The sequence below is a fragment of the Paenibacillus sp. 1001270B_150601_E10 genome (genome assembly GCF_015558675.1).
GTDB lineage: Bacteria > Bacillota > Bacilli > Paenibacillales > Paenibacillaceae > Paenibacillus_B.
The window spans coordinates 727,601-785,271 of the sequence record NZ_JADMOL010000002.1 but is presented as its reverse complement, the minus strand read 5'-3'; the positions used below and the strand labels follow the sequence as shown (position 1 = coordinate 785,271).

The following is a 57,671-nucleotide window of genomic DNA, read 5'->3' as shown; positions in this document are numbered from 1 at the left end:
AGAATCCTGGATATGCATAGTGGAGACGTACCCACTCTACGCCTGGAACCTCACTTACACGATTCATCAGCTCAGGCAGCATGAAGCCATCGTAAAGGTCCGTACCATAGTTCGTAGAGTCCTGTGCAATCAAGCTGATTTCCTTGACGCCTTGATCTGCAAGCTGCTTGACTTCGGCAAGAATCGATTCCATGGTGCGGCTGCGGAACTTGCCGCGCATAATCGGAATGCTGCAGAATGTGCAGTTATTGTCGCAGCCTTCTGCGATCTTTACATAGGCAGTATAGCGCTCAGTAGACACTTTACGGGGAAGTGCTTGTTCATAGTTGAAAATTGGATTGCCTACCAGGATCGGTTTGCTTCCTGCTAAAGCCGCATCGACAATATCGTTGATTTTGTCAAAATCCCCCGTTCCCACTATGCCGTCGATCTCTGGCATTTCATCGAGCAGCTGCTCTTTGTAGCGTTGTGTCAGACAGCCTGACACGATGAGTGCTTTGAGGTTGGCGGTTTCTTTAAGATCAGCTAGATCCAAAATCGTATTAACCGATTCTTCCTTCGCTGCATCAATAAATCCGCAAGTGTTAACAATAATAACCGTTGCCTCTTCATTCTGTTCTACCAGCTCGTATCCACGACCATGGATCAATCCAGACATAATCTCTGAATCAACCAGGTTTTTATCGCACCCGAGAGTTACGATTTTAATTTTCTCTGTCATTCATACATCCCCCATTGATGTTGTTGCGAGCTATGTCGCAAAAAATGAGGCTCACGTCTTCTCTAGTGGCCTCTCTCATTACACAAGTATAATACACAAGAAACCAGATAGTCAAAATAGCCCGACAATTGATTATCTCGCATCCAAGAGAATCAATATGACGGGCTTCTGAGCATTAGCGATAGTTCGTGAATTGAAGATCGAGCGGAAGGTCTGCTTCACGGAGCAATTTCATGACGACTTGCAGATCATCTTTGTTCTTGCCGGTTACACGAATTTGATCGCCTTGGATCTGACTCTTCACCTTAAGCTTAGAATCACGAATGAGCGTATTGATCTTCTTCGAGATGTCCTGCTCAATTCCTTGCTTCAGCTTCGCTCGCTGGCGTACGGTGCCTCCGGAAGCTGGCTCAAGCTTGCCGTAATCCATATTTTTTGCGCTTACTCCGCGCTTAATCAATTTGGACTCTAGGATGTCAATCACGCTTTTTAGTTTGTACTCATCATCTGAGGTGATCACAAGCTCGCCTGCACCCTTGTCAAGCTCAATGGCGCTCTTGCTGCCCTTGAAGTCAAATCGACCTTCAATTTCGCGTTCAGCCTGCGTTACGGCATTGCTGACCTCTTGAAGATCGGTCTTTGACACAATATCAAAAGAATATTCAGCCACTATACATGCCTCCTTGCTAGAGTATAATAAACATAATTCTTATTATGTATAATAACATGGGCATTCCTCATAAACGAAGAATGCCCTGTCTGACACTGCACATGCAAGATAAATCTCTCTTAGTAACGACTGCGTACAGGAGTACGAAACATATCCAGAACGCCAAGCACAACATGTGCAAGACCAAATCCTAGAATTCCGTATCCCCACGCACTTGGCGTTAAGTAGTAGCCCAACAAGCTTACGATTATGCCAAGACCTGTAACAACCCAACTTGTTGCCATGATAAGCGCCGCCTTTCCTTGAGAGTATCAATTGCTGCTTTCTTATCATGTCCGTCCTTGATCATAATATGCGATAAGATGTAGTGGCCTAAACCTTCATTCCTTATTCCCCATCAGTTGTTGTGGAATTTGAAGCACCGTCAGTCGTTTGTTGAAGATTTTGAGCTTCCTCATAAGACATCCACTCAAAACTCACGCGCTTGTTTAAGCCCTTGCCAAGTTCAATCTTCGTACCCGCAATTGTAACCTCACATCGTTCTGCATTGCCGAACAATGCTCGAATTCCCTTTTCCGAGATCGTAAAGGATTGATCTTGACCTTTTTCTAAGGAGCCGGACACCAAGCGCTCGTCTCCAGCATTAAGAGACAAAAAGCTGCCATCGATGAGTTTTACTTCGAATGGGAGCGGCTGATTATCAGGCGAGGACACAACAACGCGGTCTTCAGATACCTGAATGACGATTGGATCCTTCTTCTCTTCAGGCTCTTGCTGTTCCTGCTGATTGGTATTCTCCTCATTAGCGGAGCCATTGCTTGATCCATTGTCTCCGTTATTCGGACCTGGCTGCACAACGGAGTCAGTAATTCCTGAGTTGTCCGTCGTCTTCTTACCGTCGCCATCCTTTCCAGATTGGCTTACGATCACGAGATATATGATAACAATAATTAGAATGAAAAAGGACCACATGAGTATCGTTGTCGCCCATTTCCCAAAACGATCCGTATGTTGAACGGAGCGTTTCTTTCTAATCATCGGTTCAATCGGAGTTTCAGGCTCTGACACCTGCATTTCCTCAGTATAATAAGGGGCAAGCTCATCTGGGTTCAAGCCAACATGCTCCGCATATGTTTTCACAAAGGCGCGGACGTAGAACGCTCCAGGGAGAACCTTATAATCGCCCTCTTCAATAGCTTCCAAATAACGCTTGCGAATCTTGGTTGCTTCTTGAACATCGTCAAGTGTCAAACCACGCTCTAAGCGGGCTTTCTTTAGCATTTGACCTAGTTCTGACACTTCTTCACCTCCTGTCTGAAATATGAGTCATATGATCGGTGGTTCCAAAAGGACCACGATACCAACAAGTTTACAAATCATTGTAATTTATCGTAAAGGTCTCATACGTAATTTCTTCATCCGGCGTATTGCGAAGCTCTATAATGTAATCGAAGAAATCATAATCATAGCTTGTTTCCTGTATAAAAATATCCGGATGCTCAATCACTTTCGTTGACGGCATGCTTAGTATCTCCGTTAGAAGAGCCTCGTGTTTCTCATTCGAACGAATCGTGGACACGATACCATCGATGATAAAGATGTTGTTATCGTTCATCTCTTCCTCTGACATTTGGCTGCGAACCGTCTGACGAAGTAGCGTTGAAGATACGAACGTCCATCGTTTCATCGCACATACGCTGCCCGCAATAATCGACTCCGTCTTGCCTACCCGAGGCATGCCGCGCAGACCGATTACTTGATGACCATCACGCTTGAAGATTTCCCCAAGAAAGTCGACAAGCAGTCCAAGCTCGTCTCTTGTAAAACGAAAGGTCTTACGATCATCCGAATCCCTTTCTATGTATCGACCATGACGGACAGCCAGTATATCAACGAGCTTTGGCTGACGTAAAGCCGTAATGGTAATGTTGTCAACCTTTCTCAACATTCTGCCCATCATTTCTATTTTTTCATCATCGTTTGTTTGAAGAAGCATCCCTCGAGTCTTGCCCTCCACACCATTGATCGTTAAGATGTTAACTTCAAGCATCCCGAGCAATGACGCGATATCACCGAGCAAGCCAGGTCGGTTCTTGTGAATCTTATACTCCATGTACCATTGTTTAAATTCCATGACACTTCTCCCAATCTGCCTTATTCGTTTACCATTCTACAATACATGGCTTGCAAATTCCACCGCTCAAACGACAATGTTCCACACAATTATTCTTCATTAGACTAACGATCATTATTATAACAGATAGTGAGCATGTATTCATGTCTGAATTGTAAAAGAAGCGAAAAACCCGGTATATACCGTATTTTTCGCCAGAAACAGGATTATTGACTGTTCTTCTCAGCAAGACGAACCATCAAACTAGCGATGGTTTTGCGCTCTGATTCGTTACCAACTTCCCAAAGTTCTTTAATCGCGCGCTCTTGCGGGTTCTGTGGGTCCACCTTTTCATCCAGAAAGGAACCAATCTCGAAAGCCAAATTATTAATGGTGTCCTCTGTCATGCCTATTGTTTTGGCGTTTTTTACCCGATCACCAAGAAACTTTTTCCATGAATCATAATTTTTGAGTACAGATGCCATGAGTACGCCTCCTATCGCAATGTCATAATCGAAAGTAACACTTGTAATATGCTCCTGCCGTATAGGATTTATTCATATCGCAGCTGTGCTCAAGGTCTGCTAAAATTAAGCCTGCCAGCCTCCATTTGGGCTAATAACCTGCCCCGTTAAATATCCGGATTCGGGTAATGCTAAATAATACACCAAGGAAGCTACTTCTTCAGGAGACCCCAGTCTGCCTAAAGGAATTTCTTCCTGCAAAGCGTAGCGTTCATCTGCATCCAGATGATCGATCATTTCAGTCTCGACAGCACCTGGAGCAACCGCATTTACAGTTATCCCCGAGGGAGCCAGCTCTTTAGCCAGTGCTTTGGTAAAAGCATTGATGCCCCCTTTAGCAGTGGAGTAGATTACCTCGCAGGAAGCTCCTGTAATCCCCCATACGGATGACACATTAATAATTCTCCCATACCGTTGCCTTATCATTTGAGGAGCAAAGAGCTGTGTGCATAGAAAAGCGCCTTTTAGGTTGACCGCCATACACTCATCCCATTGTTCTTCTGTTACATCTGTAAATAAGCCGTAGTACGCAACCCCAGCATTATTAATCAAGATGTCGGGAATAAACCCTTCTGCCTCAAGCTTGTCCCGCATACGCTTCAACTGCTCATTTGAACGGAGATCTGCGCTTATGGTCATCACATCACTCCCATAACCCATACACCGCCGCGCAACTTCATTTGCTGCCTCATGCGATTGAGCGTAATGAATAACAATCCGAAACCCTTCCTTAGCAAAGCGTGTAGCTATGGCAGCTCCTATACCCCGACTGGCTCCAGTGATGAGGACTGTCGTTTCCCCAATTGGCTTCATTGTATTCTCTCCCTATCTTGTCCGGTTGAATTTACTTGTTCCTAAGACCTATTGTACCAACATTATCCGTAAAGGAAATATAGAAAGCGCACCCTCTGTAGAAGGTGCGCCTTGGCTGTTAAGTCTTCGCTTATAAGGATGGCTGCTCCACAATCGATACAGCAAGTCGGTCCCATTGGAAATGATCGCGAAGCCGTTCATTAATCTCTTTTACATGCAAAGATTCGTAAACAGACAGTACATCGAACAAATCCGTTTCACGGAACTTATGCTTAGTGAATTCATTAGCGATTGATTCTGGCGAGTTCAGCATACGCAAATAGGAACCGATTCGCTTATTGCGGATTCGATTGAATTCCTTGTTGTTAAAGCCTTCCTTCTTCTTCTCTTCAATCGCTTCACGAACTTGCTTTACGAGCTCATCAGGGTCCTTCGTCTCCCCTCCGATGATTGAGAAGGCATAGTTTGTATCGCAATTAAACTCATGACCAATATTGTCGGATGTAAGCCCCGATTCATACAGCCGCTGAGAAAGCGGTGAACTACTTCCAAGCATCAAATCCATCATAATTCGTGTCGACAGCTCATAACGTAGCAGGTCTTTCCCTGTAAGACCAGGCTTTGGCTCCTTGCAGCCGAATAAACATTTGGATTGGGATACAGGAAGCTTTGTTACGAGACGTTCTTTGCGGACGGTATCCGGTTCATCCTCAAATATCCGTTTGATTTCACCCTGCGGCTTGTAGTCTTTTTTCGCTTGATTGTCGCGAACAAGGCTCATAATCCGCTCTGGATCCACACCGCCCACCACAAACAGAATCATGTTAGATGGGTGGTAGAACGTATGGTAGCACGTATACAGCGTTTCTTTCGTGATCGTTTGAATCGATTCCACTGTTCCCGCGATATCAATATAGATCGGATACGCTTGGTACATCGCTTCAATTAGGCCGAAGTATACACGCCAATCAGCATTATCGCGGTACATATTGATTTCTTGCGCGATAATCCCTTTTTCTTTATTGACGTTCTCATCCGTAAAATAAGGATGCTGCACAAAGTTAATCAGCGTCGTCAAGTTGTCTTCAATCTGATCCGTTGCAGAAAATAAATAAACGGTGCGATCAAAGCTTGTAAATGCGTTTGCAGAAGCACCTTTTTCAGAGAACTTCGCGAAAATATCGCCTTCTGGTTCTTCAAACATTTTATGTTCCAAAAAGTGTGCAATACCATCTGGAACCGTTATTGCCTCTTGGCCTTCTACCTGAAAGTGATTGTCGACAGAGCCGTATTTTGTAGAGAACGTCGCATACGTTTTGTTAAAGCCTTCCTTGGGAAGCACATAGACCTCAAGTCCATTCTCCATGCGCTCGAAGTATACCGTCTCCTGTACATGGTCAAATACACGTTTCTCCATCGTTTACACCTCCTCTCGGTTGCGCAGTTCATAAATCGTATCTAATCGGAAGGTGCGAGCCGCATTTTGAATATCTTCAACTGTAAGATCCGCCACTTCTTCAATAAGCGCTGATGTGGTTCGTTCACGTCCCGACAGCACACGATTAAAGTCAAAGCCAATCATTTCAAAAGCGGAATCATTAATCTCCCGCAAATGATTGGAAATCATGGCTTTCGTTTGAGCAAGTTCTAACGTCTCAATGTTTCCTTGTTCCATCGCCTGAAGCTGCTCCTTAATAATTTCAGTTGCCTTCTGCATCAAATTGAACTCTACACCCGATTGGACGGTCATAATGCCCTTGTGACCGTCATAGCGAGATGATGCGTAGTAAGCCAAGCTGTTCTTTTCACGAACATTGATAAACAGCTTAGAATGCGGGTAGCCGCCTAATACGCCATTATAGAGAAGCGCCGCAGGATATTCATCGTCTTGATACGTAATCGTGGTTCGAAGCCCCAAGTTAAGCTTCCCTTGCGATACGTCCAATCGGTCAACAACCTGTTGCGGTTCGCCAGATCTCACTTGATTTTTAGCCTGCGTATATGCTGATTCCTTCGTACGCTTCACTTGGAAAGAACTTGTTACGCATTGTTCAATCTCATCCAAGCTTGTATCTCCTATTACATATACATCAATGCAGGCTTGATCAAGCCATGACTCGTACTGCTGATACAAGGAATTTGCATCAATATTCGCTAGCGCCTCTCGATCGCCCAGCGGATGCAAGCGATACGGTTCATCTTTGCACATCTCTTCAACACAGCGTTCCTGAGCGTAACGGATCTTATCGTTTACAATCGCCTCCAAGCGTTTGCGGACGGTTTCCTTCTCCTCTTGAACGTATTTGCTTCGGAAGACCCCATCCTCTAAAGCAGGAGAAGTAATCACATCTCCTAAGAACTGGAAGCCTCTTTTTAGCAAGGATTCACTTGTATGCACAAAGGCATCATTGATAATGTCCATGCGGAACTGAACGATTTGATAGTCTCCTCGTTTGTAAACATCAAAACCGAAGCCTGCGCCATACAACTCATCTAGACGCTCACGAAACTGAATCGTTTCCGGAAAATTTGTTGTTCCTCTACGAAGGACAAATGGGGTTAAGGCAAGAGGTGTTACTGTCTCTTCTTTTAATGGAAAGCCAATATATACAGCGATCGCAAATGTCTTGAAGCGCTGAGTCGGCATTACATGTAAGCGCAGCCCATTTACCGCCCCTCGCTCAAAAGTAGATATTTGTTTTGTCACGATCCATTTCTCCTTTTCCCCGTATGTTGGAATACGGTTCGTTATCCAATTATATACACCATTTCTCAAAGAAATAAATCTTATTTCAAGAAACCATAAACGATTTTTATTTGCTTAAGAGACAATGCCCTCATACAAAAGGAAGAAGCAACGGGTGATCCCTTGCTTCTTCACTGTGATTTACATACAGAATATATGCTGTCCGATTGTCTTCACTTGTGGTCTAGACCAGATCCAGGCCGATGTTGCTGTCTTCGGGTTGAAGTAGTAGATACACCCACCTGATGGATCCCAACCGTTAATGGCATCCTGAACCGCACGCTTAGCCGTCTCATTTGGAGTCAGATAGATCTGACCATCCGCTACTGCAGTAAACGCACGTGGCTGAAAAATAACACCGGACACTGTATTCGGGAAGCTTGGTGACTTTACGCGATTCAAGATGACTGCTGCAACCGCAACCTGCCCTTCGTAGGGCTCTCCGCGAGCCTCTCCGTATACAGCGTTAGCCATAAGTTTAATGTCATTCTCAGAATAACCTTTGTTGTTTGAACTGCTCACATTGGAGTTATTAGAGCTTGATCCCGAGCTCCCTCCACCTGAGCTGCCAGAGCTTGTACCCGTATCTGCACCAGGCTTCCAATTCTTTGTGGCGTTGTATAGCTTAAGCTTGGTTTTAGGTCCTGCTATGCCATCTACCTTCAAGCCAAACTCCGATTGAAACCATTTTAAGGAGTTGCTCGTCTTTGTACCAAAGATACCGTCAATATTCCCATAGAAAAAGCCTAAGTACTTCATGCGTCCCTGCAGCTCACGCACATCCTGACCCGTTGAGCCGACCTTAAGCGTTGCATTGCTGAACGTCTCAACTGCTGAAGGAATATACTTTAGCTGATACGCACCGAACAGCACAGCGATCAAGCATGCAGTTATCCAGATTACCCGTTTTCTCATAACCTAACGTCTACCTCTCTCTCGTAAATTTGACAGGGAAAGTAAACTTATTATGAGATTTTGGGAATTGTTCTATACATGCCTATGAGGACATCTTCATTTGCTGGTACTGTTCCAGTGTCAATAGCACCTCCCGAGGACGGCTTCCATCCGGAGGCCCGACGATGCCTTGCGTCTGCATGGATTCAATCAATCGGCTCGCCCGGTTATACCCGACTCTAAGCCTACGCTGCAAAAGCGAGGCAGAAGCCTGCTGTCCTTCCAATACGATCTGAACAGCTTGATCATACAGTTCATCCATCGGCTCATCTTGCTCCATACCGTTCTCGTCCAGCTCTGGCACAAGCTCCTCATTGTACTGTGCCGTTTCCTGCTCTTGACAATAGGTCACGACGGCCTCTACTTCTTGGTCAGACAAAAATGCTCCTTGCACACGTACAGGCTTAGAAGAGCCCATAGGCAAGTAAAGCATATCTCCTCGTCCAAGAAGCTTCTCGGCGCCAGCCATATCAAGAATCGTTCTGGAGTCGACCTGAGAGGATACACCAAACGCGATTCGTGATGGGATGTTGGCCTTAATAACACCTGTAATGACGTCTACAGACGGACGCTGTGTAGCAATAATAAGATGAATGCCTGCAGCACGAGCCATCTGCGCCAAGCGGCAAATGGCATCCTCTACGTCATGTGCAGCAACCATCATCAAGTCTGCCAACTCATCTACAATCACGACAATGTACGGCAGCACCAATTCTTTATTGTCTTCTACAAGTTTGTTGTAGCCTTCGATGTTCCGTGTTCCTGACTTCGAGAACAGCTCATACCGCTTCTCCATCTCCACCACGATCTTCTTAAGCGCCAATGAAGCTCTTCTTGGATCAGTCACTACCGGAGCAAGCAAGTGAGGTATCCCATTGTAAATATTAAGCTCAACCATCTTCGGGTCAACCATGAGGAACTTAACCTCATCTGGCTTCGCCTTGTAGAGGATACTAGCGATAATCCCGTTGATACATACGGATTTACCAGAACCGGTTGCGCCTGCAACAAGCAAGTGCGGCATCCGCGCCAAGTTGCCAATAATCGGCGTTCCTGAAATGTCTCGTCCGAGTGCGACCGTCATTTTCGAAGGCGCATCCATGAAGGTTGGTGTCTCCATGACTTCCCGAAGCGTAACAACCGACACCTCATTGTTCGGAACCTCAATCCCAATGGCAGATTTGCCCGGAATCGGCGCTTCCATACGGATGTCTTTAGCCGCAAGCGCAAGGGCAATATCATCGGACAGATTCACAATTCGGCTTACTTTCACGCCGATATCAGGCTGAATTTCAAACCTGGTAACAGCAGGACCCCGCACAACTTGCAGCACTTTCGCACGGACGCCAAAGCTCTCAAGCGTTGCTTCCAGCTTTCTAGCCATTTGCATAAAGTCCGCCTGATCTCCTCCCTTGCCGCTACCCTGAGGCCGAGACAACAAATGAAAGCCAGGAAGTTTATATGGCTTCACTGGTTTTGGAGGCGCTTGGACGATGGGACTGTCATCCTCAGATGGATTATCGTCGATGGCCTGTTCATCATGTAGGCCGTTCAAAGCCCCCTGTGAGGCATGGTCAGGATCAGCGGCTGGAAGAGCTGGTGTTAGAGGATCCTGTGGGGCCTGTACCTGCCAATCCTCATCTGTATCGTCAGCCGACCAACTTTCTTCCGCTTCTTGTGACCATGCCTTTTCATGATTGAAGTCATGGAATACAGGTCCCTCATGAGCATGATCTTCAAATCTGCTGTCTGCACGACCTTCTGAGGAGTCTGTCTGATCTTGATCCCAAGGATCTTGGTCTAGTACGACGCCACGGGCTCTAGATGATTTACCTGAACGCTTTGGAGCAGGCTCTGCCCATTCGTCCAGTTCATCTTCTTCATGCTCTTCTTCTTCAACTGTACGGCGAAGTCCAAACAATTGGAAGAACACTGGCGTCTTGCTTGTTCTTCGCTCAGGCCCGTTCTCTTCCTCATCCTCGGAGAAATCCGGTACAGCCTCTGCCCGTGTTCGCTTGCTTGAGGCTAATTGTTTTTGTTCAAGCTTTCTTTCATTCAACCTTGCTTTATGTTTTTTCTTAAGCAGCTTCACGAACTTGCCAACCTGCTTGCGGATCAAACGTACAAGCTCTACATAGGATAGCTGTGCAGCTAACATGAATCCGATAATCAGCAGCACGATTGTAAGCAGCTTCGTGCCTAAGGCTCCAAACAGACCATATAATAGGCAGTATGCAGCCGCCCCTATATAACCTCCGCTAATATTCTTGTTCCACATATCCGTTGCTGAGCCTGTTTCTTTAGCTTGCAGCAAATCTGTCTGCAGCGTGTTATGTATCGCGTGAAAAATCTGTCCTGCGGAAATGTCCTCAGCAACAGGAAGCAGTCGAAGTTCAACTGCATTCAATGTGCTCATCATGGTAAGCGAAAGCACAATGCAAGCCAAGCCGGAATTGCGTGAGCTCCAGCCCTTGGGCCATGATCGCTTGATCATCACGGCTAATCCGATATAAATGAAGAGAAGTGGAATCACAAAGTAAAATTTGCCGAGCATCAATCCAAACAGCTTGGACAAAGCACGGCCAAAAGTCGCTCCGCCCGATAAGGCAATAACAGCGCTTGTAATGAGCAATATTCCATACATCTCATACTTTAGGCTTTTGCTAAAGGATTGCTTCTTTTTCTTTCTTCGGGCCAAATGTGTCACCTCCAACGGTCATTATATCACAGAACAGCCGTTCTTACTATGAGCCCGCCTTGACATCTTAACTATACTAAATTCCCATATATAAGCAAAGAAAAAGCACCTTTCGGTGCTCTTGCTTAAGCAATGCTATAGATTGGATGGCTTCTCTTCGCTGTAAGCTGGAATAATCGCTCCTGGTTGATAGGCAGGATCCAGATAATCATCAATGGACATGCCAAGCACAAGCCGCTCTACTCTCATCTCATAGGGGGATAGCTGCTCAACCAAGAGCGTTCTCCCATTTCTTTTCATCTCAATATGATTAGGGGCAAACGAATCATTACCCTCCATCACAATCTCGATAGGAAGCACGGAATAAAGCATGTGTCATTTCCCTCCTGATGATTGTGCGTTATGATCTGAGCCATTTTGCTTATTGTCTATCTGCTGCTGGTTCTCTTGATTGTTTTGCATTTGCTGATTCTGATCTTGCTGTTGTCCGTTGTTTTGCTGAGAATCAACTGGACGCCCTTGCTGCTGGTTTCCTTGCTGTTGTTGGTTATTTTGCTGTTGTTGGTTATTTTGCTGTTGTTGGTTATTTTGCTGTTGTTGACTACCCTGCTGCTGATTATAGCCTTGATTGTTCTCACCATAATTGGTTTGGCTATGCTGCTGATTGCTTGGATCAGATCCATTCCCTTGTTGCTTCGGCTTATTTTGCTCTTCTATTGCTCGCTTGGCTTCGATAAGCTGATTAAGGTGATACAGCGCTGCTGATACTCCGCCTACCTCATCAATGAGCCCCATGCGAACCGCTTCAGGCCCGATAACCGTTGTCCCGATATCTCTGGTCAATTCGCCTGTCTTGAACATAAGCTGCTTAAACGTATCATCTGAAATACGTGAATGGCTGGTTACAAAACGAACCACGCGTTCCTGCATTTTATCTAAGTATTCAAACGTTTGCGGCACGCCAATGACTAATCCTGTCAGCCGAATCGGATGAATCGTCATTGTTGCGGTTTCGGCAATAACTGAAATATGTGATGCAACTGCAATTGGCACACCAATGCTGTGTCCACCGCCAAGCACTAAGGTTACCGTCGGCTTGGATAAGGAAGCAATCATTTCTGCGATCGCTAATCCAGCCTCTACGTCTCCTCCCACTGTGTTCAGTGTGATAAGCACACCCTCGATTTTACTATTTTGCTCTGCAGCAATTAGTTGAGGAATGATATGCTCGTACTTCGTCGTTTTATTTTGCGGCGGCAAAATAATATGTCCCTCAATCTGTCCAATGATATTCAAGCAATAAATATTTGATTCGCTTACGTTAGGCGTTGATGCTGTGCCGAACTGCTGAATACTCTGTACAGCTGGCGGCATTCGGTCTCTCATAGGATCTGAGGGAGCTGGTGGAACGGATGGCGAGTAAGGATTACTCGGCGGCTGCTCATTTTGATTCTGTTCAAAAGGACGTTCAAACTGGTTGAGATTTTGCTGCTGCTTGGAGCTAAGAATATAGGAATATTGATTCAAGAAAGGATTTCTTCGCCCGTTATTGTTGTTATACTGCGACATATTGCTCCTCCATTCTCTGCAAGTACATTCCTAGGTTGCTCCATCCAGTTATGCGTTATGCGAACAAATAAGAGTGAAAAGGAACGACTGCCTAGACAAAAGCTGCTCTAACAAAATAAAAAGAGTAGCCCATTCCTTCTTCTTAAAGACAGGAAATGAGCTACCCCAGCATAGTGATCTGAATGCGACCTAAAGTCACATTTCAATATTTGTTTGGATAAAAAGCCTATCGTTCTATACTTCCATGATGATCGGAAGAATCATCGGACGACGACGCGTTTGTTCATACAAGAAGCGTCCTAGTGCATCTTTCACATGCGTCTTCAACGAAGCCCATTCATTCACATTCTCACTCATCAAGCGTTGTAGCGTTGATGTAACAATGCGATTTGCTTCATCGAGCAATCCTTCAGATTCGCGAACATAGACAAATCCGCGCGAAATGATGTCTGGTCCAGACATAATCGTGCCATCCTGCTTGCTAAGTGTAACCACGACAACAAGAATGCCGTCTTGCGAGAGCAGTTTACGGTCACGCAGAACGATGTTGCCTACATCACCTACGCCTAGTCCATCAATAAGAACATAGCCGGAAGGAACTTTAGAGCCTTTGCGCGCAACTCCGTTTTGAATCTCAACGGTATCCCCGATATCGGTGATAAAGATATTCTCTGGCTCAATACCAACCGCTTCTGCGAGACGCGCATGCTGACGCAGCATGCGGTATTCACCGTGAATAGGGATGAAGTATTGCGGCTTCATCAGGTTCAACATAAGCTTAAGCTCTTCTTGGCTTCCGTGTCCGGAAACGTGAACTCTCGAATGTGCCCCGCCATAAATCACATTTGCTCCGAGACGGAACAGTTCGTCAACCGTACGGCCGACATCTTTTTCGTTTCCTGGGATTGGAGTTGCTGCAATGACAACCGTATCGCCTGGCAGAATGTCTACCTTGCGATGTGTTGAACGAGCCATTCTTGTCAACGCGGACATCGGCTCGCCTTGGCTGCCTGTACATAAAATGACGACACGATCTGCTGCAAGCTTATTGACTTCTTCAGGCTCAATAAGCATTCCATCAGGAATATGAAGATAGCCAAGTTCTGACGCAATAGTTACGACGTTAACCATGCTGCGTCCAATGACAGTAAGCTTGCGATTAGTAGCATGAGCGGCTTCAATAACCTGCTGCACGCGATGAATGTTAGAGGCGAATGTTGCGACGACAACTCGCTGCTCTGCATTATGGAATATTTCTTCAAGTGTATCCCCTACGCTGCTCTCTGAAGGCGTAAATCCTGGTTTCTCAGCGTTCGTACTATCAGAAAGAAGTGCAAGAACACCCTTCTTTCCAATCTCCGCCATACGATGCAAGTCCGCATATTGACCATTAACCGGCGTGTGATCAAATTTGAAGTCACCTGTATGTACGACTGCACCTTCCGGTGTATCCAGGCAGACTCCTACGGAATCAGGAATGGAGTGATTCGTCTTGAAAAATGTTGCGGTCATCGACCCTAGGCGAACCTCTGAATCCGCATTAATCAGAATCCGCTTCGTCTCACCAAGCAGATTGGCCTCACGAAGCTTGCTTTCGATTAATCCAATCGTGAGTCTTGTTGCGTACACAGGCACATTCAAATGACGTAATACATAAGGAAGTCCACCAATGTGATCCTCATGACCATGTGTAACAATGATTCCTCGTACTTTATCTCGATTCTCTGTTAAATAGGTGATATCAGGAATAACGATATCGATTCCGAGCATATCCTCTTCTGGGAACTTTAATCCAGCGTCAATGACGACGATGTCGTTACCGTATTGGACAACGTACATATTTTTCCCAATTTCTCCTACGCCACCCAATGCAAAAATCGATAACTTATCTGTGTTGTTCTTCTTTGACAATGTCAATCTTAACCTCCTATATTCAGTTGGCCGTCGCACCAATGAAATTACTTTTGTAAAATATACCGCACCCAGTCACTTGATAATCATTATACATGAACGTTATGAAAAAACACAAGTCGGCGTTTTGGCGCTCCTAACGTGCGCCTCCTTGACTCCATCCATCGCAAAAATTGATTTTCACTTGCTATATAAGCGTTTTCATCACGCATCTTATGTATCATGGGCTTAGATAATTTTATTTTTTTGTTATGTTTAATGATATTAAATATATTCGCACAATTCCATATGTACAAAGTATGTATACCTCACAAACTACGCTATGAAACAAAAAAAAAGCCCAATAATTGGGCCTTTTTGTCAATAAATCGATGACTCGATTTTTTAACGTGCTAAGAACGGCTTTACGACATTATGGATAAATTGCTGCTCTGCATCAGTTGCCTCAACAAGTGGCAAACGAACGCCACCCACTTCGAATCCACGCAATTGAAGCGCAAACTTTACGGCAACTGGGTTAGGAACCGGATGCGGAGCTTCGAACAATCCTTTAAATACCGGAAGCAGCTTGTTGTTCCATTCTGCTGCCTGAACTGTTTCGCCGTTCAAATAAGCTTGAATCATATGCTTCATCTGCTCGCCGACAATGTGGCTGGACACACTTACAATGCCATAAGCACCTACGCTAAGCGCTGGAAGCGTTGCGGAGTCGTCGCCTGTATATACTTTGAAGCCTTCAGGAGCATTGGATGCTATAATAGCCACCTGTTCAATAGACGCGCATTCCTTCGTTGCAGTAATATTCTTTACATCATTCGCCAGTCGCAGCGTAGTATCCGCACTCATGCTGGTTACCGTACGACTTGGAACGTTATACAGCATGACTGGAAGTGCGGTAGATTCAGCAATCGCTTTAAAATGACGGTATAGTCCCTCTTGGTTCGGCTTATTGTAGTAAGGTACGACCAATAGAACACCATCTGCTCCCGCTTCTTCTGCAAGCTTTGTCAAATGAATGGAATGAGAGGTATTATTGCTGCCTGTTCCAGCGATAATCTTTGCACGCCCTCTAGCCTTTTCAACTGCAAAGCGATAGAGCTGAACCTTTTCCTCATCGCTAAGCGTTGGCGATTCTCCCGTTGTACCTGAAATCACCAGGCTATCACTCTTCTGCACTTCGATTAATTCTTCGATCACTCGCTCGGCTTCTGCCCAATGAATGCCTAGATTTGCATCAAACGGTGTTACCATTGCTGTTACTAATCTACCAAAATCCACGTTTGTTCTCCTCCCCTAAAATGCGGATGACTTCGATCTTATTATCGATTCAAACCGAATTGCTCATGCAGGGCCCGCAATGCCCGTACCATATCTTCTTTGGTTACAAGAACCCAAATGGTTGTATTGGAATCAGCGGATTGAAGAATCTGAATATCTTGTTTCGTCAACGCTTCGACAATATGTGCCATGATGCCAGGAACGCCATTCATGCCGCCGCCAATGACCGATACCTTAGCGCAGCTTGACATCGCCTTTGGTGAGTAGCCCATCTCACGGAGCACTTCCAATGCACGAGGTGCATCATGATCAAAGACCGTATAAACCGCTCCTGACAAGGTTACATTAATAAAATCAACGCTGATTTGGTTGTGAGCCATTGCCTTAAATACATTAAGCTGCAAATCATGTGCACCCTCATGGGCTTCAACCGTAATTTGCGTAACGTTGCTTACATACGCGATCCCGGTCACAAAACGATCCACGATTCCTTCGTACAGGTCATGAATGCCGTCCGGATTCGTGACAAGCGTTCCTTCCTCATCACTAAATGTAGAACGGACGCGTACCGGAATTTGAGCTTGCATGGCAATCTCTACTGCGCGAGGGTGAATAACCTTAGCTCCATGATGTGCCATATTGCAAATCTCAGCATAGCTTACTACGGTAAGCGGCTTAGCATCTTCTACAAGCCGCGGGTCTGCTGTCAATATGCCATTTACGTCTGTATAAATATCGACCATTTCAGCACGGAGTGCAGCACCGAGCGCTGTGGCAGAGGTGTCGCTGCCTCCACGGCCAAGGGTCGTAAAGTCGCCATTTTCTGCTTGGCCTTGGAAGCCTGTAACGATAGCCACTTTATTTTCCTGCAAGGCTTGAAGCACACGTTCTGGATTCACATCCAGAATTCTTGCATTGCCGAAGTGCTGATCTGTCTTGAATCCCGCTTGTGCTCCATTGAACACAGCCGCTGGGATGCCTTCCTCATGAAGCAAACTGCATAGGGTCGTTGCAGAAATGATCTCGCCGCAGCAAAGCAGCATATCCTGCTCTCTTGCTGGAAGATGGTTTCCATTTCCCCCGATCCAGTCTAGTAATGTATCTGTCGCATAGGGCTCGCCTCTTCTCCCCATTGCCGACACGACAACGGCAAGATGAAATCCATTGTCCAGTTCACGACGTATGTGACGTATGACTTGCTTTCTGGCTTCTGCTGTAGATAGGGAAGTTCCTCCGAACTTCTGAACAAGTATTCGCATGAGTAATTCCTCCAACACTGATGAAGACTGACTGCCAGAACATGTTAGGCCTAACGGTTACGTTAACACAAGGGCTGCATATTCTGTCTAAGCCAATACAAAGCAAGAGCGGCGTGTTACTCTTGCCGCTCTGAAGCAAATGTTTCTGCAATTTGAACTGCGTTCCAGGCTGCGCCTTTCAGCAGGTTATCCGAAACAATCCACATGTTAAGGCCACGTGGATGGTCAAGATCGCGACGCAAGCGTCCTACAAACACGTCAAGCTTGCCTGCCGCGTCAGTTGCAAGCGGATAGGCCTGCTCTTCAGGACGATCAACCACGGTTATGCCTGGTGCTGATTCAAGCAATTGACGTACTTCCGCGAGATCATAGTCATTCTTAAGCTCTACGTATAGAGACTCGGAATGACCATATACCACTGGAATGCGCACGCAAGTCGCTGTGACTTGAATGGAATCATCACCCATGATTTTTTTCGTCTCGTTAATCATTTTCATTTCTTCATAAGTAAAACCATTCTCTTGGAATTTATCGATTTGTGGAATGGCGTTAAATGCAATTTGATGTTTCACAGGTAATGAGGATACAGGAAGAATATCAGGCTGAACTTGGTTTCCTTCCAACACTTCTTTGGTCTGGTGAAGCATCTCGTCAATTGCACGGCTTCCCGCTCCAGACACGGCTTGATAAGTAGACACAATGATGCGGTCGATGCCGTAGCGGTCATATATTGGTTTCAAGGCTGCAACCATCTGAATCGTGGAGCAGTTCGGATTGGCAATCACACCTTGATGGTCTTTGATTTTGTCCCCATTCACCTCGGGCACAACAAGCGGTGCGGTAGGATCCATGCGGAAAGCGCTCGTATTATCAATACATACGGCTCCTCTTTCAATCGCAGCAGGAATAAGTGCTTTTGACACGTCTCCGCCTGCGCTGAACAAAGCAATATCAATACCTTCAAAGCTTTCTGGTCGTGCTTCTTCAACCGTATACTCTACTCCAGAAACGGAGATCTTTGTACCAGCAGAACGAGCGGAGGACAATAGCTTCAATTGTTGAAAAGGAAATTGACGCTCCTCAAGCAGCTTGATTATTTGTTCCCCTACTGCTCCTGTAGCTCCTACTACTGCAACGTTGAACCGCTTTTGATTCGTCATGTGTCTCTTCTCCCCTTTACCACACTATGAGTACGTAAAGAGCGTGATTGAATGTCGATCACGCTCTCTAGTCTCGATCATTTATACTGAAAGCGTTCAATGATAAGCGGCTGCAATTGCTTTCCCTCTAATGCCGCCGCACACGCTTCAGGAATCAAATCCATTCTGGCTACTAATGAATTCGGCTTCTGTGTCGGATTGTCTTGCCCATAAGGTACAAAATAAATATTTTTCACCACGAGCAGCTTTGCGATGTTCGCTGCATTCAATCCGAGGCCATCATTCGTAGAAATTGCGAGAACCAACGGACGCAGATTGCGCATTTGAGCCTTCGCAGCCATAAGAACAGGGCTGTCTGTGATCGCATTCGCAAGCCGGCTTGTCGTATTGCCTGTGCACGGTGCGATAACCATCACATCCAAGAGCTTAGACGGCCCCAGGGGCTCCGCATCTACAATCGTAGAAATCATATCATTACCCGTAATATCTTTCAACTGCTTTTGCCAATGTTGGGAAGTTCCAAATCGAGTGTCCGTCGTCATGACGGTATTCGAGACAATCGGGATAACCTTCGCGCCAAGATCAACAAACCGCTGAATCTGAGGCATAACCTCATCAAATGTGCAGTGTGATCCTGTTAGTGCATAGCCCACTGTAATCCCTTTAAAGTTCATGCTTCATTCCCCCGATGTTCGCATTTGCTCTAATAATAGCTGACTAATGCTTTGAGCAAGAATGCGGCCGGCAGACTTCGGTGCGACGATTCCCGGAAGACCAGGCGCCAGCATGGCTTTCACCCCACGCTTTTCAGCAAATCGAAAATCAATTCCTCCTGGCTTCGAGGCCAAATCGATCAGCACCGCACGGTTGGGCATTTGTGCTATGACCTGCGCTGTGACTATCATAGTCGGTATCGTATTAAAAAGCAAGTCGATATTTGTCACCCGTTGTGCCAGCTCGCGTAAGTAAAATGGCTGAAAACCCATCTCTGTAGCACGTGCAAAATGCTCATCCCTTCGGACGCCAATACGTACATTCGCGCCCAACCCTAATAACGTTCGGGCTAGGGTAAACCCGGTTCTACCCATACCAAGCACGATTGTCTCTGATCCATGCAGCGTTATGTCTGTATGTTGAATCGCCATCATAATTGCGCCTTCTGCTGTCGGTATAGAGTTGTATATCGCCACGTCATCCCGTTCAAACAATTCAACCAGCTTCAGCTTATGCTTCTCGCACAGTTTGCTTAAATAGGGCTTCGCCATTCCAGTAAAAACGATGGCGTGAGAGGGGAGCGAGGCTATATGCTCCTCGGTAAGCGTAATTTCCTCTGATGTAAATATCGCGTGAACCTTTCCGTCATCATCCGTTCCGACAGCCGGCAGAATCAAGGCATCTGCATGACGAAGAAGCTCCTGCGATAGGGACTGCCGTTGAACACCATGATATGGATTTGACAACTGGTCGAATCCTACAAGCGTTACACTCGCGTCTAGCTCTGTGAGCTTATGAATGATCTCTAAATGTCTAGCGTCTCCGCCTAAGAATACGACGTGAACCCCAGTCAACATGCGTTCTTCTCACTCCTTTCAGTTCACATCAATCTGGCATATAGAACATCTTATGCTTAAGCCTAGAAAGGGTGCAGGAAGCGATTTTTGACATTTCCGTTACCGATAATAAAAAAACAGACCGCCGAATGACAGTCTGTTTTGGATAACATATGGAAAATTTATTCAATTACTTCGTGCCCGTATGGCCAAATCCACCTTCTCCGCGTGCTGTATCAGATAGCTCATCCACTTCAATCAAGTTTACAGTAGGTACGACTTGAATGACCATCTGTGCAATGCGTTCATTGCGTTCAATTGTGAAGCCATGGCTCCCGTGGTTAATCAAGAGCACCTTAACCTCGCCACGGTAGTCAGCATCTATCGTGCCTGGAGAATTCAAGCAGGTTAAGCCATGCTTGTAGGCTAGCCCGCTTCTTGGGCGAATCTGTGCTTCAAGTTCTGGCGGCAGGGCTATCGCGAATCCTGTAGGGATCAGCACACGTTGTCCTGGTCCTAGTGTCAGCGGCTCTTCTACTGCTGCATAAAGATCAAATCCTGCTGCAAGCTCAGACATTTTCGTTGGAATATGTATATCCTCATTGCCCGGCAATCGTTTTACTTGTACTTCATATGCGGTTTGTGACAAGATAGTCCCTCCTGAAATTCGATATTATGTCTTTATTGGCGCCTACCATAGCGACAGCAAGCGGCTCAGAAACCATCTTCTGAATCATGTCCTGAACGTCTGCCATCGTCACGGCTTCGATTCGTGCAATCATCTCATCTAATGTATAATGACGGCCTAGCATAAGTTCATTTTTACCAAGACGAGTCATGCGAGAACTTGTGCTTTCCAGGCTTAGGATTAAGCTTCCCTTGAGCTGCTCCTTGCCCTTGCTAAGTTCATCCTCAGTAATGCCATTGCGGGTAATATCAAGCAGTACTTCCATCGTCAAATCCAATACCTCTTGCGTCTGCTTCGGTGCAGTACCGATGTAGACCGTAAACAGACCGCTGTCTGCTGCAGAGGAATGGTAGGAATATACCGAATAAGCTAATCCACGCTTCTCACGAATCTCCTGGAACAGCCTTGAGCTCATTCCTCCGCCAATGACATTGTTCAAGATGACCATGGCATACAGCTTTGGATCAGACATCGAGCAGCCTGGAAGACTCAAGCAGATGTGATTCTGCTCTGTCTGCTTCTCTTGGAATAGAACCTGACTGTGAAACGCCGGTACTTCAGCCTGATGCTCTTCATGATCATTTTGAAAATGGCCAAAATGCTTCTCCAGCAGCTCGACGATAGAATCATCAAAGTTGCCAGCAACCGCCACTACCGTATTGGAAATCGTGTAATGCTCCTTCATATAGCGGCGCAAATCCGAAGTATTCATCGGATGAAGCGTCTCTTCTGTACCGAGAATCGGATAAGCAAGCGGATGTCCACCGTAAGCCGCTTTCGTTACCAAATCATGCACAGTGTCATCAGGGGTATCCTCATACATGGAGATCTCCTCCAAGATGACATTCTTCTCTTTGGCTAGCTCTGTGTCATCGAGCTTGGAATGGAAAAACATATCGGATAGCACATCTACTGCAATCGGCAGATGCTCATCCAATACTTTTGCGTAATAGCACGTATATTCTTTGGAAGTGAACGCATTGACGTTGCCGCCGATCGCATCGAATGCTTCTGCGATGGCCTTCGCATCATAACGATCCGTTCCCTTAAACAACATATGCTCGATAAAATGTGAGACTCCATTGCTTGTTTCATTCTCAAAACGAGAACCCGTCTTCACCCAAATGCCAAATGACACCGAACGGCAAGTTGGAATCTTCTCCAAGACAACTCTTAGACCATTGCGTAACTGAAGCTTCTCCAATCGTGGTCCTCCTCAAACTATGATCAGTGCAACGAATCGCACCTCTTATCCTATCAAAAAAATCAGGATCACTCAACTTTCGTGTCCTTTAATCGACGCTCTGACAATGCTTCGCTTACCGTGCCTGGCACAAGCTCTTTTTGGCGAATAACAGCGATCATATCCGCCAAAGCAGCACTAGATGACGCTGTCGGGTGCATCAGTATCAAGCTTCCTGCACTCACCTTGTTACGGACGCGACTCACAACCGTTCCTGGGCTTGGCTTCTGCCAATCAATTGTATCTACAGTCCACAGCACCGTCTTAAGACCAAGCTGATGGGCAGTCTTCACCGTTAAGGAATTAAACGCGCCAGATGGCGGCGCAAACCACTCGCTATGTTCGCCTATCGTTTCTGTGATTACTTTCTTCGTCTTGTCGATCTCTTGATATTGACGGCCTTCGCTTAGTTCATTCATATTAGGATGCGAATAAGCATGATTGCCGATTTCATGCCCCTCGGATGCGATTTCTTTAGCGAGCTCCGGATTCTTTTTCACCCAGGAGCCATCAAAGAAAAATGTTGCCTTTACGCCTTCTTTTTTAAGCGTATCAAGCATCGGACGAATAAATTCATTTCCCCACGCAACGTTAATCATTAATGCTACAGCAGGCTTCTTTTCATTGCCTCGGTATATCTCGGTCGGCGGCAGCTCTTGCAATGTTGTGTTAGGCTTTATTTCACGCATCACATAGTCAATCAACTCGTCTTGACGCTTTGATGCATTACGCTTTAAGGTCGCTTCAACATCCACCTCTAGCCCATTGTATCCCGGTATCGCTTTCCACACCCGATCGATACGGGCATCAATCGGAGCAATGTTCTTTGCTTCTGCTTCTTTTTCAATGCGCAGCTTCAGCTCTTCTTGCGTCATGGCAATCTGGTCCTCTTGCAAGAATGCCGTACTCCATACGGAAGATGCCTTCGTATCCTCAATATAAGCGCCTATTGCAGTAAGCTGGGAGATGATCATAACGATTGCGGCAGACACGCCTACAGCCAGCCATTTGTGCTTTGTCTTCTTGCTCCATCTATTCATGTGATTGTGTCATCCTTTCGATTAAATCAGCATAGAACTAAATTCCCGCGCTTGGACAGACGCAGGCTCCTTTCATTCTATGCGTAAAAGGACGACGTTATTCGGACGAGCTCTCGCTCATGAGATAAAAGTAAACCCTTTCAGCTCGTTAAAATACAAAAAGAGCCAGAATTCACTTCTGTCTCTTCGTAATATGCCTCTATACGCGATCATTCTGGACGAATGTCACGATAAGAGGCTCATCTTTATCTCCTAGCCAAAGGATCTCTTGAACAGAAAGATTGTTTACATTCTGCCAAAGGACGAGAACAAGTTCCAACCTCCTAATACATGCGTTCGTAATAAGAGGTTGTTATTGATATTCGTTATCCTCTAGGATTGTGTTGTACGTTGTGGTCTTGGACCGTTGTTGTTATGAGGTCTGCGTTCTCCACGATCTCCGTTACCGTTACGCTCACGACCGCCACGATCACGATCAGGGCGAGGCTTGCGAGGGCCAGTGGAAGCTTGCGTTCCTTCACTGGATGGATCAAGGATCACTTTGTGTGACAAGTTGATGCGACCTTGCTGATCGATCTCAACGACCTTCACTTCAAGCTTGTCGCCGATTTGGACAACGTCCTCAACCTTCTCTACACGCTCTGTAGACAATTGAGAGATGTGTACCAATCCTTCTTTATTAGGAAGCAGCTCAACAAATGCGCCGAACTTCTCGATGCGTTTAACCGTACCGTTAAACACTTCGCCTACTACAATCTCTCTCACGATGCCTTCGATGATCTCTCGAGCACGCTCGTTGCCTTCTTGGCTTGGTGAAGCAATGAAGATACGGCCGTCTTGCTCGATATCGATCTTAACGCCTGTTTCTTCGATAATCTTGTTGACAACTTTGCCGCCTGCACCAATAACATCACGGATCTTGTCGGGATTGATGTTCATCGTCAAGATCTTAGGCGCATATGGAGACAATGTCTCTCTTGGCTGTTGGATGATCTCCATCATCTTACCAAGGATATGCATGCGGCCTTCGTTAGCTTGAGCCAGCGCTTGAGTCAGAATGTCGCGGCTAATTCCATCAATCTTAATATCCATTTGAATGGCCGTTACACCTGCAGCTGTACCCGCAACCTTGAAGTCCATATCTCCAAGATGGTCTTCCATCCCTTGAATATCAGATAGAATGGAGAAGTGCTCGCCATCCTTGATCAAGCCCATCGCAATACCGGCTACAGGAGCTTTAATCGGCACACCTGCATCCATCATAGCAAGCGTACTTGCGCAAATACTTGCTTGAGAGGTCGAACCATTCGATTCCAATACCTCAGATACGAGGCGAATCGTGTATGGGAATTCCTCTTCAGTAGGAATGACTTTAGACAATGCACGCTCACCAAGGGCACCATGTCCAATCTCGCGGCGTCCTGGAGCACGAAGCGGACGAGCCTCGCCTACGGAGAACGGCGGGAAATTATAGTGATGCATGAAGCGTTTGGATTCTTCAAGACTAATTCCATCAAGGATCTGAACATCGCCTAGCGCACCTAGTGTACAGATGCTGAGCGCTTGTGTTTGACCACGTGTGAATAGACCAGAACCGTGCGTACGAGGCAGCAGGTTCACATCACACTCGATTGGACGAATCTCGCTAAGTTGGCGACCATCCGGACGCACCTTGTCATGAGTAATGAGACGGCGAACTTCTTCTTTCACGATATCGTAAAGCGTCTCTTTCACATCGCCAATCTTGTCTTCATCGTCTACATATACAGCTGTAAAGTGCTCAACCGTCTCTGCGTTGATCGCATCGATCGCATCTTGGCGAGCATGCTTTTCAGCGATGCGAACTGCTTCCACCAAACGCTCTCCTGCGAAGCTTCTAACAGCTTCATTGACATCAGCATCTACAGCATGGAGAACAACATCCATCTTTTCCTTGCCAACTTCATGAACAAACTTCTCGATCGTTTCGACAATCGTCTTGATCACGTCGTGACCGTACATGATCGCCTCAAGCATCGTTTCCTCTGGTACTTCATTCGCTTCAGCTTCAACCATCATAATCGCATCCTTTGTACCGGCTACGACTACATGCATATCGCTGATCTCTTCTTGCTGTACTGTTGGATTAATGATAAATTGACCATCGACGCGACCTACAATCACTCCGCCGATTGGACCGTTGAATGGCACATCGGACACTGACAATGCAGCAGATGTACCGATCATCGCTGCGATTTCCGGAGGACAATCTTGATCCACGCTCATGACAAGGTCAAGGACTTGTACATCATTACGGAAACCTTCTGGGAATAGTGGACGAATTGGACGGTCGATCAAGCGGCTTGCCAAAATAGCCTTCTCGCTTGGTCTGCCTTCTCGCTTAATAAATCCACCTGGAATCTTACCTACAGCGTATAGACGCTCTTCATAGTTGACAGTCAACGGGAAAAAGTCTAGGTCCTTCGGTTCTTTAGATGCCGTTACCGTACACAGTACGACCGTATCACCATAGCGAACCGTAACCGCTGCATTCGCTTGTTTAGCCAAACGACCATGTTCAAGCGAAAGCGGTCTACCGCCTAGATCCATCTCGATGCGATGCATGGGGAATCCCTCCTTATGTTCATGCTTCTTTTATTCTCTTCTAGCCCCATTATTTCCTTCATTGCATTGTTAAAACCGTTCTCGAACGGAACTTTAAGAAAAAAGGGACACTTCGTTCGGTTCAAACACACAAATTATGTACGCATGAGGAGAAAAACAAAGCCGGATGTATAAAAAGCAACCCAGCCGTAGACCGCATCGCAAGCGGTGCACAACCAGGTTGCCTGGGTTCGAGCTATTAACGACGCAGACCGAGTTTAGCGATCAATGCGCTATAACGACTAACATCTTTGTTCTTCAAGTAAGCCAACAACTTACGGCGTTGACCAACCATTTTCAACAAACCGCGACGGGAATGATGGTCTTTCTTGTGAGTACGCAAATGCTCCGTCAAATTCGTGATGTTTTCAGTAAGGATAGCGATTTGCACTTCCGGAGAACCCGTGTCGGAAGCGTGAGTTTTGTGTTCTTCGATAAGCTGTTGCTTACGTTCTTGAGACAATGCCATCCTGTTCACCTCCTAATATTATTCTTCTATTACGTCCATAAGCCTCGTTACCGTCGGTGAGATCGTATAACCAAGCTCAGGCGATGCCGTGTAAACACGACAACGGCACTAGTATATCATCAATGAAGAGGAAAGTAAAATACTATTTGGACAAGCTTCGCAAATAGGTCTTTGCTTCCTCTGAATCCCGATGAATCTGATCAATGAGTTCTTGAACGGAGTTGAATTTCTCTTCGCCTCGAATAAATTTCTCAAGGTAAATGGTCATCGTCTCTCCGTAGATGTCATCATGAAAATCAAATAAATGAGCTTCCACGACCGGCTCAAGAATATGACTGTGGAATGTCGGCTTCAACCCTATGCTGAGCACGCTGTCGTACGTCTCTCCTCGCACTTCTGCACGCACGGCATATACGCCAAGCTTTGGAATATAGTAAGGCTCTTCCGGCTGTACATTTGCCGTTGGATAGCCAATCGCTCTTCCCCGTTTCTCGCCATGAACAATTTCGCCGCGAAGCATATAGGGTCTACCTAGCAGCTCATTTGCGCGACTTACATCGCCGCGATCCAAGCATTCGCGAATACGTGTACTGCTTACCTTAGCCCCATCTTGATCGATTGGCTCGATGATATCAACGCTAAAGCAGTGCTTTCCTTCTTCACGAAGCATATCCGCAGTACCTGCTCCGCGATGTCCGAAGCGATAGTCAAAACCGCACACCACTCGCGTGGCATCTAGTCTGCATAAGGCATGCACGAATTCCGTCGGCGTAATTTGGGCAAACACCGTATCAAATTGTACGACGTAAAGCCGATCAACACCGAGGGCTTCCAGCTGCCGTTCTTTTTCCCCAAGTGGAGTCAAATAACGGTCATATCCTGGTCTGCCGAATACCCCCTTCGGATGCGGATGAAAAGTCATTAGGCCGACAATTAGTCCTTCTTGTCTTGCATATGCAACAGCACGCTTAATGACATGGCGATGACCTTGATGAATGCCGTCAAAGTGGCCGAGTATAAGCACTTGAGGAACTTTGCTTTGTTCCCAAGTTGCATCTTCTAACGAATGAAGCAAATGTATCGTTTGCATGGTTATCTAAACTCCTATATCCCAAGGGATTAGTATGTTCTTCCATTCACATATTCACGTGCACCGCGCTGTCATTATCCTCTGCTTCCGCATGGCGGACAATCATGGCATCAGTGTATATAAGCCAAGCATATCTAGTCCGATATCCTTCCTTATATGTTAAAAATGCGAAGATAACAGCACCTTATTCTATCTATAGGGCTGCATCTACGCATTATTGTACTACTTTGGATCCGATGAGGGCAAAAATACCTTCACAGGACGCAAAGCTCGTTCTCCATCTGGAACGTGGAATAAGCCATAGAAGAGTCCTCGTACATCATACAACCGATAGAGCTGATTCGTCAAAGGTTGACAAGAGCACGCTCGAAACGGTATTCCTCTCCCCTGCGTCGCAAAATGAGCAAATTCATCCATAATCGTTATTTTGGGCAAATAAGATATGGCTTCATCAACGGGGATCAAGATAGAGCTGACATCCCCTTCTGCTGCCTTCTCCTGAATCTGCTCCATCGTATAGCATTGATCCTTGGTGTAATGAGCAGACATCGTTCGAATCAAGGAATCCATGGTGGATGGAACTTCAAGCGAACGTCCGATATCCACGCAAAGCGTACGAATATAAGTGCCCTTTGAACATGTGACAAGAAAATGAACGGTTGGCTCACTTGTTCCCATATTCATGTCCAAGATATCAATATCGTATACCGTAACTTGGCGAGACTGACGCTTAACCGTCTTTCCTTCGCGAGCGAGCTCGTACAAGCGTTTCCCGTCCACTTTTACGGCTGAATACATCGGGGGAACTTGCTCAATCTCTCCGATAAAGGACTGAATGACTTGTCGAACATCCTCTTCTGTTATAAAAGAGGCATCCTTCCGTTCAAGCACGGTGCCACTCATATCCTCTGTATCTGTAGCAATGCCGAAGCGCAGCACGCATTCATACTGCTTAGGCAGCTCCTGCAAATATTCAACAAGACGAGTTGCTTTGCCTACGCAAAGGGGCAGAACCCCTGTAACCTGTGGATCAAGCGTCCCTGTATGGCCGATACGCCTCTCTCTGATGATCCCTCTTACTTTGGCAACGACATCGTGAGATGTCCAGCCTTCAGGCTTCCACACGGGAAGAACGCCTTGAAGTTCTGTCATAATTGTTCCTTCACCTGCTCTATAATAGCTTCAATCGCTTGCTCCAGCGGAACTGTCAATGTGCAGCCTGCTGCTCGGATATGTCCGCCTCCACCAAAGTGCTGCGCAACCTTGGCTACGTTGACCTGACTTGAGGAACGTAGGCTTACCTTTATGCGTCCGGATTCATTGACTTTGAGCAGAAATCCAACCTGAACGCCTTCAACATTGCGAGGATAATTCACGATTCCTTCTAAATCCTCATTCAATGCTCCGGTCTCCAGCATATCCTCCGGTGTCACATAGAGCCAAGCAATTTTGCGGTCATCCGTAAATTCGAGTCTCGCAAGACTTCTTTTAATCAACAGCATTTGAGCATAGCTCATCCGCTCCAACAATCGATCCGCAATCTCGTTACCTTGAACCCCGACCTGCAGCAGTTTAGATGCTGTCTCCATCACATGAGGTGTCGTATTGCTGTAGCGGAATCCACCTGTATCGGTTAATAAACCGGTATATAGGATCGTTGCCGCTTCAACGTCAAGCACGATGCCTCCATGCTCAAACAAATCAAAAAGGATCTCAGCTGTCGCAGCTGCATCCTCGCGAATCAAAGCAACTTCACCATATCGGTTATTGGTAGGATGATGGTCGATATTTAGAATCGGTACATGGGACTGAATCCAGCCTGTCACCGACCCAATCCGTTCATAATCTGCGCAATCCACACAAATGACAGCATCAAAGGATAGTGGCCCCTCATCTGGATGCTGTTCACAGATATGAATATCTGATACGCCTTCCATGAAATCAAGACGGCTTGGAACAAGGTTTTCATTCACCATGACAAAGCTTTTGTTCCACTTCCGGAGCAGCCAACCTACTGCTAAAGTTGAGCTGATCGCATCTCCATCTGGACTAACATGCGCTACAACCAGGAAGCGGTCATAGTTTTTGATAAATTGAAGGGCTTGATTCATATCTTGCCCATATGTAGAGAGAACCTGCCCCTCTCCTGATTCGAAAGAATCAAGAGAAGGTGCAGATTCATGAGCATTACTATTCGATGGGTTCGAATTAAGCATGATCATTATCCTTCCCATCATGAATATCGCTTAGCAGCTTTTCAATACGGCTGCCATAAGCAATCGACTCATCGATCTTGAAGTTAAGCTCTGGAACGTGGCGAAGTCTCATGCGCTTGCCAAGCTCAGACCGCAAGAATCCATTTGCCTTGTCTAATGCTTTAAGAGAATTTTCTTTTGCTTCCGCATCCCCGAGCACACTCAAGTATACGCGAGCAAGAGATAGATCATTGGTTACCTCAACCCCCGTTACGGTAAGAAAACCAATTCTCGGATCTTTTAATTCCATTTGAATAAGCTGACTAAGCTCCTTCTTAATCTGCTCACCCACTCGACCTGAACGAATCTTGGCCATGGAAAATCACCTCATTTTCTGTCCGGCGAATTACTTACGTTCTATAGCTTCCATGGTGAACGATTCGATAATGTCGCCTTCTTTCAAATCATTGAATTTATCCAGCATGATACCGCACTCGTAGCCTTGCGCAACTTCTTTTGCATCGTCCTTGAAGCGTTTCAAGGAATCGAGTTTGCCTTCGAAGATGACAATGCCGTCGCGAATTACGCGCGCATCCGAATTGCGTGTAATCTTGCCAGAAGTGACCATACAGCCAGCAATCGTACCCACTTTGCTGATCTTGAACGTATCACGAACTTCGGCATGACCTTGAACCACTTCTTTATACTCTGGATCAAGCATACCTTTCATCGCTTGTTCGATCTCTTCTACGATCGTGTAAATTACACGGTGCAGACGAACGTCAACTTGCTCTTGATCTGCCGTAAGCTTCGCTTGCGCATCTGGGCGAACGTTAAAGCCGATTACGATCGCATTGGACGCTGTAGCTAGGATAATATCGGATTCCGTAATCGCACCTGCGCCTGAGTGAATCACTTTTACGCGTACGCCTTCAACTTCGATCTTCTCAAGGGAACCTCTAAGAGCCTCTACGGAACCTTGAACGTCAGCCTTGATAATCACATTAAGCTCTTTGATTTCGCCCTCTTTGATGTGCTTGAACAAATCATCAAGCGTAACGCGCGCATTGGCGCCAAGCTGGCTTTGACGAAGCGTTGTAGAGCGTTTTTCGGAGATCGAACGTGCTTTACGCTCATCTTCGAATACGATAAACGGATCCCCAGCCTGAGGCACCTCAGTCAAACCTGTAATCTCTACTGGTGTAGATGGGCCTGCTTCCTTCAAGCGGCGGCCACGGTCATTTACCATCGCGCGGACACGACCGAACGATGTACCTGCAACCAATGGATCACCGACTTTTAGTGTACCCGATTGAACCAAAATACGTGCAACAGGTCCACGACCTTTATCAAGCTCTGCCTCGATTACAGTACCTCGAGCCAATTTATCTGGATTTGCTTTGAATTCTTGTACCTCTGCTACAAGCAGGATCATTTCGAGCAGATCTTCAAGTCCCATGCGCTGCTTCGCTGAAACGTTAACGAAGATCGTGTCTCCGCCCCACTCTTCAGGAACAAGCTCATAGTTCGTCAGTTCTTGCTTCACGCGATCTGGATCTGCTTCAGGTTTATCGATCTTATTGACAGCAACGATAATCGGTACGCCTGCGGCTTTCGCATGGCTGATTGCCTCAACGGTCTGCGGCATTACACCGTCATCTGCTGCAACGACGATAATGGTAATGTCCGTAACTTGAGCACCGCGAGCACGCATCAAGGTGAACGCTTCGTGGCCTGGTGTATCCAAGAATGTGATCTTCTTGTTGTTGATCTCAACTTGGTACGCACCGATATGCTGCGTGATACCGCCAGCCTCTCCGCTTGTTACGTTCGTCTTGCGGATGGAGTCAAGCAACGTTGTTTTACCATGGTCAACGTGACCCATGATCGTTACAACTGGTGGACGTTCAACCAGATTCTCTTCCACTTCTGGTTCCACTTCTTCTTCAAATGGATCTTCCTGAACAGGAAGCTTCAATTCAACCTCAACCTTGTACTCGTCAGCAATCAGCTGAATCGTATCGAGGTCAACTTCTTGGTTAATGGTAACCATAAGTCCCATCATGAAGAGCTTTTTGATCACTTCAGAAGCATCTTTATGAAGGAGCTTCGCAAGATCTCCAACCGTCATTTCACCACGAACGATGATCTTCTTCGGCGTGTTATCAATCTTTTCACGCACCTCTACTTGACGGTGGTTGTTTCTGTTGTTTCTGCCTTTGTTGCGCGGACCGCGGTTGTTGCCACGGTTGTCATCAAAGCGATTATTTGGCTTGCCAGCATTATTACGGCCACGGTTGCCGCCTTTTGCACCTGACTTGTCATTGTCGCTGTATTTGGATGGACGATCTACGCCGTTGTTCAAGCGAGCTGGCTGCTGCTTCTCCATTGCTGGGCGAGCAGCCGACTGGGAAGCTGCGCCTGCGCCGCCACGGTTGCCTTGTGAGCCGCCTTGACCATGCGGTCTGCCTTGTCCTTGACCTTGACCCTGAGGGCGTCCGCCTTGGTGCTGAGGACGGGATGGACGATCGCCGCCTTGGCGATTACCTCCACTTCCTTGGCCACCTTGACCTTGACCAGGACGGTTCTGACGGTACGGACGATCGCCACCTTGGCGGTTGCCGCCTTGGCCGCCTTGGCCGCCTTGACCGCTTTGACCACCGCGTGGTCCACCTTGGTGTCCATGCTGTCTGTCGCGTCCTTCTGGACGTGGTCCACGCTCATCTTGACGTGGTCTATGCTCCGAGCGCTCTTGGCGCTTCGGAGGCTCTGTCGATTGTTGAGTCGCTTGGCTTACTTGTGCCTGCGGTTTGGAATCGCGCTTCGTTTGCGCGTTTGCTTTAACATCTTTAAAATACTGTTCTACTTTTGCCACTGCATCGTTCTCCATTACGCTCATATGGTTGTTCACGGGATAATCTAGACGCTTCAGAATCGTTATGATTTCTTTACTGCTCATATTGTTAGACTTCGCGTACTCGTATACTCTTAATTTGTCCTTACTGTTCTCTTGTTTACTCAATATACTCCACCTCCGACATAGTCATAAGCCCGTTCTTCATTAATTGCGCAAAGCCGCTGTCTGTCACACCGACAATGACACGGTCAAGCTTGCCAAGACTTTCACCCAACTCATCTCTTGTAAACCCAATCGCGAGTGGAACACCGTAGGTCTTGCATTTATCACGGAATTTCTTCTTCGTATTCTCTGACGCATCGCTTGCAACGAACACCAACTGTGTCTGTTGACTACGGATCGCCTTCAGTACGATCTCATCTCCCGTTACAAGCTTTCCTGCACGTTGTGCGAGCCCCAATTGGGATAGCACCTTATTCGTCTTCATCATGAGCCTGCTCCTTCATCGCAAGGAACTCATCTTCAACACGAATGAAGTCTTGCGCCAACTGTTCGTATATATCGGAATGCACCGGATGCTTCAGTGCACGGTCTAGAGCCTTTGATTTATGTGCCAGCTTAAAGCAAGACAGCTTACCGCACAGATAAGCGCCTCGCCCCGACTTCTTGCCTGTCAAATCAATAAGCACTTCATCCTGAGGTGTTTTGACCACTCGAATGAGTTCTTTTTTTGGCATCATTTGTTGGCAAGCTACACATTTTCGAAGTGGTACTTTTCTTGTTCGCATTGAACCTACCCCCTTACGATTATCCTTCTATGCTGAAGAGAAAAACCGCAGCCTACGGCAGGATTCGAATCAATCCAAATACTCATCAACGGTATCAAGTTCTGGTACAGCGTCGCTAGCATCTCCTGCAGGAGCACCTACTTCGCCATCATAAGCCTGGGATTCGCTCTTAATATCGATCTTCCATCCCGTAAGCTTAGCAGCAAGACGTGCATTTTGTCCTTTAATACCGATTGCAAGCGATAATTGATAATCCGGTACGATGACACGGGCCATCTTCTCTTCTTCATGAACGTCCACTTGAACGACTTTGGACGGGCTGAGCGCATTTGCTACATACTCCTCAACGTCCTCCGACCAGCGAACGATATCAATTTTTTCCCCGCGAAGCTCATTTACGATTGTCTGAACACGAAGTCCCTTAGGACCTACGCAAGATCCAACTGGATCTACTTCTGGATTGCGGGAATACACGGCAATCTTAGAGCGTTGTCCCGCTTCGCGAGCGACAGACTTAATCTCCACGACGCCATCAAAGATCTCAGGCACTTCAAGCTCAAACAGGCGCTTCAAGAGGCCTGGATGTGTGCGGGACAAAATAATTTGAGGACCTTTAGTCGTGTTTTCCACCTTCGTAATGTATGCCTTCACACGGTCGCCGTGCTTGAATTTTTCATTCGGCATCATTTCGTTAAGAGGGAGAACCGCCTCTACTTTGCCCAAGTCAATAAAGACGTTGCGTGTATCTTGACGCTGTACAATACCCGTAACGATATCCTCCGCCTTATCAATGAACGCATCGTAGATCAATCCACGCTCTGCTTCACGGATGCGCTGAGTTACGACCTGCTTTGCCGTTTGCGCTGCAATGCGGCCAAACTCGCGAGGGGTAACTTCGATATCGCAGATATCGTTGATCATGTAGTTCGGATTGTGTTCGCGTGAAGCATGCAGCGAGATCTCATGTCTTGGATCCATCACTTCATCAACGATCGTTTTGCGGGCGAACACTTTAATTACGCCTGTAGAACGGTTAATATCGACACGCACGTTCTGTGCGGCGTTAAAATTGCGCTTATAACTGGAGATCAACGCAGCTTCGATGGCGTCGATAAGCACTTCTTTGCTGATCCCTTTTTCTCTTTCGATTTCAGACAGTGCTTCAATAAAATCAATACTCATTTTGATAAGCTCCCCCTTTCAGCCGCTTATGGCGGCTTCATTACTAGCACCTGTGCTTTTAATGAAATTGTGCTTGTATCAAGCTCGCTATAATCGCATAGCAAATGGCCCCGCTCTACGTCAAAGGCAGAAAATCCTTCGATGCTGTAGTTCTGCCTTGTTGATTCCACCTGTCGTGAAAAGTTCAAACAAGGCGAACGCCCTCGCTTCTTCAGGACTATCTGCCCTCTTCGTTCCTAAGCGAAATGAAATTCGCTCGCGATTATAGAAACAAAGCTTTAGAACAAAATCGCAAGACGAGCACTTGCTACCTTATTGAAAGGAAGAACGTGCTTCTTCTTGTTCACGGTGACCGTTAGCGTATCGCCGTCGTAAGCCTCTAGTGTACCTTCGAATTCCTTGCTGCCATCGATAGGTTCATATGTAGTGATATACACATGCTTGCCAATCGCTTTTACAAAGTCTTTTTCTTTCTTCAGTGGACGTTCAGCCCCTGGAGAGGAGACCTCAAGGAAATACGCATCGGGAATCGGATCATTCTCATCAAGCTTCTGGCTCAAATATTCGCTGACACGGCCGCAATCTTCAATATCGATTCCGCCATCCTTGTCCACAAACACACGCAAAAACCAGCTGCTGCCTTCCTTGACATACTCAATGTCTACCAATTCAAACTGCTGTTCTTCCAGATAAGGCGTGACCATCTCTTCAACAAGTGTCTTAATGTTAGCTGTTGTCAAACAGGGTACCTCCCAAAGTGCACAATTCAATTGAAATATGTTGTAATCCGTGACGATGCTGCCCCAATAAGTCGGATGCAAACATGAAAGAGTGGGTTTCCCCACTCTTTCGCAACGGATGTATCCACATGATTACCATAAAATTATAGCATAGCCAGTTGACAAATGGCAAGGGCGTCACCTTAACACTAAAACGGCGTTAGACCACGTGTTAGAAAAGAGAGAGCTGGTTCGATTCAGGCAATCCGCGGAAGCATCCCATCTGAGTAAGCAGCTCTACAATCGTTTTCGATGCTTTTGAGCGCTTTTGGAAATCTTCAATAGATAAATACTCTCCATCTTCTCTTGCAGCTGCAATATTCTTCGCCGCATTCTCCCCTATCCCCTGGACAGCGGAGAATGGCGGAATCAAGGAATCTCCATCCACAAGGAAGCTGCTTGCTTCTGAACGATACAGTTCAATCGTCTTGAAGCTGAAGCCACGCGCGGTCATTTCAAGCGCCATCTCAAGAATCGCAATCATATTCTTTTCCTTTGTCGTTGCTTGGAAGCCCTTTGCCTCAATCTCATCGATCTTCTTGCCGATAGCATCGTATCCTTGGCAGCACAACTCGATATCAAAGTCCTCTGCGCGTACGGTAAAGTAGGTTGCGTAGAACTCGATCGGATGATAAATCTTGTAATAAGCGGTGCGAACCGCAGAGATGACATAAGCAGCCGCATGGGCTTTCGGGAACATGTACTGGATCTTCAAGCAGGAATCAATATACCACTGCGGTACATTGCAGTTCTTCATCTCGTCGATCCATTCTTGGGAGAGCCCCTTCCCTTTACGAACACTTTCTGTGATCTTAAAGGCGAGTCCAGCTTCCATTCCCGCTTTGTAGATCAAATAAAGCATGATCTCGTCACGACAACCGATAACGGTTTTGATTGTACATACGCCGTTTTTAATCAAATCCTGCGCATTGCCGAGCCATACTCCAGTACCATGAGACAACCCGGAGATCTGAAGCAAGTCGGCAAAGGTCGAAGGCTGAGCTTCTACCAGCATCTGGCGAACGAAGCGGGTTCCCATCTCCGGAATGCCGTACGTTCCAACCGGTGTACGGATTTGTTCCGGCGTAACCTTAAGCGGAGTAGTGGAATTGAACAGACTCATCACATTCGGATCATTCATCGGAATCGACGTTGGGTCCACACCCGTAAGGTCCTGAAGCATCCGCATCATCGTCGGATCATCGTGGCCCAGAATATCAAGCTTCAACAGATTCGCATCGAAGGCATGGTAATCAAAGTGAGTTGTTTTCCACTCTGCAGATGTATCGTCTGCAGGATACTGCACAGGCGTTATATCTTCAACCTCGATATAATCAGGCACGACCACGATACCGCCCGGATGCTGACCTGTGCTCCGCTTGACACCCGTACAGCCAGCGGCGAGCCGATTAAGCTCTGCTCCGCGCCATTTCTTTTGGTAATCTTCCTCGTACTTTTTCGCAAAGCCAAATGCGGTCTTCTCTGCAACCGTACCGATGGTGCCTGCACGGAATACGCTTTTCTCACCGAACATGACCTTCGTAAAATTGTGAGCTTCCGGCTGGTACTCACCCGAGAAGTTCAAGTCAATATCCGGAACCTTGTCCCCTTTAAAGCCAAGGAACGTTTCAAACGGAATATCCTGGCCTTCGCCCTTCATCTTTGTGCCGCACTTAGGACAGTTCTTGTTCGGCAGGTCAAATCCACTCGGAACGCTTCCGTCTGTAAACCACTCGCTATGCCTGCATTCTTTGTTCGGACAATAGTAATGCGGAGGGAGCGGGTTAACCTCTGAGATGCCTAGGAAGGTCGCTACAACAGAAGAACCTACTGATCCCCGCGAACCAACCAAGTATCCATCGGCATTGGACTTTTTAACCAAGCGCTCCGAAATAAGATAGTTCGCAGAGAATCCGTATTTTATAATTGGCTCCAGCTCTTTTTCTAATCGCTTCACCACGATCTCTGGAATAGGATCGCCATACAACTCTCGTGCGGTATTGTAGCAGGTCTCCCTCATTTCCTCGTCGGCACCATCCATAATCGGCGTAAACAACTTGTCAGGGAACAGCACGATCTCCTCGAAGCGATCCGCAAGGTCATTTGTATTCTTCACAACCACTTCATAAGCCTTTTCCTTGCCAAGGAAGCTGAATTCCTGCAGCATCTCTGTCGTTGTTCTAAAATGTGCGTCTGGCTTCTGGATATCCTTAAGCGGACTGAAGCCGGTGATCCCATGAATCGTAATATCCCTGAACATCTTGTCCCTTGGATTCAAGTAGTGCACATTGCCTGTGGCTACTACTGGTTTACCGAACTTGTCACCTATTGCAACAATTTTCTTTAACGCATCCTCAATATCAGCTTTAGAACCAACCAATCCTTTTTCAAGGAGATGCAAGTACATCGTGATCGGTTGAATTTCTAACACATCATAGAATTCTGCGACACGCTCCGCTTCCTCAAGCGATTTGTTCAGTACCGTCTCGAACAATTCACCCTTCTCACAGCCCGACATGACCAGAAGCCCTGTGCGGTAGTCGACAAGCTTACTTCGAGGGATGGTTGCCACTCGATGGAAATGCTCTGTATGGGAAATGGAAACGAGCTTGTACAAGTTCTTCTTGCCTACAGGATCAAGCGCATAAATATTGCAGTGGAACGGTCTCGCACTAAGCAAGTTCTGACCCACATAGTCATTTAAGCGATGCAGTTCCTCAAGACCTTTGAGCTGATACGCATCGTTAAGCAAGCCGATTAGAATGCCTGCTAACGCAATCGTATCATCAATCGCACGGTGATGGCTCTCTAGGGCAACTTTATATTTAGAAGCTAGTGTATTCAGTCGATGGTTCTTCATTGTCGGGTGAAGAAGCCGCGCAAGCTCAAGCGTATCAAGCACTGGGTTGGTCATCTCTGGAAGACTAAGCAGCTTCAGATTATGCTGGATAAAGCCTACATCAAATCGCGCATTGTGAGCGACAAGCACGCTGTCTCCGGCAAATTCAACGAACTTCTTCAGCACCTCGTCCACTTCAGGCGCTCCTTGAACCATATCATCTGTAATATTCGTAAGCTGCTGAATATGGTATGGAATCCGTTCATGGGGATCCACAAAAGAGCTGTAACGATCAATTTCCTTACCGTCCTGCATCTTCACTGCTGCAAGCTCAATGATTTTGTTATTGGATACGGACAGACCCGTTGTCTCGATATCGAAAACGGTGTAGATCGATTCTTTAAGCGAACGAGAATCAGGGTTCAATACAACCGCGATATCATCATTCACCACATTTGCTTCAAGGCCGTAAATGATCTTTACCCCGTGCTTTTTGCCTGCTTTGCCTGCCTCTGGATAGCACTGAACGTTTGCGTGGTCTGTAATCGCAATCGCCTTGTGGCCCCACTTCGCTGCTTGCTTGATATATTGGTCAACGGACGTAACCGCGTCCATTGTGCTCATCGTCGTATGCAGATGAAACTCGACACGCTTCTCCTCTGCTGTATCTTGGCGTTCAGGAGGAGCGGACACTTCTTGGATATCTGAAGCGATCATGACCAACTCTGGCGTCATCATGAATCGATCGTACTCTACACGGCCGCGCGCCTTTACCCATTTACCATTGGAAATGAGATTCAGCTTCAATACATCATCCTTGTTCTTGCCGAACATCTTGATCATGATCGAGTCCGAAAAGTCTGTGACATTAAAAGTATAGAGTGTACTGCCGTTCCGGAGCTCTTTTACTTCAAGTCCGAATACCGTCCCCTGTACCGTAATGCGCTTCTCTTCTTCTTGAATATTCATGATAGGAGAAGGATCATCCTTGATCTCATACCCAAATTGGAGCTTCTCTGGCGCATTGCCGGCTTCTATGGCTGCCTGTTCAGCAGCTTCGCGCTCAGCATCTGCCATCAGCTGTGCCACTGCCAGTCTTTCTTCTTCAGCCAGCTTCTCCTGGAACGATTCGACGGCTTCATGATCCACATTGCCTACTTTCATCTGCACACGAAGTTCTCTAGAGAAGTAAGTCTGATAGAAGCGTTTCAAATATTCGTCAATCTGCTTCTTCTTAGCAAGATTCAAAGTCATCTCATCAGATAATAGCAGAGTAACAAGGTCATTTTCGACTTCAACCTTTGCTCGGTGCAGCCAACCATTAACGGAAGCGACTTCGCGCTTCACCCATTCCACGAACAAATGCCAATAGGCCTCCACAACTTCCTGGCCTGATACATGATCTTCGTAATGAAAGATGATGCGAATCTTTGCAATATGAGACAGCTTATCCTGAACCGTTAAACAGAAGGTTCTATAGGCATCAGAAGGAACGATACTTTTCTTTCCGATATGGATCGTCCATTCCCGATTCGACCTGCTTGTCTCTACCTGACGGATCCATCCATCCTGGAAATGGGTGCTGATCAACTCCGAAGGCAGCCCGACTTGTTTCATCATTAATTCAAAGCGTTGTCTTTGATCCTCCATCGTTACACCAATCCCTCCTCTAAAAGAAAATGGCTTACCGCTCGTGAGTTATCTCCATTGTCGTTGGATGATCTCTCATGCAGGAAGCCATTCCATCCATGCTTCTTACGCAACCTCTATATCATCAATACCATTTTATCGTGTTAAGCTTGCATCAGCTAGACAGAAGATTCTTTCAGCTTAAGATACTTCCTCTAATTAGGGGTTCATCATCAACCAACCGAAACAAGCACTTTAGGCTTGGTTGCGATCTTCTGTCTGCTGCTGTCTCACACGACAAATATTTGCTTTAAATCATATAGAGAACATTCCTTAATACGCGCGTGCAAATATGACTGTATGCTTCGCTTCTTCCCCACACACTAGGCACTTGCTCTTCGTTTCTTGTGGCTCAAATGGAATGTTACGGCTTGTTGCACCCGTCTCATCCTTTACATGCTTCTCGCATGCAAGCGAGCCGCACCAGCCAGCAATCGTGAAACCACGCTTTTCTTCCATCAAAGCCTTCATTTCGTCGATCGTATCGACGGAATAGAAGTGCTCTTTACGGAACTCTAGAGCACGATTATACATCTCTTGATGTACATCCTCAAGCATCTTGTTCACTTCTTCAGCAAGCTTGCTTTGCTCTACGACACGTTTTTCCCCAGTTACACGTGAAACGAGCACACATACTCCATTTTCCATATCACGAGGACCAATTTCAAGACGAACAGGCACGCCTCTCATCTCATACTCATTGAACTTCCAGCCAGGACTCATGTCGCTGCGGTCGTCCATGCGAACGCGAATACCTGCTGATTTTAGCTCTGAGAACAGCTCATCAGCACGAGCAATCACTTGATCACGCATCTTTGCTGGTCCGATCGGAATCATGATCACCTGTGTTGGAGCAACCTTCGGTGGAAGCACCAAGCCTCTATCATCACCGTGAACCATGATAAGGGATCCAATCAAGCGTGTGCTTACGCCCCAGGATGTCGTATGCACATATTCCTGCGTATTTTCACGACCCAAGAATTGAATATCGAAAGCAACGGCAAAGTTCGTGCCCAGATAATGAGAAGTACCCGCTTGTACGGCACGTCCATCCTTCATCATCGCTTCAATGGAGTACGTATCCACTGCACCTGCGAATTTCTCAGATGGTGTCTTCTGACCTACAATGACAGGAATAGCCAGATAGTTTTCTACAAAGTCACGATAGATCTCGAGCATGCGCATCGTCTCTTCACGAGCTTCCTGCTCCGTCTCGTGTGCGGTATGTCCTTCCTGCCAGAGAAATTCACTTGTACGAAGGAATGGAAGCGTACGCTTCTCCCAGCGCACAACGTTCGCCCATTGATTGATCAATACTGGAAGGTCGCGGTAGGATTGAATCCATTTGGAGTACATATGTCCGATCATCGTTTCCGACGTAGGACGGATTGCAAGCTTCTCCTCAAGCGGCTCACCGCCTGCTTCTGTTACCCAAGGAAGCTCTGGGTTAAAGCCTTCAACGTGCTCCTTTTCCTTTTGGAAAAAGCTTTCTGGGATGAACATTGGGAAGTAAGCATTGCGGTGACCCGTTTCCTTAAAACGACGGTCGAGCTCTTCCTTAATATGCTCCCAAATTTCATAGCCGTCTGGCTTGAACACGATACAGCCGCGAACCGGTGAATAATCCATTAGGTCCGCTTTCTTAATCGCATCAATATACCAGCGTGAGAAATCCTCATGCTGCGGCGTAATCTCAGTTACAAATTGTTTCTCCTTCGACATGACGAACAAGTTCCTCCCGATCGTTTGTATGTGCCAATTCCGATGTTAGCCTTTAACTAAACGCAAAATATCGTTATATGTTACTGCCAGCATCAGCAGCATTAACATGGCAAAGCCAATAAAATGAACCATGCTTTCTCGGTTTGGATCAATTGGCTTGCCTCTCAAGCCTTCTAAGCCTAAGAATACAAGTCGGCTTCCATCCAAAGCTGGAATGGGCAGCAGGTTGAAAATACCCAAGTACAAGCTTAGGATCGCTGTCCAAAGCGTAAGCTGATCGATGCCCTGCTTTGCAAATTGACCTGTGACTTCAAAGGTTCGTACAGGACCGCCTAAGTCATCCAATTTGAATTGACCAAAGATAAGCTGTTTAAAGCCCTCGAAGATGTTCTTGGTCATCGTCACCATCGCATTGCTCGCATACTTCACCGTCTCGCCAAACGTAGCCGTACGTGTTGGTAGAATCGGAGCGATACCAACTTTTCCACCCTTTTGTCCTTCTACAGACACAGGGGTTATCGAAAGCTTCATCTGCTCTCCATCTCTCGTAACAACCCAATCCATTGGCTTACCTTCAGAAGCCTCGATCATGTTGATCAGCTTTTCCCGGTCTCCACCGATAGCGACACCGTTCACCTGGTCAATGATATCTCCCTTTTTCATTTGGGCTGCTTCCGCCGGCATACCTGCGGTAACTTCTCCAACCTTAACGTAAGTTGGATGATCCACTGGCATACCTACTTGCTGTATGTACAAGCCAAACAGGAGAAATGCCAGTATAAAGTTCATAAGCGGGCCTGCAAAGATGGCCAGTGCGCGTTGTCCCACCGTCTTGCTGCCGAATTGGCGGTCAAGCGGCGCAATTTGAATGTCTTGACCTTTAACGACCATCATCGCTTGGGGATGAACGGAATACTTCATCACTTCCTCGTCAACGATGAGTGAGAGATTCAACTCTTTTTCCAAATCCAACGATTCAATCTCACCACGAATGACATTCTTCCTCAAGTCGAGCTGATCCAAATAAAGCTTGTTTACCTGACCGTCCTTTATCCTAACCGCAATGGTTTGTCCCGGCTGCAAGTCGACCATTTCGGGATCCTCGCCAGCCATTCGAACGAACCCGCCAATAGGGAGCAAACGAAGGGTATATCGCGTCTCCCCTCGCACATATGAGAATACCTTCGGACCGAATCCGATGGCGAATTCACGAACAAGAATGCCCGCACGCTTCGCAAAAATCATATGTCCCCATTCGTGGATCGTAACTATTACGAAAAACACAAGCACAGTCAAGAAAACGACTTGTACCATTTGCACAGTGCAGCATCCTCCTTTTTCACTTGCGGGTCACTATATGTCTTCTAGATTATCATTATTCTCCGATTCGGCACAAGAGAATCCCGTTTTTCTAACTTTGGAGGTTTCTGCAATTACCCCTTACGATCTTTAGCACTGCAAAGCATATTTCCTGATCTCTTTATCTGTTTCTTGAATGATCTCGAGCGTTGGCTTCGCGATCACCTGATGCATAGATAGAGATTGCTCCACAATACGCTCAATATCAAGGAACGATATCTCTCCTCGCAAGAAACGAGCTACCGCAACTTCGTTCGCAGCGTTAAACACTGTCGTAGCCGTTCCTCCCAATCGCCCACTCTCATAAGCATAACGTACCATAGGGTATCTGGTCATATCCAGTTCCCGGAAGTTTAGCTTGCCTACCTTTGCGAGATTCAAGCGATCAGCAGGGGAAGTCATGCGCTCTGGATAGGATAGTGCATATTGTATTGGCACTCTCATATCAGGCACACCCATCTGAGCAATAATAGATCCATCTACGTATTCTACATATGAATGAATAATGCTTTCCGGATGAATCAATACATGAATACGATCGTAATCAAGTCCGAACAGCCAACGGGCTTCAATGACTTCAAGACCTTTATTCGCCATCGTGGCGGAGTCAATCGTAATTTTCGCCCCCATGGACCAGTTTGGATGCTTGAGTGCCTCTTCCACGGTTACACCTCGAAGCTCTTCCCGCGTTCGATCACGGAAGCTCCCGCCCGATGCGGTAAGTGTAATCGAGTCTATGGCGGCACGCGGCTCGCCATTTAAGCTTTGGAAGATCGCCGAGTGCTCACTATCTATCGGCATCAGCGATACGCCTTGGCGATCAGCAGCCTCTGTCACAAGATGTCCGGCCGTAACTAATGTCTCTTTGTTGGCAAGCCCTATCGTCTTCCCCTGTTCGATTGCTGCAAGCGTAGAGCGCAGTCCAACACTTCCTACAACAGCTGTAACAACCGTATCCGCTTCTTGACAAGACGCTGCTTCGATGAGCCCTTCATCTCCGTATACCAGCTTTGTGCCAGCTGGGAGAGCCGCTCGCACTGCATCTGCCGTTTCTTTGTCTTGAACAGATACAAGCCGAGGATTGAATCGGCGGACTTGCTTGATAAGCAATTCAGCATTCCGTCCAGCAGCTAACGCCTCTATTTGAAAAGAGTCAGGATGGTTCTCGACAACACTCAGTGTCTGAGTACCAATTGATCCTGTTGACCCTAAGACGGAAATTCGTTTCATGCGTGCACCTCAATCTATAAATGTAAGCTTATAGTGTCAGCAGTCCAATAAAATGAACAAATGGGAATACGATAAGCCAGCTGTCACAACGATCAAGCACACCGCCATGTCCTGGCAGCAGTGTTCCTGAATCCTTCACTCCTACGACACGCTTGTATGCGGATTGGATTAAATCCCCCATTTGTCCAACAACGGAAGCTGCAAGGCCGATCCCAAAGGTCAGCGGTATGTTAAGCATGTCCGGTCTAATAAATAGCGCGATAATGCAGACGACAAGGGAGCATATCACACCACCGATCGCACCTTCAATCGTCTTATTCGGGCTTATCGAAGGCCATAGCTTATGCTTGCCTACAGCTCGCCCTGTAAAATAAGCCCCGATATCGGAAGCCCATATCGCAGCAAACAGAAGGATCGTCCAAAACAGACCATTATCCGAATAGGTCCGTGTGATCAACATGTACTTAAAGCCTATTCCAATATAAAGCGAGCCCAGCAGCAGCTGAGACACCGCTTGTATAGGTACTTGATTCTTCGATATAACGGTAATGCTTAATAAGCCAAACATAATGAACCATATAGCTGTTTCCCATGATAAGTGAAGGCCTATCCCCCACTTCTCCCATGGAACCACCAATAACAGGATCAAAACATATCCAAGCAAAGATGCTATGTCGAATGGCTTAGCATGATGCATGCGCGCAAATTCATAGAAACCAATTAGAGCGAGTGCAATCATTAATAGTTCATACGGGATATTGCCAAGAAAGACAAGAATCGCAAATAAGCCGCCAGCGATAACACCTGTAATGATGCGCTGTTTCATACAGACTAATCCTCCAACTTATTGTAATCCACCATAGCGACGGGATCTGCGCTGGTATTCAGCAACCGCTTCTTTCAGGTGCCGTTCGGTAAACTCCGGCCAATATACATCTGTGAACCACAGCTCACTATAAGCGATCTGCCATAACATAAAATTGCTAAGTCGCAGTTCACCACTTGTTCGAATAAGAAGATCGGGATGCGGCAATTCATGAGATAAAAGATGTGATTCCATCGTACTTTCATCAATCTCATCTGGACTAAGCTTCCCTTCTTGAACCTCGCGAGCTATTTCTTTGATTCCTTCTACCAGTTCACGTTTCCCGCCATAATTAAGCGCAAAATTGAGTATAAGACCGGTATTATGCTTTGTCTTCTCAACCGCTTCTTCAAGAGCTTCGATGGTATGACTAGGAAGCTCCTCGCGGTATCCCATCATACGCACCTGCACATTGTTCTCAATGAGTTCATCCAGTTCAATGGCAAGAAATTGTTGAGGCAGCTTCATCAAGAAATCCACTTCATCTCTTGGACGTTTCCAATTCTCAGTCGAGAAAGCATACATGGTCAACACCTTAATGCCTAGGTCATTAGCAGCTATCGTTACACGTTTAACTGCCTTCATTCCACTATGATGACCAGCAACACGGGGCAATCCACGCTTACTCGCCCAACGCCCATTGCCATCCATAATCACAGCAACATGGTATGGAACGTTATCCTTTTCAAGAAGCGGTTCTGTAGTATGGCGATTCTGCCTTCCCTTCAACCATTCTTGGAATCGCTTAATCATTCGGTCTCCTCCAACCCGGTGATAGAACCTTTAAAATCCTTCTTCTACTATAGACATTCAGTACCAAAAAGACAATAAACCCCACCGTTCGGAGGGGCATAAATCGAGGAAAAAGTTTTTTTGTTACACTTCCATGATTTCTTTTTCTTTCGACGCTAATACCTTGTCAACTTCAGCAATAAATTTGTCTGTCGTCTTTTGAATGTCATCTTGATGACGACGAGACTCATCTTCTGAAATGTCGGTTTTTTCAAGCTTCTTGATATCATCGTTAGCATCACGACGAATATTACGGATTGCTACCTTAGCTTCTTCGCCATATTTCTTCGTTTGCTTAACGAGTTCCATGCGGCGCTCCTCTGTAAGCGGAGGAATCGACAGACGAATGACTGTTCCATCATTAGCAGGAGTAAGTCCAAGATCGGACTTCAAGATTGCTCTCTCAATTTCTCCAATCGAAGCTTTATCCCATGGCTGAATGATCATAGTACGCGGATCAGGCGTATTAATATTTGCAAGCTGGTTAACAGGAGTCATCGCTCCATAATATTCAACTTGAATTCGATCCAATAAAGCAGGGTTCGCACGACCTGCGCGAAGAGTAGCCAGCTCACGTTTCAACGAAGAGATCGCCTTATCCATGCGCTCTTCTGCATTTTTCTTCACCGATTGTGGCATTATTCTACACTTCCTTTCACCGTTGTTCCGATCTTCTCACCGAGCACGACACGTTTAATATTGCCTTTTTCTGTAATAGCAAATACAACAAGCGAGATATTATTGTCCATGCAAAGGGAGGTTGCCGTTGAGTCCATTACTCCAAGATTACGATTCAATACTTCCATGTACGTAAGCGACTCAAATTTCTCAGCATCTTCTTCTTTGAACGGATCAGCAGAATACACTCCGTCGACTTTATTTTTAGCCATCAAAATCACATCTGCCTCAATCTCCGCAGCACGCAGCGCTGCAGTCGTATCCGTCGAGAAGAACGGGTTCCCAGTTCCCGCTGCAAAAATGACGACGCGGCCTTTCTCCAAGTGACGAATAGCGCGGCGACGAATGTATGGCTCAGCAATTTGCTGCATCGCAATCGAAGTTTGCACACGAGTAGGTACGCCGATTTGTTCGAGCGCATCTTGCAAGGCTAGCGAGTTCATTACCGTAGCGAGCATCCCCATATAGTCTGCTGTTCCACGATCAATACCTTTCTGGCTGCCTGCGATGCCTCTCCAGATGTTACCGCCACCACAAACGATGGCTACTTCCACACCAAGTTCAACAACTTCTTTTACTTGCTCTGCGATGGAATTGATCATTTCAGACTCAATGCCGTACCCAGCCTGACCTGCCAACGACTCTCCGCTAACTTTCAATACGATGCGTTTATAAACCGGTTGTTCCAATGTATACCCTCCACTTTTCATAAACAACTGCTAAAAAAGAAGGAACACGACGTGTTCCAACTTTTTTAGAAGCGTATGTTGATCGCTGTTTAGCCAGAGCGAAAGTCTAAATTGACTTTACAATTACATTTTCGCTTGCGCCATAACTTCTTCAACAAAGTTATCTTGTTTTTTCTCAAGGCCTTCACCAAGCTCATAACGAACGAAGCGACGGATAGAGATATTTTCACCAATTGCTGCAACTTTTTCGTTCAACAATTGATCGATTGTTTTGTCCGGATCTTTGATGAAGGATTGCTCCATCAAGCAAATTTCTTCATAGTATTTGCTGATGCGGCCTTCAACCATTTTTTCAACGATTTTCTCAGGCTTGCCTTCGTTAAGCGCTTGAGCCTTAAGAATTTCTTTTTCTTTTTCCAATTCATCTGTAGGAACTTCTTCGCGACGGATATACTTAGGAGCAGATGCTGCGATATGCATAGCAATGTCACGAGCAAACTCTTGGAATTGATCTGTCTTCGCAACGAAGTCTGTTTCACAGTTGATCTCTACCAATACACCGATACGGCCACCAGCGTGGATGTAGGATTGAACTGCGCCTTCTGTAGCAATGCGGTCAGCTTTCTTAGCTGCTGCAGCAAGACCTTTCTCACGAAGAATCTCAGCTGCTTTGTTCAAATCACCATTTGCTTCTTCCAATGCTTTTTTCGCATCAAGGATGCCAGCACCTGTTTTTTCGCGTAGTTCTTTAACTTGAGCTGCGGAAATTGCCATTCTATAGTCCCTCCAACTTGTTATTGAATGCCTTATTATTAAAAAGGCTTCATTCAAATATACTGCTTCATATCGCTAAAAAAAGGGCGGCGAGCGGTGAAACACCTGCCTACCACCCTTTTGTCATTTCAATTCTATAACTTAAGCTTCAACCGCTGCTTCTTCGCCTTGGTTGCCTTCCATGATAGCTTCAGCCATCTTAGAAGTAAGCAATTTAACAGCGCGAATTGCATCGTCGTTACCAGGGATCACATAATCGATCTCATCTGGATCACAGTTTGTATCAACGATACCTACAATTGGGATACCCAATTTGCGAGCTTCAGCTACTGCGATACGTTCTTTGCGTGGGTCGATAACGAACAATGCGCTTGGCAATTCTTTCATGTTCTTGATACCGCCCAAGAATTTCTCAAGACGCTCTTTCTCTTTGCGAAGAATGATAACTTCTTTCTTCGGCAATACTTCGAAAGTTCCGTCCTCTTCCATTCTTTCAAGGCTCTTCAAACGATCAACGCGTTTTTGGATCGTTTCAAAGTTAGTCAATGTACCACCCAACCAACGTTGGTTGATGAAGTACATGCCGCAACGCTCAGCTTCTTCCTTAACGGAATCTTGAGCTTGCTTCTTTGTTCCAACGAACAACATTGTGCCGCCATCAGCTGCGATGGACTTCACGAAGTTGTAAGCCTCTTCTACTTTTTTAACTGTCTTTTGCAAATCAATAATGTAAATACCGTTACGTTCTGTGAAGATATATTTGTCCATTTTCGGATTCCAACGACGTGTTTGGTGACCGAAGTGTACACCAGCTTCAAGAAGCTGTTTCATGGAGATAACTGCCATCTTCACTACACCTCCTAATATGGTTAGTTTTCCTCCGCCAATGTCATCTCCCGTCATGACTTACCGCACAGTTACCCACGACAGCAAGCACCCATGACGAAATTAATCGGCGTGTGTCATTAACACCGTCAACTAATATACCATAACAGCCTAAAGCATGCAACTTCTTTTCTCCTATTTCATTTAGAAGGAGCACTAGGCTTTTCTTTATCGGTTATTTTCGTTTCCTTTGATACTAAATCATAGCCTTGCCTAGCAGCTTCCTGCTGCAGTTCAGTCTCGGTTAAAGGCGTTCTTGTTTGCTGTTGACCAATTAAGATCATTTGAAGCAGCAGGACGCCAATAATCATTCCTGCGCCAAGGCCTATCAGAAATTCACGATTTTTGAACACGCTGCTCCTCCTGACGTCCTAGCTGTATAATGACTTCCACCTCACCATGAGGAAGCTGAAGCTTAGAGGCGATGTCGCTACTGGAGCACCCCTCATCCAACAATGCAAAAATAGGCTCGTAGCGCTTGCGTATTGAGATAGGTTCCTCATTATGATCTAGATGGCTAGGCGCTTCATCTGTTGCCTTGCTAGATATGCCTACTTCCACCTCATCAGGGTGCTTCGACCGCTCTTCACTGGTCAAAGGGAGTTCTGTATGAGCCGCAGATAAGCTTGCTGTTTGATCCGATTGCTGCTGCATGCTTGTCAATCGATGCTCCACATGATGGTTTTGGAGCTGCTGCTTCTCTGTAAGATGATGAAGCGAGCTTTCAAGCATATCCATTCGCTTGCGCAGCGCCTCATCTCGAAAGCCCTGCTCTTTCTTCATGTGCTCCACGACGGTCAGCAGCTTCTCGTTCTCCTCTGCTACTTCCTCAATATAGTGCTCTAAAGTATCTTCAATTTCTTCTCGTAACGCTAATGCGTTATTTGCAACTTTTGGCCTAAGCAAGCCACATACGATGATTACTGCACCTAATAGTACAAGATACATCCATGGTTCGTTCATATTACACTCCTCAATCTGATTACATTCCATATAGCTATTGACGCCGCTTCCCCGGTTGATACGGATAAGCGGCGTCTTGATTAAACGGAAAAATCAATGTGTTTGCCTTTGTAGGGATGTACAGCCGGCACGGTCGTATCCTTGTCACTCCCTTTGTCTTCCTCTTCGTGTGAAGCATGCTTCCCATGCTCTTGAGCAGAGTGCTGTTGCCTAGATTCGTCTTGGATCCGCCCCTGTGAAGATTCCTGCAGCTTCTCATTGCGTTTACGGAGTGATTCTGTCAACTTCTCAGCCTGCTCATTTAAAACGCTTTGATCTGCCATTAGGCGATGCTGCATTTGCTGATGAAGATTGGATACTTCTTGTGTGCGAGGCAACGCAATCTGCAGTTCAACCGGCTTCATATTCATGGGATCACCTCTTTAGCTGAATCTCATGGATACTGCAAGAAGAATACTATAAGGATACCATTGCGATCTCCCCATCAATAAAGCGGAAGGAAACATGCTTGTTGACATCCTTTACGTATCGCGTATAACGCCCTATTACCATCTTGCTTCCGCCATATACGAGCTGATGCACATCCACTCGAGCATCATTTGAATCTTCCAATGTTTTTTCTAGTTCAAATATACGCTCGCGGATATCTGTTTGCTCCTGAACGATGCTTTTCTTCGTCAGATTCAGTTTATGTCTCATTTGCATCTTGTCTTCGCTAAGCTCACCTGCTGCAGCAAGCTTATCCAGCAAATTCAGCGCCTTTTCCGTTTTATCGAGATTGTCATTTGCCACTCTAAACTGCTGTCTTAGCTCCGTCAGCTCATTCCGAAGCTCAGGAAGCACGCCTACCTCGATCGTGGTCGCTGTAGATGTGTTATTTCCGATTGTACGAGCTACAACCCTCTCGCCTGCTTGAATCTTGCCGCCTACAATCAAGCCTTTCGTACCGTTGCAAATCACCTGTTTGGAAGCGCGAACATTTGAATGCATAATGCTTTGGGATACGATGACATCTGTACCTGCGATAAGGTTCCCTTCTTGAACGAAGGAGCACTTGATTTGCTGTCCGGCTTGTATACTGCCTTTATGCGCTGCGATAACGCCGCCTGTTATTTCAATAGAGCCCTGAGCTTCCATCTGCGCCCCTTCGACACCGCCAATGACCCGAATATCGCCCGCTGCTTTGATTCTAAATCCCGTCAGCACATTGCCTCTTACGACAACAGTGCCCACGAAGTCAATATTGCCCGTTCTGTAGTCTACATCTCCATTCACTTCATACACAGGGAACACATTAAGCTTATCGCCCTCTGTCTTCACAATCAGTCCATCGATGGCAGCATAAGCTGCAACTGCTTCTCCATCTGTGACAACATTTTTGCCAAGCTTAAATCGTGCTTCCTTACCGTCTCGTCCCTTTACTGCCTCTCCACGCACATTGGTGCCTGGTCTTGCTGGCGCAGCAGGCGTACGCACCGCAATGCGCTGCCCACGCGTAACGTTGTTCAACTGCTGGATCTCCTTAAGATCAACGCTTCCATCCTCTTGCTCTAGTGGTCTTGTTCCCCCAGCTAAAGACATCAGGACTTCAATCTTGCCATCAACGCCGTCAACAGGCTGCTGCCCAGTTGCAACTACGACGGGTTCTTTCATATATAGAAGCGGGCGCCGCGCAATCTCACGCAGCACCTCTTGCTTCAAACCATATTGAACTTGGCTGCTCTTAAGGAATTGCTCCAACTGATCTTCTGTGAACTGAACATTCTGGTCCACGTCATTGATATGTAAATACGCAGTCATTTTATCTTCGGATAAGCTCACTTCTAGGTATTGCTCCAGCATCATCGTCGTGCTCATGGCCGTCCCCCCCAACTTATCGATCATAAGACACTATCATAAACAACGCTTACGCTTCCATCAGCATCGCCTTATTCTTCTCTAACACGGAGCGCAAGCGCAGAATTGCTTTCGAATGCAGCTGCGAGATACGAGATGGTGACAAGCTCATCACTTCTGCAATCTCGCTTAAGGATAAATCTTCATAATAAAATAAAGAGACAACTGTTCGCTCTTTCTCTGTTAGCTTATCTATCGCTTCAACAAGAGAAGATTTGAGAAAATGTTCATTGACTTTATATTCAGGGTTTTTTGCGGTTTCGTCAACTAAAACCGAGATTCGCATCTCCGATTCTTCTTCTCGGATAGGATCCTCAAGAGAGCACAGCGTCATAATCGACACATCCTGAACCATCGTACGGAATTCTTTCTCGGATACTTCTAAATACTCACTCATCTCTGCATCGGATACAGAACGCAAATATTGCTGTTCGAGCACCTGATAAGCTTCCTCAATTTTTTTCGCCTTTTCTCTCACAGATCTAGGCACCCAGTCTCCAGAACGAAGCGAGTCTAAAATGGATCCTCTAATCCGCCAGGAGGCATAGGTCTCAAATTGAAGCCCTCGCAAGTAGTCAAACTTCTCAATGGCGTCAATCAGGCCCAGCACACCATTACTTGTTAGGTCCTCTTTGGATACATTTCGTGGCAATCCAGCTGCTAAGCGATTGGATACAAAATCTACGATCGGCAGATACAGTTCTATTAATCTCTTTTTCGCTTCAACATCATGATGCTCTTTCCATTGGACCCACAACTCAAAGTGAGAACAAGTCGTTTTCTTTTGTACGCTCACCGATCACTTTCCTCCTTACTCTTTAGCCATATGACGGACGGCCTGTGCCAATTGCTCGCCATCTTCTGGCAGCTTAGACACGAATCTAGGAGGAGTCAACGGTTCGAATTTGATTTCCTGCTCTTCATGCGAAACTGCCTTAGGCTCATTTTCAGTTGGTGTGTTTCTTAGCAAATCCTTTAATGTATCTGTCTCATCAGGTGTGGACAAATCCACGTTATATCCACTGGTGCTCTTTGTATCTACTGTTGATTGATATTCTAGCCTTCCCTGCTCAGGCGACTTAAGAATGCCTGCTGCAAGGCGGATCAAGAAACCTAGTGCAAACCAAATTGCACCTGCGATCAACCCTCTAATTAGACTCGTAGACCATAGATTCGAGCTAACGGAGACTAATGTTGTAATAACAAACCCAAGTGACGCCATCACGAGATTCCAACGTATTGTTCCAATCATCATAGATCCTTCGTTCCCTTTTGTACGCTGCGAATATGGAGTCGTCCATCGCAGCAAAACATTTCTATTGTTCGACCGTAATTGCCACCTGTATCTTCTGCTTGAATGGGAATGTTGAGTCTCTGAAGCATATCCTTGCATGATTCCACATTCCTTGGTCCAATTCTCATCGATTCATGCTGTGAGGAAAAGGCAAACATCTGCGCTCCTCCTGCCATCTTGGCAAGAAGTCGAGCTGGATGAGCTCCAGCTTCGACCATGCGAGAAACCAGTTCAGGAATTGCCGTATCAGCATACTTGGCTAGATTAACAGACCCTTCTCTTGCAATGTCCGAGCTTGGAAGCATAACGTGGGCAAGTCCACCAATCTTCGTTATCGGATCGTACAGCGTTACCCCAACACAGGAGCCGAGTCCTGTTGTTCGAATGGATCCGCTCATACATATGTTCAGGTCAGCCATGCCGACCTTCACAACGTTGTTATCCTCTATCATTCCGTAGGCACTCCCAAAGCTGCGAATATTTTCCCAAATGAATCTGGATCAGGGATTAAGAAGAACGTTCCCTGGATGTCTCGATATTCTTGCAAAAATTTCGTGTCAATGAATAACGCACAATCTCCCATTTCCCCATATTGAATAAGTCCATAGTTCAATACCGCCCCGGCCATGTCGATTGCAAGCTGAGGCACTGTAGGAGTCATGGTCAGATGAGTAAAGTCAGCGAGAGACGATAAGTAAGAACCTGCTAGAATGTTTCCAATCTCGGAAAGAGCGGAAATGTCCATATCACTAAAGCAGTCCTCATCTTCTATTTTTACGTTCAATAGATCAGATAACAAACGTCTTGCAGGCTCCAGCTCAAACATAAAGAATAAGTGACCAGGCGCATCACCCTCTACTCGAAAGTAAATGGCGATGACGACCTGTTCGGCTCCACCCACCTCGTCAGCAATCTGCTCGAATGGCAGCAATCTTACCTTTGGAACATCCATATCGACAGGACGGTCCAATAGACGCGACAAGGCGGTGGCTGCATGGCCTGCTCCGATGTTACCAATTTCTCGAAGCACATCTAATTTGAATTCGCCTAAGCTCTCAAAGAAACCCACGGTCCTATACCTCTAATTGTTCTAGGTTTACAATCTCGTCTTTGCGAAGAACTTCTGCTAGATTCAAGAGAATAAGCAAGCGTTCCTCACTAATCTTCGCTACACCACGAAGGTATCTCGCTTGAATTCCTCCGACAACCTCAGGCGCAGGCTCGATCTTATCTTCTTGAATATCGATAACATCGTTGGCAGAGTCGACAATGAACCCAATCTCCATCTCGCCAACCTGTACAATGATGATACGGGTTTGATCTGTATATGCCTCCTGCGGAAGACCAAAGCGTCCGCTAAGCTCCATAACGGGTACAACGATGCCGCGAAGATTAATAACGCCTTTAATAAAATGGTACGTTTTCGGAACGCGCGTGATCGGCATCATTCTCTCGATTGTCTTTACCTTCTCTACTTCGATTCCGTATTCTTCATGCGCAAGCTTAAAAACGACGACTTTCATTTCCTCTGACATGTTCATTCCTCCATTAGGATTGGATTAGCGTGCTTGGATCGACAATAAGTGCAACTTGACCGTCACCTAGAATCGTAGCGCCTGAAATGCCTTGCACCGAACCCAGGTAGTTACCAAGCGGCTTCAATACAATTTCGTTTTGCCCTATAAAATCATCTATTGCAAGCGCAGCTAAGCGCTCGCCTTTGCGAATGATAATAATCTCTGTCTCTTCCTCGTCCATGTCCGAATAGGATGGGCATGCAAACAATGTGCTCAAGGATACAAGAGGGATGACACTATCACGATAATTAATCATGCGAATACCGCCATGAATATTGCGAATATCCTTTTTGTTAACAAGTCCTGTTTCCACAATAGAAGTAAGCGGAATAGCATACTTCTCATCGCCTAGGCGGAACAACATCGCGGATAGAATGGATAGTGTCAATGGAAGCTGCACGATAAAGGTTGTCCCTTTGCCGAACGTTGATTTGACGACTACTTCCCCGCCCAAGGACGCGATCTTAGATCTTACAACATCAAGTCCTACCCCACGGCCAGAAATGTCCGATACTTGTTCGGCAGTACTGAAGCCCGAACTGAATAACAACATGTATACCTGCTCATCGGTAAGCAGCTTAGCCTGATCCTCGCTCATCATGCCATTTTTGATCGCCTTTTTCAGTACGTTCTCACGGTTAATGCCTTTTCCATCGTCTTCAATCTCAATAAAGACATGATTACCGCTTTGATAAGCGCGCAAATGAACCGTTCCGGTCTCTGGCTTGCCCGCTTCGATTCGCTCGATCGTTGATTCCTGACCATGGTCGATCGCATTACGGAGCAAGTGAACGAGTGGGTCCCCGATCTCATCAATAACCGTACGGTCGAGTTCTGTCTCTGCCCCTGAAATCAAGAAATCGACTTTCTTATCCAGTGATTTAGCCAAGTCACGTACCATGCGCGGGAATCGATTGAATACGGTATCGATTGGCACCATGCGCAGTTTTAATACGATGCTTTGCAGATCGCTGCTTACACGAACCAGATGCTCGACGGTTTCAGTCAATGCATTAGATTTCAAGTCTACTGCCAAATCTTCTAAACGAACTCTATCGATGAGAAGCTCACTTAGTAGATTCATTAGCACATCAAGTCGCTCAATATCGACACGAATTGTGCGGTGCTGCTGCCCCTTCGCTTGTGACTGGGCACCTGCTGGATTCTTCTTGGCTGCTTCAGTCGGCTTCTTCGTCGGTGCTGATTCTTTGGCCTCGACCGGCTTCTCCACTGTAGCTGAAGCTGCTGCAACCTCTTGCTTAGAAGCCGAAACCGCTTGAATTTGCTCATTCCAGCTTTTCAGCGACTCCGTTGTTAAGGCTTGAATCTCAACAAGTTCAACCTCGGATACCTGCTCCGCTGCATGCTTGATCTCCTCAATAGACTGTGTTGTTACCACATAAATCGAGAATGATTGATCAAACTGCTCCTGCTCAATCTCATGCGCAGGTGGCGTAGATTTAACAATCTCACCTTGCTCTCCTAAGGCTTGAAAAACCATATAGGCACGGGCTGCCTTTAATACACAGTCCTCTCTTAACGTAACCTTCATGTAAGCTGCCTGCATACCGGCTTCAATGGACTGCTCCATGATGCTGAGCTGGAATTCATCCAAGCGCTCATCCGAAGCAAAGCTCGCCGCTTCTTCCTTGCCCGCTTCCGATTGCTCCTTGTTGTAATCTCCTTTAACAATGGCCTGCAAGGAGGATACGATCGAGCTGATTTCAGCCTTACCTTCTCCACCATTCGCAATATCGCCAACCATTGCCTCCAAGGAATCTAAACTTTTGAACAAGGTATCAAAGATGAATTCATCCATCGATAATTGATGATTGCGTACTAGATCAAGTACATTCTCCATTTCATGCGTAAGAGAAGCAAGATCTTCAAAGCCCATAGTTGCAGACATCCCTTTCAGGGTGTGCGCTGAGCGGAAAATGACCTGTACGATACTGACATCACCAGGCTGATTCTCAAGCTCCATCATATTATCGTTTAATGCTTGCAGGTGGTCGTTCGCTTCATCCAAAAACATGGACAGATACTGATTAAGATCCAAGTTCGAACACTCCTTCACATGCTTTTCTGTCTTTCCTTAGTCCTTATGTATGGCTTGTACGATCTGCTCTGCCATAGACTGGATCGGTGCGACATGAGTGACGCAGCCTAATTCCATAGCAGCTCGTGGCATCCCGTATACTACACATGTGTGCTCACTTTCAATAAACGTCGAATGAACACCATGATCATACAGCTTCTTCATCATCTTTGCCCCGTCGCTTCCCATGCCAGTCAAAAGCACGAGATGCCGCTCAAGCTTATTTAATGGAAGCAAAGAGTCAAACAATTTATCTACAGATGGACGATGACCTGAGCAAGGTTCATCACGATTAAGGGCGATCACATAATTGCCTCTATGGTCTCTCACTATGCCCATATGCTGTCCGCCAGGTGCCAAATACGCACAGCCTGCGCGCAGCACATCGCCGTCTTCCGCTTCCTTTACCTCAAGCTCACTGTAAGAGTTCAACCGTTGAGCAAGAGACCTGGTAAAGTTCGGCGGCATATGCTGGACAATAACAACTGGCGCTTCTAAGTTGCCTGGAAGCTCTGATAAGAGCGCCTTAAGCGCACGCGGCCCTCCAGTCGAGGTCCCAATTGCCACAAGATCCTGAAAGGTTGTTCCTCTTGATTCCTTATTGCGGTCCACAAGGTAGCTGGGTGCTTCCACAGGTACTGGTTTTTCAATAGAAACAGCAGATTGGAAATGATCTTTCTTAAGTGGAAGCGTGCGCTTCTCCGGCTTATTGCTTGGCTCTTTGATCGTAGAGCTGCTCCGATTCGAGAGAATACGTTTGGATTCCTTCAATGACTGATCCTGTCGATTGTTATCCTCTACCGGACCTTTAACTTTACTACTATTATACTTCGATGTGAGCGCTTCGCGAGATCGTTTTGCTTCAGGCTTTAAGACTTTGCTACCTCTCTTTGCGTCTGCTTCTCTCGATGCGGCAACACGTTTCGACATGGTCTCTGTTGCTAGTGCCTGCTTCTCTTTCAGTTCCTGTTCAAGCTTATGTAAGACTTGTCTTCGTTCTTCCGCTTGTATCGCGGCATGAAGCTTTTCGTGAAGCATTTGGCCAACCTGATGGATATCTTGATTGCCTCCACTCGGGCTTGGTTTACATACAAAGTCAAATGCTCCATTTTCTAGCGCGGAAATCGTCTCCTGTCTGCCTTCTTCCGTTAGGCTCGACAGCATGATGACCGGTGTAGAATATTGCTCTTTAATCTTCTGGAGAGCTACGATGCCATTCATCGTCGGCATCTCCACATCCAGGGTGATTGCATCAGGCGTAAGCGCCTTTACTTGATCGATGGCCTCAACACCATTCGTTGCTGTGCCCGCGATCATGAAAGATTCATCCTGCGCAATCAGGTCTGAAATAATTTTACGCATAAATGGTGAATCATCGACG

The 57,671-nt window shown here is 46.4% G+C and carries 53 protein-coding genes and 1 pseudogene (1 of these 54 cut by a window edge); all 54 read right to left on the bottom strand.

The window, feature by feature from the left end; genetic code table 11:
• Positions 1-721, bottom strand: partial view of a 30S ribosomal protein S12 methylthiotransferase RimO gene (gene rimO / locus I2H74_RS08570; protein ID WP_195573288.1) — the 5' portion only. It extends 611 nt beyond the left edge of the window; 721 of the gene's 1,332 nt are visible here — the first part of the coding sequence; its start codon is at positions 719-721; its stop codon lies off the left edge, out of view.
• A 175-nt stretch (positions 722-896) separates the two neighbouring features.
• Positions 897-1,394: a YajQ family cyclic di-GMP-binding protein gene (locus I2H74_RS08565; RefSeq protein WP_195573475.1), complete on the bottom strand. Its 498-nt coding sequence runs from the start codon at positions 1,392-1,394 to the stop codon at positions 897-899.
• 116 nt (positions 1,395-1,510) lie between these two features.
• Positions 1,511-1,675 (bottom strand): hypothetical protein, encoded by a 165-nt coding sequence (locus tag I2H74_RS08560; RefSeq protein WP_195573287.1) that lies wholly within the window; start codon positions 1,673-1,675, stop codon positions 1,511-1,513.
• Positions 1,676-1,778: 103 nt separating this feature from the next.
• Positions 1,779-2,690, bottom strand: coding sequence for a helix-turn-helix domain-containing protein (locus tag I2H74_RS08555; protein WP_195573285.1), 912 nt, complete (start codon positions 2,688-2,690; stop codon positions 1,779-1,781).
• A gap of 70 nt (positions 2,691-2,760) precedes the next feature.
• Positions 2,761-3,525 carry a DUF3388 domain-containing protein gene (locus I2H74_RS08550; RefSeq protein WP_195573283.1) on the bottom strand — a complete coding sequence of 255 codons (765 nt, stop codon included), beginning with the start codon at positions 3,523-3,525 and terminating at the stop codon, positions 2,761-2,763.
• Positions 3,526-3,731: 206 nt separating this feature from the next.
• Complete coding sequence (locus tag I2H74_RS08545) at positions 3,732-3,989, bottom strand: DUF3243 domain-containing protein (RefSeq protein ID WP_195573281.1); 258 nt, start codon at positions 3,987-3,989, stop codon at positions 3,732-3,734.
• Between the two features lie 105 nt (positions 3,990-4,094).
• A complete protein-coding gene (gene ymfI / locus I2H74_RS08540; RefSeq protein WP_195573279.1) occupies positions 4,095-4,841 on the bottom strand; it encodes an elongation factor P 5-aminopentanone reductase in 747 nt (248 codons plus the stop codon).
• Positions 4,842-4,971: 130 nt separating this feature from the next.
• Positions 4,972-6,258: an EF-P 5-aminopentanol modification-associated protein YfmH gene (gene yfmH, locus I2H74_RS08535; protein WP_195573277.1), complete on the bottom strand. Its 1,287-nt coding sequence runs from the start codon at positions 6,256-6,258 to the stop codon at positions 4,972-4,974.
• 3 nt (positions 6,259-6,261) lie between these two features.
• Positions 6,262-7,488, bottom strand: a complete 1,227-nt coding sequence (gene yfmF, locus I2H74_RS08530; RefSeq protein ID WP_195573472.1) for an EF-P 5-aminopentanol modification-associated protein YfmF — start codon at positions 7,486-7,488, stop codon at positions 6,262-6,264.
• 240 nt (positions 7,489-7,728) lie between these two features.
• On the bottom strand, positions 7,729-8,502 hold the full coding sequence (gene sleB, locus I2H74_RS08525; RefSeq protein WP_195573275.1) for a spore cortex-lytic enzyme: 774 nt from the start codon (positions 8,500-8,502) through the stop codon (positions 7,729-7,731).
• An 82-nt stretch (positions 8,503-8,584) separates the two neighbouring features.
• A complete protein-coding gene (locus I2H74_RS08520) occupies positions 8,585-11,239 on the bottom strand; it encodes an FtsK/SpoIIIE family DNA translocase (protein WP_229106458.1) in 2,655 nt (884 codons plus the stop codon).
• 135 nt (positions 11,240-11,374) lie between these two features.
• Complete coding sequence (locus I2H74_RS08515) at positions 11,375-11,611, bottom strand: YlzJ-like family protein (protein WP_195573273.1); 237 nt, start codon at positions 11,609-11,611, stop codon at positions 11,375-11,377.
• 342 nt (positions 11,612-11,953) lie between these two features.
• A pseudogene (locus I2H74_RS24550) lies at positions 11,954-12,625 on the bottom strand (ClpP family protease); the annotation flags it as partial.
• A gap of 417 nt (positions 12,626-13,042) precedes the next feature.
• Positions 13,043-14,719, bottom strand: a complete 1,677-nt coding sequence (locus I2H74_RS08505; protein WP_195573467.1) for a ribonuclease J — start codon at positions 14,717-14,719, stop codon at positions 13,043-13,045.
• Positions 14,720-15,103: 384 nt separating this feature from the next.
• Complete coding sequence (dapA, locus tag I2H74_RS08500) at positions 15,104-15,997, bottom strand: 4-hydroxy-tetrahydrodipicolinate synthase (protein ID WP_195573271.1); 894 nt, start codon at positions 15,995-15,997, stop codon at positions 15,104-15,106.
• Positions 15,998-16,038: 41 nt separating this feature from the next.
• Positions 16,039-17,256: an aspartate kinase gene (gene dapG, locus I2H74_RS08495; RefSeq protein ID WP_195573269.1), complete on the bottom strand. Its 1,218-nt coding sequence runs from the start codon at positions 17,254-17,256 to the stop codon at positions 16,039-16,041.
• 116 nt (positions 17,257-17,372) lie between these two features.
• Positions 17,373-18,416: an aspartate-semialdehyde dehydrogenase gene (locus I2H74_RS08490; RefSeq protein ID WP_195573267.1), complete on the bottom strand. Its 1,044-nt coding sequence runs from the start codon at positions 18,414-18,416 to the stop codon at positions 17,373-17,375.
• A 77-nt stretch (positions 18,417-18,493) separates the two neighbouring features.
• Positions 18,494-19,090, bottom strand: coding sequence for a dipicolinate synthase subunit B (locus I2H74_RS08485; RefSeq protein ID WP_195573265.1), 597 nt, complete (start codon positions 19,088-19,090; stop codon positions 18,494-18,496).
• Positions 19,091-19,093: 3 nt separating this feature from the next.
• Positions 19,094-19,987, bottom strand: a complete 894-nt coding sequence (gene dpsA / locus I2H74_RS08480) for a dipicolinate synthase subunit DpsA (protein WP_195573263.1) — start codon at positions 19,985-19,987, stop codon at positions 19,094-19,096.
• 169 nt (positions 19,988-20,156) lie between these two features.
• The gene (dut, locus tag I2H74_RS08475; RefSeq protein WP_195573261.1) at positions 20,157-20,615 is read right to left on the bottom strand and encodes a dUTP diphosphatase; all 459 of its coding nucleotides are present in this window, start codon (positions 20,613-20,615) and stop codon (positions 20,157-20,159) included.
• Complete coding sequence (locus I2H74_RS08470) at positions 20,596-21,858, bottom strand: M16 family metallopeptidase (RefSeq protein ID WP_195573259.1); 1,263 nt, start codon at positions 21,856-21,858, stop codon at positions 20,596-20,598. Before I2H74_RS08470 ends, dut begins: the two co-directional genes overlap by 20 nt.
• 68 nt (positions 21,859-21,926) lie before the next feature.
• Positions 21,927-22,937 carry a polysaccharide deacetylase family protein gene (locus tag I2H74_RS08465; protein ID WP_195573257.1) on the bottom strand — a complete coding sequence of 337 codons (1,011 nt, stop codon included), beginning with the start codon at positions 22,935-22,937 and terminating at the stop codon, positions 21,927-21,929.
• 372 nt (positions 22,938-23,309) lie between these two features.
• Complete coding sequence (pnp, locus tag I2H74_RS08460) at positions 23,310-25,541, bottom strand: polyribonucleotide nucleotidyltransferase (protein ID WP_195573255.1); 2,232 nt, start codon at positions 25,539-25,541, stop codon at positions 23,310-23,312.
• Between the two features lie 238 nt (positions 25,542-25,779).
• A complete protein-coding gene (gene rpsO, locus I2H74_RS08455) occupies positions 25,780-26,049 on the bottom strand; it encodes a 30S ribosomal protein S15 (RefSeq protein ID WP_195573253.1) in 270 nt (89 codons plus the stop codon).
• Positions 26,050-26,191: 142 nt separating this feature from the next.
• Positions 26,192-27,139 (bottom strand): bifunctional riboflavin kinase/FAD synthetase, encoded by a 948-nt coding sequence (locus I2H74_RS08450; RefSeq protein WP_195573251.1) that lies wholly within the window; start codon positions 27,137-27,139, stop codon positions 26,192-26,194.
• A 222-nt stretch (positions 27,140-27,361) separates the two neighbouring features.
• The gene (truB, locus tag I2H74_RS08445) at positions 27,362-28,291 is read right to left on the bottom strand and encodes a tRNA pseudouridine(55) synthase TruB (RefSeq protein ID WP_195573249.1); all 930 of its coding nucleotides are present in this window, start codon (positions 28,289-28,291) and stop codon (positions 27,362-27,364) included.
• Positions 28,288-29,250: a DHH family phosphoesterase gene (locus I2H74_RS08440; protein ID WP_229106516.1), complete on the bottom strand. Its 963-nt coding sequence runs from the start codon at positions 29,248-29,250 to the stop codon at positions 28,288-28,290. Before I2H74_RS08440 ends, truB begins: the two co-directional genes overlap by 4 nt.
• A 97-nt stretch (positions 29,251-29,347) precedes the next feature.
• Positions 29,348-29,710, bottom strand: coding sequence for a 30S ribosome-binding factor RbfA (gene rbfA / locus I2H74_RS08435; protein ID WP_195573245.1), 363 nt, complete (start codon positions 29,708-29,710; stop codon positions 29,348-29,350).
• A gap of 30 nt (positions 29,711-29,740) precedes the next feature.
• A complete protein-coding gene (gene infB / locus I2H74_RS08430; RefSeq protein ID WP_195573243.1) occupies positions 29,741-32,356 on the bottom strand; it encodes a translation initiation factor IF-2 in 2,616 nt (871 codons plus the stop codon).
• Entirely contained in the window at positions 32,349-32,678 is a 330-nt protein-coding gene (locus I2H74_RS08425; RefSeq protein ID WP_195573465.1) for a L7Ae/L30e/S12e/Gadd45 family ribosomal protein, read from the bottom strand. The genes infB and I2H74_RS08425 overlap by 8 nt, the downstream gene beginning before the upstream one ends.
• Positions 32,665-32,979 (bottom strand): RNase P modulator RnpM, encoded by a 315-nt coding sequence (gene rnpM, locus I2H74_RS08420; RefSeq protein WP_195573241.1) that lies wholly within the window; start codon positions 32,977-32,979, stop codon positions 32,665-32,667. The genes I2H74_RS08425 and rnpM overlap by 14 nt, the downstream gene beginning before the upstream one ends.
• A gap of 69 nt (positions 32,980-33,048) precedes the next feature.
• Positions 33,049-34,161, bottom strand: coding sequence for a transcription termination factor NusA (nusA, locus tag I2H74_RS08415; protein ID WP_195573239.1), 1,113 nt, complete (start codon positions 34,159-34,161; stop codon positions 33,049-33,051).
• 278 nt (positions 34,162-34,439) lie between these two features.
• On the bottom strand, positions 34,440-34,901 hold the full coding sequence (rimP, locus tag I2H74_RS08405) for a ribosome maturation factor RimP (RefSeq protein ID WP_195573235.1): 462 nt from the start codon (positions 34,899-34,901) through the stop codon (positions 34,440-34,442).
• 211 nt (positions 34,902-35,112) lie between these two features.
• On the bottom strand, positions 35,113-39,429 hold the full coding sequence (locus I2H74_RS08400) for a PolC-type DNA polymerase III (protein WP_195573233.1): 4,317 nt from the start codon (positions 39,427-39,429) through the stop codon (positions 35,113-35,115).
• Positions 39,430-39,741: 312 nt separating this feature from the next.
• Complete coding sequence (gene proS, locus I2H74_RS08395) at positions 39,742-41,190, bottom strand: proline--tRNA ligase (protein ID WP_195573231.1); 1,449 nt, start codon at positions 41,188-41,190, stop codon at positions 39,742-39,744.
• A gap of 45 nt (positions 41,191-41,235) precedes the next feature.
• Positions 41,236-42,510, bottom strand: coding sequence for an RIP metalloprotease RseP (rseP, locus tag I2H74_RS08390; protein ID WP_195573229.1), 1,275 nt, complete (start codon positions 42,508-42,510; stop codon positions 41,236-41,238).
• Positions 42,511-42,639: 129 nt separating this feature from the next.
• On the bottom strand, positions 42,640-43,779 hold the full coding sequence (locus I2H74_RS08385) for a 1-deoxy-D-xylulose-5-phosphate reductoisomerase (protein ID WP_195573227.1): 1,140 nt from the start codon (positions 43,777-43,779) through the stop codon (positions 42,640-42,642).
• 28 nt (positions 43,780-43,807) lie between these two features.
• Positions 43,808-44,605 carry a phosphatidate cytidylyltransferase gene (locus tag I2H74_RS08380; RefSeq protein WP_195573225.1) on the bottom strand — a complete coding sequence of 266 codons (798 nt, stop codon included), beginning with the start codon at positions 44,603-44,605 and terminating at the stop codon, positions 43,808-43,810.
• Positions 44,606-44,623: 18 nt separating this feature from the next.
• Complete coding sequence (locus I2H74_RS08375; RefSeq protein ID WP_195573223.1) at positions 44,624-45,397, bottom strand: isoprenyl transferase; 774 nt, start codon at positions 45,395-45,397, stop codon at positions 44,624-44,626.
• A gap of 123 nt (positions 45,398-45,520) precedes the next feature.
• Positions 45,521-46,075, bottom strand: a complete 555-nt coding sequence (frr, locus tag I2H74_RS08370; protein WP_195573221.1) for a ribosome recycling factor — start codon at positions 46,073-46,075, stop codon at positions 45,521-45,523.
• Entirely contained in the window at positions 46,075-46,803 is a 729-nt protein-coding gene (gene pyrH, locus I2H74_RS08365; protein ID WP_195573219.1) for a UMP kinase, read from the bottom strand. The genes frr and pyrH overlap by 1 nt, the downstream gene beginning before the upstream one ends.
• 123 nt (positions 46,804-46,926) lie before the next feature.
• Positions 46,927-47,577 (bottom strand): translation elongation factor Ts, encoded by a 651-nt coding sequence (tsf, locus tag I2H74_RS08360; protein ID WP_195573462.1) that lies wholly within the window; start codon positions 47,575-47,577, stop codon positions 46,927-46,929.
• A gap of 141 nt (positions 47,578-47,718) precedes the next feature.
• Complete coding sequence (gene rpsB / locus I2H74_RS08355; protein ID WP_195573217.1) at positions 47,719-48,423, bottom strand: 30S ribosomal protein S2; 705 nt, start codon at positions 48,421-48,423, stop codon at positions 47,719-47,721.
• Between the two features lie 179 nt (positions 48,424-48,602).
• A complete protein-coding gene (locus I2H74_RS08350) occupies positions 48,603-48,815 on the bottom strand; it encodes a hypothetical protein (protein ID WP_195573215.1) in 213 nt (70 codons plus the stop codon).
• Entirely contained in the window at positions 48,799-49,425 is a 627-nt protein-coding gene (locus I2H74_RS08345; RefSeq protein ID WP_195573213.1) for a hypothetical protein, read from the bottom strand. Before I2H74_RS08345 ends, I2H74_RS08350 begins: the two co-directional genes overlap by 17 nt.
• Positions 49,426-49,505: 80 nt before the next feature.
• Positions 49,506-49,835: a hypothetical protein gene (locus I2H74_RS08340; protein ID WP_195573211.1), complete on the bottom strand. Its 330-nt coding sequence runs from the start codon at positions 49,833-49,835 to the stop codon at positions 49,506-49,508.
• Positions 49,836-49,881: 46 nt separating this feature from the next.
• Positions 49,882-51,282, bottom strand: coding sequence for a DUF342 domain-containing protein (locus I2H74_RS08335; RefSeq protein WP_195573210.1), 1,401 nt, complete (start codon positions 51,280-51,282; stop codon positions 49,882-49,884).
• 49 nt (positions 51,283-51,331) lie between these two features.
• The gene (locus I2H74_RS08330; protein WP_195573208.1) at positions 51,332-52,117 is read right to left on the bottom strand and encodes a FliA/WhiG family RNA polymerase sigma factor; all 786 of its coding nucleotides are present in this window, start codon (positions 52,115-52,117) and stop codon (positions 51,332-51,334) included.
• A 15-nt stretch (positions 52,118-52,132) separates the two neighbouring features.
• Complete coding sequence (locus I2H74_RS08325) at positions 52,133-52,576, bottom strand: hypothetical protein (RefSeq protein ID WP_229106457.1); 444 nt, start codon at positions 52,574-52,576, stop codon at positions 52,133-52,135.
• Positions 52,573-53,067 (bottom strand): chemotaxis protein CheD, encoded by a 495-nt coding sequence (locus I2H74_RS08320; RefSeq protein WP_195573206.1) that lies wholly within the window; start codon positions 53,065-53,067, stop codon positions 52,573-52,575. Before I2H74_RS08320 ends, I2H74_RS08325 begins: the two co-directional genes overlap by 4 nt.
• On the bottom strand, positions 53,064-53,684 hold the full coding sequence (locus tag I2H74_RS08315) for a chemotaxis protein CheC (protein ID WP_195573204.1): 621 nt from the start codon (positions 53,682-53,684) through the stop codon (positions 53,064-53,066). The genes I2H74_RS08320 and I2H74_RS08315 overlap by 4 nt, the downstream gene beginning before the upstream one ends.
• Positions 53,685-53,688: 4 nt before the next feature.
• Positions 53,689-54,150 carry a chemotaxis protein CheW gene (locus tag I2H74_RS08310; RefSeq protein WP_195573202.1) on the bottom strand — a complete coding sequence of 154 codons (462 nt, stop codon included), beginning with the start codon at positions 54,148-54,150 and terminating at the stop codon, positions 53,689-53,691.
• A gap of 13 nt (positions 54,151-54,163) precedes the next feature.
• Positions 54,164-56,251, bottom strand: coding sequence for a chemotaxis protein CheA (locus I2H74_RS08305; RefSeq protein WP_195573201.1), 2,088 nt, complete (start codon positions 56,249-56,251; stop codon positions 54,164-54,166).
• A 36-nt stretch (positions 56,252-56,287) separates the two neighbouring features.
• Positions 56,288-57,671 (bottom strand): protein-glutamate methylesterase/protein-glutamine glutaminase (locus I2H74_RS08300; protein WP_195573199.1); only part of this gene is annotated, 1,384 nt, incomplete at its 5' end.

Excerpts from the sequence above, each read along its gene's own strand:
- frr (WP_195573221.1), bottom strand. The coding sequence starts at position 46,075 with ATGCCACAATCGGTGAAGAAAAATGCAGAAGAGCGCATGGATAAGGCG.
- tsf (WP_195573462.1), bottom strand. The coding sequence starts at position 47,577 with ATGGCAATTTCCGCAGCTCAAGTTAAAGAACTACGCGAAAAAACAGGT.
- I2H74_RS08550 (WP_195573283.1), bottom strand. The coding sequence starts at position 3,525 with ATGGAATTTAAACAATGGTACATGGAGTATAAGATTCACAAGAACCGA.
- I2H74_RS08335 (WP_195573210.1), bottom strand. The coding sequence starts at position 51,282 with ATGAGCACGACGATGATGCTGGAGCAATACCTAGAAGTGAGCTTATCC.
- I2H74_RS08465 (WP_195573257.1), bottom strand. The coding sequence starts at position 22,937 with ATGAATAGATGGAGCAAGAAGACAAAGCACAAATGGCTGGCTGTAGGC.
- I2H74_RS08310 (WP_195573202.1), bottom strand. The coding sequence starts at position 54,150 with ATGTCAGAGGAAATGAAAGTCGTCGTTTTTAAGCTTGCGCATGAAGAA.
- ymfI (WP_195573279.1), bottom strand. The coding sequence starts at position 4,841 with ATGAAGCCAATTGGGGAAACGACAGTCCTCATCACTGGAGCCAGTCGG.
- I2H74_RS08400 (WP_195573233.1), bottom strand. The coding sequence starts at position 39,429 with ATGGAGGATCAAAGACAACGCTTTGAATTAATGATGAAACAAGTCGGG.
- pnp (WP_195573255.1), bottom strand. The coding sequence starts at position 25,541 with ATGCATCGCATCGAGATGGATCTAGGCGGTAGACCGCTTTCGCTTGAA.
- I2H74_RS08380 (WP_195573225.1), bottom strand. The coding sequence starts at position 44,605 with ATGAAACAGCGCATCATTACAGGTGTTATCGCTGGCGGCTTATTTGCG.
- I2H74_RS08425 (WP_195573465.1), bottom strand. The coding sequence starts at position 32,678 with ATGAAGACGAATAAGGTGCTATCCCAATTGGGGCTCGCACAACGTGCA.
- nusA (WP_195573239.1), bottom strand. The coding sequence starts at position 34,161 with ATGAGTATTGATTTTATTGAAGCACTGTCTGAAATCGAAAGAGAAAAA.
- rpsO (WP_195573253.1), bottom strand. The coding sequence starts at position 26,049 with ATGGCATTGTCTCAAGAACGTAAGCAACAGCTTATCGAAGAACACAAA.
- dapG (WP_195573269.1), bottom strand. The coding sequence starts at position 17,256 with ATGCGAATACTTGTTCAGAAGTTCGGAGGAACTTCCCTATCTACAGCA.
- yfmF (WP_195573472.1), bottom strand. The coding sequence starts at position 7,488 with ATGCCGACTCAGCGCTTCAAGACATTTGCGATCGCTGTATATATTGGC.
- I2H74_RS08320 (WP_195573206.1), bottom strand. The coding sequence starts at position 53,067 with ATGATAGAGGATAACAACGTTGTGAAGGTCGGCATGGCTGACCTGAAC.
- yfmH (WP_195573277.1), bottom strand. The coding sequence starts at position 6,258 with ATGGAGAAACGTGTATTTGACCATGTACAGGAGACGGTATACTTCGAG.
- I2H74_RS08515 (WP_195573273.1), bottom strand. The coding sequence starts at position 11,611 with ATGCTTTATTCCGTGCTTCCTATCGAGATTGTGATGGAGGGTAATGAT.
- rnpM (WP_195573241.1), bottom strand. The coding sequence starts at position 32,979 with ATGCGAACAAGAAAAGTACCACTTCGAAAATGTGTAGCTTGCCAACAA.
- sleB (WP_195573275.1), bottom strand. The coding sequence starts at position 8,502 with ATGAGAAAACGGGTAATCTGGATAACTGCATGCTTGATCGCTGTGCTG.
- proS (WP_195573231.1), bottom strand. The coding sequence starts at position 41,190 with ATGTCGAAGGAGAAACAATTTGTAACTGAGATTACGCCGCAGCATGAG.
- I2H74_RS08440 (WP_229106516.1), bottom strand. The coding sequence starts at position 29,250 with ATGAATCAAGCCCTTCAATTTATCAAAAACTATGACCGCTTCCTGGTT.
- I2H74_RS08340 (WP_195573211.1), bottom strand. The coding sequence starts at position 49,835 with ATGAATATGAAGCCGGTTGAACTGCAGATTGCGTTGCCTCGCACACAA.
- I2H74_RS08345 (WP_195573213.1), bottom strand. The coding sequence starts at position 49,425 with ATGAACGAACCATGGATGTATCTTGTACTATTAGGTGCAGTAATCATC.
- rpsB (WP_195573217.1), bottom strand. The coding sequence starts at position 48,423 with ATGGCAGTTATCTCCATGAAACAGCTTCTTGAAGCTGGTGTACACTTC.
- rbfA (WP_195573245.1), bottom strand. The coding sequence starts at position 29,710 with ATGGCCAAGATTCGTTCAGGTCGAGTGGGTGAGCAGATTAAGAAGGAG.
- I2H74_RS08545 (WP_195573281.1), bottom strand. The coding sequence starts at position 3,989 with ATGGCATCTGTACTCAAAAATTATGATTCATGGAAAAAGTTTCTTGGT.
- I2H74_RS08375 (WP_195573223.1), bottom strand. The coding sequence starts at position 45,397 with ATGATTAAGCGATTCCAAGAATGGTTGAAGGGAAGGCAGAATCGCCAT.
- truB (WP_195573249.1), bottom strand. The coding sequence starts at position 28,291 with ATGACAGAACTTCAAGGCGTTCTTCCCGTGTGGAAGCCTGAAGGCTGG.
- I2H74_RS08485 (WP_195573265.1), bottom strand. The coding sequence starts at position 19,090 with ATGAACTTTAAAGGGATTACAGTGGGCTATGCACTAACAGGATCACAC.
- I2H74_RS08490 (WP_195573267.1), bottom strand. The coding sequence starts at position 18,416 with ATGACGAATCAAAAGCGGTTCAACGTTGCAGTAGTAGGAGCTACAGGA.
- I2H74_RS08560 (WP_195573287.1), bottom strand. The coding sequence starts at position 1,675 with ATGGCAACAAGTTGGGTTGTTACAGGTCTTGGCATAATCGTAAGCTTG.
- I2H74_RS08385 (WP_195573227.1), bottom strand. The coding sequence starts at position 43,779 with ATGAAACGAATTTCCGTCTTAGGGTCAACAGGATCAATTGGTACTCAG.
- I2H74_RS08450 (WP_195573251.1), bottom strand. The coding sequence starts at position 27,139 with ATGCAAACGATACATTTGCTTCATTCGTTAGAAGATGCAACTTGGGAA.
- dpsA (WP_195573263.1), bottom strand. The coding sequence starts at position 19,987 with ATGTTGACTGGGGTTCACGTCGTATTCTTAGGCGGAGACGCTAGACAT.
- I2H74_RS08325 (WP_229106457.1), bottom strand. The coding sequence starts at position 52,576 with ATGATGATTGGAACAATACGTTGGAATCTCGTGATGGCGTCACTTGGG.